The sequence below is a fragment of the Prosthecodimorpha hirschii genome (assembly GCF_001305515.1).
Classification (GTDB): Bacteria; Pseudomonadota; Alphaproteobacteria; order Rhizobiales; family Ancalomicrobiaceae; genus Prosthecodimorpha; species Prosthecodimorpha hirschii.
This window is the reverse complement of the sequence record NZ_LJYW01000001.1, coordinates 995,369-1,050,173: the sequence shown is the minus strand read 5'-3', so window position 1 is coordinate 1,050,173 and position 54,805 is coordinate 995,369. Positions and strand designations below refer to the sequence as shown.

Sequence of the window (54,805 nt, the reverse complement as noted above, 5' to 3'; positions counted from 1 at the left end):
TCGAACTGGTCGAGGCGATTCCGGCCGACCAGGATCTGAAGATCTACTACCAGGGCGACTGGTTCGATCTCTGCCGCGGCCCGCACATGGCTTCGACCGGCCAGATCGGCAATTCCTTCAAGCTGATGAAGGTGGCCGGCGCCTATTGGCGCGGCGATTCCACCCGTCCGATGCTGTCGCGCATCTACGGCACCGCCTGGACCAACGACGCCGACCTCGCCGCCTATGTGCACATGCTCGAGGAGGCCGAGAAGCGCGACCATCGCAAGCTCGGCCGCGAGATGGATCTGTTCCACTTCCAGGAGGAGGGGCCGGGCGTCGTCTTCTGGCACGCCAAGGGCTGGACCATCTTCCAGGAACTGATCGCCTACATGCGCCGCCGCCTCAAGGGCGACTACATGGAGGTCAACGCCCCGCAGGTGCTCGACAAGGTGCTGTGGGAGACCTCCGGCCATTGGGGCTGGTACAAGGAGAACATGTTCGCGGTGCAGTCGGCCGGCGAGGACACCGAGGACAAGCGCGTCTTCGCCCTCAAGCCGATGAACTGCCCGGGCCATCTGCAGATCTTCAAGCACGGCCTGAAGTCCTACCGCGACCTGCCGATCCGCATGGCCGAATTCGGCGTCGTGCACCGCTACGAGGCGTCGGGCGCCATGCACGGCCTGATGCGGGTGCGGGGCTTCACCCAGGACGATGCGCACATCTTCTGCACCGACGATCACATGGCCGCGGAATGCCTGAAGATCAACGAGCTGATCCTGTCGGTCTATGCGGATTTCGGCTTTGAGGAGATCGAGGTCAAGTTGTCGACCCGTCCGGAGAAGCGCGTCGGCTCGGACGAACTCTGGGATCGTGCCGAAGCGATCATGATGCAGGTGCTCGAACAGATCGCCGAGGAATCGGGCGGCCGGATCAAGATCGCGCTCAATCCGGGCGAGGGCGCCTTCTACGGCCCGAAGTTCGAATACACGCTGAAGGACGCCATCGGTCGCGAATGGCAGTGCGGCACGACCCAGGTCGACTTCAACCTGCCGGACCGGTTCGAGGCCTTCTATATCGACGCCGACGGCTCGAAGAAGACCCCGGTGATGATCCATCGCGCCATTTGCGGCTCGATGGAGCGCTTCACCGGCATCCTGATCGAGAATTTCGCCGGCCATTTCCCGCTCTGGATCGCGCCGGTCCAGGTCGTGGTGGCGACCATCACCTCGGATGCCGACGGCTATGCCGAGACGGTGCGCCGGCGGCTGATGGCGGCCGGCATCCGCGCCGAGCTCGATCTTCGCAATGAGAAGATCAACTACAAGGTGCGCGAGCATTCGCTGGCCAAGGTCCCGGTCATCCTGGTCTGCGGCAAGCGCGAGGCCGAGGAGGGGACCGTGGCGGTGCGCCGGCTCGGCTCCAATGAGAACCGCGTCGTGAAGTTCGACGAGGCGCTCGCCGCGCTCATCGACGAGGCGACCCCGCCGGACGTGAAGCGCGCCCGCGCCGGCGCGCCCTGATCCGAACCTGCCGCCCGGGGTCGCCGCGTTCTGCGGCCCCGGGCGGCGCTTCCGGGCCGTCGGATGCGCGGTGTCTCAACCGGGAAGCTGCGTGCAGACGACGTTCTTGTAGACCGCCTCGCCATTGGGGCCCGTGCAGGCCGAGCCGGTGCAGCGGCAGCCGTATTTCCAGGTGCATTTCTTGCCCAGCAGGGTCTGGTTCGTGCCGACCGTCGAATCCACCCGCAGGCATTGCAGGGCGCCCTTGGGCGGCTTGTTGACGATCTGGGCGTCCGAGCCGGACGTGGCCGCAAGGACGAGGGCGGCTGCAAGGAATAGAAACCGCATGACGGATACCTCCGCGACGGTCGAGGGTGAAGCTGCGACGCGACCGTACCGCGCTCCATCGTTTCAGCGGCCGGTCCCGTCGTCTTCCCAGCCAGCGCAGGCAAATTTCGCGGGATGGGATGGTTGGCGGATTTCGCATCCTTGAAGCCCAGGAGGTCTGTGCTAGGCTTCCGATGCATAATTTATATGGAATGTGACGTGATCCGCCGGTCCGGTCCTGGAGGGTGCTCCCGTGCCGACAATGCGTTTTTCGACCGATCAACTCGGGCCCGGATTGTCGGATGCCGCGCGGGCACGGCGGTGGGCGGATTGCCTGTCCGGAAACGGCATTTCGTTCCAATGCCCGAAGGAGGACGGATTTCGCGGCGCCATCGAGCTGCTGAAGCTTCCCGGGTGCGAAATCGGGCGTGCCAACGCAACCTCCGCGATCGGCAGCCGGACGGCCGAGGCCATCGCCCGCGATCGGGATCAGATGCTCTTCCTGTTCGGCAGCCTGGGCGGCGCCCGTAAGGTCGCCTCGCAGGCCGGCCGCGACATCGTTCTCGACGACGGCGCCATCACGCTGCTGGACCATACCCGCCCGCACAGGACCCTGGCTCCCGAGGGTGGCACCGCCGTGGCCGTCGCGATTTCCATGGTGGACGTTGCGGCGTCCGGGTTCGATCTGGCCGGCAGGCTGTGCCGCACACCGACCGATCCGGGGGCCGCTCGCCTGCTGGTTCGATACGCGCTCGGCCTGATCGCCGACCCGCTCGCCGGGCCGGACGGCGAGGCGCTGGCGACCCAGCACATCGCCGAACTTGCCGGGCTTGCCTTCGGGGCGCAGGACCGTCGGGGCGAGCGGGTTCGAGCCGCGGCGGCCGCCAGGACTCGACTGATTCTCACGACGGTCAGGCGCCGGGCGCTGGAACCCGACCTCGACGCGGCATCGGTCGGACAGGACTTCGGACTGTCCGAACGGACGGTGCAGACCCTGCTTGCGGATTGCGGCACCAGCGTCGGCCGCGAGGTCATGGAGGTGCGGCTTCGGCATGCCCATGACCTGCTGCATGGGATCGAGCCGTCGACTGCGACGGTAGCGGCCGTCGCCTTCGAATGCGGTTTCAACGCGGTGTCGACCTTCTATCGCGCCTACAAGGCACGCTTCGGAAGTTCGCCGGGCGAAGATCGTGGCCGGCCGGCAGGGTCCGTGGCGTCCCGCTCGCCCGTCCGCCAGTCCTTGGGGGCCACGCGCCGCAATGCACCGAGGAGCGTCATGCCGGATTGACGCTGGCATGTGGTAATGGCTCACTCGTTCCGGTCGACCGGGAGATCGCCATGCGCCTCGCTTTGTGCCTCGTCACGCGCCTCGCCGTTGCCGGCCTCGCCATTCCGTGTGGCGGCATGCCCGCCCGGGCCGATCCGGGCGACAAGGCCGGCTGGTCGATCGGCACGGATCCGCGAAAGCGCGTCTTCCTGCACTATGTCGCCGAGAAGGACGGGCCGCGCGAACTGACGCTGGCGTGCCTGCGCGATGTCGACAGTTTCGATGTCTATACCGCCGGCCTGTTTCCGAAGCGGCCGGACGGGGAGGCGACGCTGACCCTGCGCAGCGGCGGCGGCAGCGTCGACGTCTCGGGTTCGGTTGCGGCCGGCGACGACGGCGCCACGTCGCGCTTCGAATCGAACACCGATCTCGATGCGGCGACCCGCAAGGCCCTGCGCGCCTCGCTGCTGCCGGTGCTCGGCGGCGCGGGGCCGATCCAACTGAAGCTCGGGACGCGGGAGATCGTGCTCGCCCCGTCCGGGCCGCCGGCGGCCGCCATCAAACGGTTCGACAGCATCTGCTTCGGCAAGTAGCGCCGGCCTGGCCCGGCGGGAGGAGGCGACCATGCTTCGCAGACGATGGATGGTGGCGGCCACAGCGGCATTCGTGGCGATCGCGGCGGTTCCGGCCGCGGCCGACGAGACCGTCCAGCTCGGCGGCGCCAGCGGCGTCCTGATCCGGCCCGCCGGCAAGGCGCGCGGCAGCATCATCCTGCTCGCCGGCGGCGACGGGATGCTGAATGTCGGGGCGAACGGCAGCTTCACGGGCCTGCGCGGCAATCAACTCGTGCGCACCCGGCAGTCCTATGTCTCGGCCGGCTTCGCGGTGCTGCTGCCCGATCGCGGCGCCGATCTCGGCACCGCGGTGCAGACCATGGCGGCGATCGCCCGGCCGGTGACCATGGTCGGAACGAGCCGCGGCACGCAGCGCGCCGCGGAGGCGATCGCGGCCGGCGCGCGGCCCGACAAGCTGGTGCTGACCTCCGGCTTCCTGACGCCGGAGTCCGGGCCTGGCCCGAATGTCAGCCAGATTCTCGGTTCCGCCGGCTCGCTGCCGCGCACCCTGGTGGTGCATCACCGGCACGACGGCTGCCGCTACACCCAGCCGGCCGGCGTCGAGCCGTTCCGGGCCTGGGCGGCCGGGCGGGTCAGCGTCACCTGGCTCGACGGCGGCGCGGATGGCGGCGACCCGTGCCAGGCCGCCGGCCATCACGGCTTTGCCGGTCTCGACGGCCAGGTCGTCTCGGCCGTCGTCGGCTTCGCCGGACGGTGATGCCGGGCGGAACCCGTCAGAGGTTCTTTTCCAGGAAGGAGCGGACCAGCAGCTTGTTCTGGTTCGGGGTCAGGCTGAACGAGAAGGTCAGCGTGCCGTCCGAGAGGGCGGCGCCCGGCTCCTTGGCGCCCGCGCAGGTCAGCGTCTTGACCTTGTCCTTCAGCGCGTCCTTGCCGAGCTGGTCGCCGCACAGATCCTCGATCGCATCGAGCGCGGCCGAGCAATAGGGCGCGACGTTCTTTTTCGAGACCTCGGCCTCGTCGAAGCTCTTCCAGTCGTAGCCGGCCTTGAGGTCGAGACCGCAGCGCTTGTTGGTCAGCGCCAGGGCGGTCGAGAGGTCGGCCTCCTGAAGGACGCGCATCTTCTTGACTTCGAGCGACTGCGCGGCGGCCGGTGCGGCGGCGAGAAGCGAAGCGGCGACGGCGACGGCCAGAGCGGCAGCGATACGGATATGGCGCATGAACGATGGTTCCCGTGGTCCCCCGACCGGCGGCGACCATGCACCCATCCGATTTCCGCAGCGTGTCGCCGCCTGTTTCCGCGCTGTTGCGTCGCCATCGGGCGCGACGGACGACTGTCGGGGCGTCAGAGCGTCAGAGCGTCAGAGCGTCAGAGCGTCAGAGCGTCGGGGCGCCAGGGCGTCAGGGCTTTTCCAGCTTGTCGGCGAGCAGCTCGACTTCCCGGTCGTAGCCGGCCTCGACGGTGAAGTTGCGCGTATAGACCTGCCCCTGGTGCTTGGCGACGACGGCATATTCGCCTTCCGCCAGGACGAAGGACGGGAAGGCGCCGACCGTCTCGGTCAGCTGATCGCCGTTCGGCTGGCTGAGCACCAGCCAGTCGACGCCGGCGAGCGCCTCACCGCCGGTCTCCGCGACCAGCTTCAGCGTCGTCTTGGCCGCCTTGTGGTAGACGGTCGCCTCGGTCAGCTTGCCCGGATTGACGTGGATCTCGGCGCGCACGACGGCGTTCAGGTCGCCGTAGTGGGAGACGACGTGGTAGGTGTCGGCATTGAGGCGGATGACCCGGCCGGGCTTGGCGCCGATCACCAGCGCCTGTCGGTCGCCGCGCTGGTCGGCATCCTTGGAATAGATGTCGAAGGTGACGCGGTCCTGGTCGACCGGCAGGTCGCCGACCACCGCAGCGCCGAGCCGCATGCCGCCGGCATTGAGCACCAGCGTCTCGGTCCGCTCGGCCTTCTCGACCGTCACGCGGGTGGTGGCGCCGGCGCGCCCATAGGCGGCATGGACCAGATAGGAGCCCGGATCGAGCCGGAACATGGCCTCGCCGCCGGCGGCCGTGGCGACCAGCTTCAGCTTGGTCTCGTCGGTCTCCTTGGTGTCCTGGAACACCCGCCAGACGAGACCCGAGCGGATCGGCTGGCCGTTGTCGGTGACCAGCGCCCGCAGCCGCAGCACCTGCTTCGAGCGCGGCAGATCGGGCTGGGCCAGCGGATTGGGAATCGTCGGCGCCGGGTTCGGCGCATAGGGGATCGGCGCGACGGGGGCGGGGGCTCCGCCAGGCGGAGTGGCGCCGGCGGCCGGAGCCGCACCGGCAGCCGGGGCGGGGCCTCGTCCCGGCGCACTCTGCGCCAGCGCGGCCGTGGGCGCGGTGGCGATGAGCAGGGCCAGCAGGGTCGAGGCGAGGCGGCGCGGCATGAAGTTCCCGTGATGAGGCGGAGCCCGGTCGATGGCGGCGCGGCAGATGTCGGTGACGAGAATGGCGAAAACGAGACTGCGCCGCAATCCGCAAGCGCGGCGGCGCGGCCGGCCGGATGTTTTGCGGCGAAACCGCGCATGGGGCGGATCGGAGCCATGCGTTGACAGGACTGGTGCGATCCGCTTTGCCTCGGCACGAAAGCTGTTCCAGGCCACGCGAAAGTCCCCCATGCCCGACGCGCTCGAACTCCTCAAGACCCGCCGCTCCGTCTCGGCTTTCCTGCTCGGCGATCCCGCGCCGAGCGATGCCGACATCCGGCAGATGATCGAGATCGCCGCGCGCGTCCCCGATCACGGCAAGCTGACGCCCTGGCGCTTCATCCTGTACCGGCGCGAGCAGGGCGAGCGGCTGAGCGAGCTTCTGATGCCGCTCTATCGGGCCCGCTTCCCCAATGCCGAGGCCCAGCGCGTCGAGCAGGAGCGCGGCCGCTTTTCGCGTTCGCCGGTCACCATCGGGGTGATCAGCAAGGCCGCGACCCATGCCAAGATCCCCGAATGGGAGCAGTTCCTGTCCGCCGGCGCCTCGACCATGAACCTGGTGCTCGCCGCGCACGCCCTCGGCTTCGCCGCCCAATGGGTGTCGGACTGGTGCGCGGACGACGCGGCGGCCTCCGCGATCCTCGGGGCCGGGCCGGGCGAGCGCTTCGTCGGCTTCGTCCATATCGGCACCCCGAAGGAGAAGCCGCTCGATCGGCCGCGCCCCGCCGTCGACGACATCCTGTCCAGCTGGAGCGAGGCGCGCTGATGTTCTTCCGTCCCGAAGCCCGCCCGACCGATCGCCTGCCGCATGATCCGTTCAAGGCGATCGTGGCGCCGCGCCCGATCGGCTGGATCGGCTCGATCGACGCCGAGGGACGGGCCAACCTCGCCCCCTACAGCTTCTTCAACGCGATCGGCTCGCACCCGCCGCTGGTCATGTTCTCCAGCGAAGGCCTCAAGGATTCGGTCACCAACATCCGGGCGACCGGCGAGTTCACCGCCAGCCTCGCCACCTGGGACCTGCGCCACGCGATGAATGCCAGTTCGGCGCCGCTGCCGCACGGCACCAGCGAGTTCGAGGCGACCGGCCTGACGCCCGTGCCCGGCCAGATCGTCCGGGCCCCGCGGGTCGGCGAATCGCCGGTCGCGCTCGAATGCCGGGCCATCGAGATCAAGGCGCTGGTCGATCTCGACGGCCGGCCGATCGGCAACCACATGGTGATCGGCCAGGTGGTCGGCATCCATATCGACGACGCCTATGTCATCGCGGGCCGCTTCGATCTCGCCCGCGCCCGCCCGATCACCCGCTGCGGCTACAAGGACTATGCGGTCGTGACCGAACTTTTCGCGCTCGACCGGCCGCCCGGGGCCGATTGAACCGGTCCGTCGGCGCAGAAGCGCGACCCGAGACCATCGGGCAGCTTGTTTTTGCCGGCCGGCGCGGTACAGCTTCAGACATATTCGCCTCCGCGAACCACCCTTCGACAGGTGCAGCCCATGATCTCGACGTCCGGTACCGCCCTCCCGGGTCTGACCCGCAGCCTCGCCATCGCCCCCATCTGGGCCAAGGCCGCCGCCGTTCTGGTCGGCACCGCCCTTCTGGCCGCCTCGACCCAGGTCACGGTGCCGATGTTCCCGGTTCCGATGACCATGCAGACCTGGGCGGTCCTGGTCATCGGCGCGCTCTACGGCTCGCGCCTCGGCGCCATCACGGTGCTGGCCTATATCGCCGAAGGCCTCGCCGGCCTGCCGGTCTTCACGGCGGGCGGCTTCGGCCTCGCCAAGATGATGGGTCCGACCGGCGGCTACCTGATCGGCTTCGTGATCTCCGCCTGGATGATCGGCTACGCCATGGAGCGCGGCCTCGGCCGCTCGCTCGGCACCTCGATCCTGGCCTTCACGCTCGCCCATGCGGTGGTGTTCGTGCCCGGCGTCGCCTGGCTCGCCTATCTGGTCGGCGCCGACAAGGCGATCGCGCTCGGCGTGGTGCCCTTCTTCGTCGGCTCGGTCGTCAAGACCGCCCTGGCGGTGGCGACCTACGAGGCCGCCCGCAAGGTGCCGAGCCGCGCCTGACCGGCGATCGGATCGGGTTCTCGAAATGACTGAAGGCCCGGGATGCGTCCGCGTCCCGGGCCTTCTGACGTCTACAGGCACCCGATCGGAGCCTCTCAGCCGCCGGCGCGCGCGATCAGCCGCTCGGCGCGCTTCAGATGCGGGCGGTCGAACATCTTGCCGTCGATCCCGATCACGCCGGCATCGCCGGCCGCCGCGAAGGCCGCGACGATCGCGCGGGCTTCCGCCAGCGCGGCTTCGGAGGGCGTGAAGGCGGCATTGATCACCGGAACCTGGGCCGGATGGATCGCCATCTTGGCCGTGTAGCCGTCGCGCACGGCCGCCCGGCACTCGGCGGCGAGCCCGGCCTCGTTGCGGAAGTCGACATAGACCGTGTCGATCGGCGTGACCTCCGCGGCGACCGCGCCGAGCAGGTTCATGGTCCGGGCGAACCGGAAGGTCTCCAGCCACGCGCCCGCCTCGTCCCGGTTGGCCGCGCCGATATCGGCGGCGAGATCCTCCCCGCCCCAGGCGAGGCCCTCGAGCCGATGCGAGGCGCCCCGATAGGTGCCGGTCCGGAACACCGCCTCGGCGGTCTCGGTGGCGATGGCGATGATCCGCGCCGCGCCGTCGGCCCGCCCGGTCTCCGCCTCGCGCACCGCGATCTTGGCATCGAGCCGGGTCACGTCCGGCCCGCCGCAGGCCTTGGGCAGCATGATGCCCTCCGCGCCGGCCGCGATCACGGCATCGAGATCGGCGTCGGTCAGCCCGGTGTCGAGCGCATTGACACGGACGTAAAGGCGCGGGCGCGCCGGCTCCGGGATCCGGCTGGCCAGGAATTCGGCGGCCACCCGCCGGGCTTCGGCCTTGGCCGCCGGGGCCACGGAATCCTCCAGGTCGATCAGCAGGATGTCGGCGCCCGACGCGAAGCCCTTGTCGAGCTTGCGCGGGCTGTCGCCGGGGACGAAAAGCAGGGAGCGCATGGCGTCAGGCCTCGACCGGGGACGTGGGCTTCTTCTGCAGGAATACCTGTCGCTTGCATTCCGCGACCAGAATGTCGGACTGATTGTAGGCCCGGTGCAGGTATTCGACGATGCCGGCATCGGGCCGCGAGCGGGATTCGCGCTTCGACAGGCATTCGGTCTCGACCCGGATCGTGTCGCCGTGGAAGACCGGGTGCGGGAACTTGATGTCGGTCATGCCGAGATTGGCGACGATGGTGCCGAGCGTGGTCTCGTGCACCGAAATGCCGATCAGGAGCGACAGCGTGAACAGCGAATTGACCAGCGGCCGGCCCCATTCGCTTTTGGCGGCATAGTCGAAATCGATGTGCAGGGGCTGCGGATTGTAGGTCAGGCTGGAGAACAGCATGTTGTCCATCTCGGTGCAGCTGCGCCGGATCGGATGGCGGATCACCTGGCCGACGGTCCATTCTTCGAAGTAAAGCCCGGGCATGTTTCCCCTCGATCGTTTTTCGGCGGGCCAGGGTCCGGCCATTCGGGCCTGAGTGTCAACCGGGGCGAAAGGACCGGCGTTCGGGAGATGCGGGCGTCCGGCGTGCCGCACCCGTACCGCGGCCCGCGTTAACCTCCTCTTTACCATGACGCGGCAGGTTAATGGCCGTTAACGGACCGTCAGGCCCCATGCAGATCGATCGGATTCAGCCGAGCAACCCGCAGATCTCGGCCGCCATCAAGGCGGCGAGCGATGCCACCGGCACGCCGTTCGACTATCTGGTCGCGACCGCCTATCGCGAATCGACCTTCCAGCCGGATCTGAAGGCGTCGACCTCGACGGCCACCGGCATGTACCAGTTCATCGAGCAGCAATGGCTCGAACTGGTCAAGCAGGAGGGGCCGGCGCTCGGGCTCGGCAATGCCGCCGCGGCGATCAGCGAACAGAACGGGCGTTTCACGGTCGCCGACCCGCAGGCGCGCCAGCAGATCCTCGACCTGCGCAAGGATCCGGCGCTCGCCTCGGTCATGGCCGGCAAGGTCACGGCCCGCAACGAGGCCTATCTGACCCGCGCCATCGGGCGCACGCCGAGCCAGCAGGACCTCTACGTCGCCCATGTCATGGGGCCGGCCGGCGGCGCGAAGCTGATCCGGATGGCCGAGCAGACCCCGACGGCCGCCGCCGCGACCGCCTTTCCGGCCGCGGCCGCCGCCAACCAGGCGATCTTCTACGGCCGCGACGGCCAGGCGAAATCGGCCGCCGAGGTCTACCGGTTCCTGGCCCGCTCGCACGAGGCGCGGCCGCTGCCGTCGGAGACCGCCGATCTGCGCCTGCGCGCGGCCCGCTCGACCGAGACCGGCACACCGCGGGTCAGCCCGGCCGCGCTGGCCGACATCGTGCGCGCCCAGGCGGCCGCGGATGTGTCCAGGACGGGCATTCTCGGCGTCGCCGCCTCCGGCACCGACATGAAGGCCGTGCGGACCGCGATCGGCCAGACCAGCCTGCCCGGCGAGGCGAGCGGGGCGACGGCGCCCAGCGGCGCCAATCTGCAGGGCTGGCGCGCCCGTCTGCCGTCGGATGCCTTCTCGGCGTTGCTGCGCACCGACACGGCGGCCGGACAGGGGCCGCAACTGGCGACCGGCGGGGCGCTCGGCTATGCCGATATCGCGACGGGCGGGGCGGCGCTTCAGGCCCGCGCGCCCCAATCCGGCCCGCTGGCTTTCGGTCGGACGGGCGCCAGCATGGCCGCTGCCGGCGCGGCGGCTTCCGGCCCGCCGGTCCCGGCTGCGACCCGGGCGGAGGTCCGGCCGAGCCGTCTCGTGGCCGCCCGTGCCCAGGGCGGTGCGCCCGACGCTCCGTTGCCGATGGTCACCTCGCGGCTCGGCGTCGAGCGGCCGAGCCGGTTTTCGATGGCCGCCATGGTGGAGGCCGGTCTCGGCGGCGCGAGCCGGATCACCGGCGCCGCCTCGGCGACCACGGCCATCGCGGCTCGGACCACCGCACGTCCGGTCGCCGACGTGGCGGCGGCGACAGCTGGGGCCACCACAGCGGGTGCCACCTCTGCGACCGCGGCGACCATGCGCAATCCGGTCCGCCTGGAGCCGATCTCGATCCTGCCCGCCGGCACGACCGAGCCGGCCGCCTTAGCCTCCGCAACCACGGCCGGCCGGGATGCGGCCTCGCGCAGCGCCGTGGTGGCGTCCCGGGCGGCCGGGCAGGGCACGCTCTTCACCACCGCATCGGTCGTGCCGCGCCTGTCGCGCTCTGCCGCTCCGGCGGCCACCGGCGCCACCGCCGGCACGGATGCGGCAACCCGGACCGGCGGCGTCGACGCCACCACGCCGGCTGCCGATCGGGTCCGGCGGCCCGCGGCTCCGCTCGATCTCACGCGCTACATGCCGCGCTGAGCGTCGGATCGTGGTTGCCAATTCGTGAATCCCTATAGTGAACCAATCTTTAAACCTTAGGATGGCAAGCTCCGCGACGAGAGTGTTGTGTGCGCGGGACTGTCGGGATGATCGTCGGCGAGTTTCTGAGGTGGATGGCGATGGTGGGGCCCGAACAACGGGCCTCCGCCACCGGACCTCTCGTCCGCGCCTGGCTCGGCGGCGACCTCGACGACCAGGAACGGCAGGGCATCGAGGCCCTGATGACCATCCTGCTCGACGATCCCGATCGGCGCGTCCGCCGCGCATTGGCCGAGGTGCTCGCCGATGCGCCGGAAGCCCCGCATGCCGTCGTGCTCGGCCTCGCCCAGGACGAGGAGGAGATTGCGGCGCTGGTGGTCGGCCGCTCGCCGGTGCTGATCGACGCCGAACTGGTCGATATCGCCGCCCTGGCGGGCGAGACCGTGCAGGTCGCCGCCGCCGGTCGCCGGCCGGTCTCGCCGGCGCTGGCCGCCGCGCTGGCCGAGGTGGGGGCGGCGCCGGCCCTGGTCGCGCTGATCGAGAACCGGCAGGCGGCCATCCCGCATTTCAGTCTGGACCGGATCGTAGAGCGGGCCGGCCACGAGCGCGAGGTGCGGCAGGCCATGCTCGCGCGCGCCGGCGTGCCGATCGCGATCCGCCAGACCCTGCTCGACCAACTGGCCGCCAGCCTGAAGACGATGGTCCTGGAGCGGGACTGGATGTCGGAGGAGCGCATCGACGCGCTGACCCGCGAGGCCAAGGACAAGGCGACCATCGCGCTTGCCGCCTCCGCCGAACCGCAGGAGATCGGCATCCTGGTCGCGCATCTGCGCGCCCGCGGCCAGCTGACCACGGCGCTTCTGCTGCGCGCGGCCTGCAACGGCAATATCCGTCTGCTCGGCGAGGCCCTGGCCAATCTGGCCGGCATGCCGGCCGGCCGCGTCTCGGCCCTGATGGCGGAGGGCGGCGAGGGCCCGTTCCGGGCGCTGGCGCGCAAGGCCGGTCTGCCGGAGCGGTCCCATCCGGCCTTCTGGGCGGCGATCGAGGTCAACCGCGAACTGCATGCCGACGTGGCCGCCGGTGCGCTCGACGACGCCGCGTTCACGCGGCTGGTGACCGAGCGCGTGCTGGCGCGCTGCCCCGGCGACGCCGATGCGGAATTCCGGGATCTGGTCGTGATGCTGCGCCGTCTGGCGGCCGAGGCGGCTCGCGACGCCGCGCGCCAGTTCATCGCCCGCTCGCTCGAAACGGCAGCGGACGAGGGCGTCGCCGAGCCGGCCAACGACGATGCGGCGGCCGAGGACTGGAACTGGCAGGGCAACGCCTGGGAGACCGTGGCGGCTCCGGCCTGGGAGGATCCCGATTTCGACACCGCCTTTGCAGAGGCGGTCCGCCATGCGGTCTCCGGCCATGCCGACGGCCCGATCGAGCCGGAGGCGGTCGAGCGGGCGCTCGCCGACTACGTCTTCCCGGAGGAGGCCGAGCCGGCCGGGGAGGAAGGGGCGCCCGTCGAAGGCTGGGCGGCGACGCAATCCGAGGACGACGTTCCGGCCGAGATCTACTATGCGCGCGGCATCCGCGCGGCCTGAGCGAACCGTTCTGATGCGGCTGCGGTCAGGCGGATGCCGGCGGCGGTGTGCTCAGGGCCCGCGGCCGATATGGCTCAGATACTCGTCGGTGACCTCGGTCAGCCGGTCGGCCAGCCGGACGGCGGTCTGGCTGCTCTCGTCGCGCGCATCCTCGATCACGATCGCCCGGATCGCCTGGACATGCTGGCGCACGAGTTCGTCGGGCAACAGGTCGGGCGTGGCGGCGTGGTCGAGCAGCATGCACAGGCTGGCGGCGACCCGGCCGGCGGCCGGATAGCCGAGCGTTGCCGCCTGGCCCTTGATGTCGTGGGCGCTGCGGAACAAAGCCTCCCGGCTGGCGGCGTCGAAGCTGGTATTGGCGGCCTGCTTCCAGGCCGAGAGCAGCTTCTCGGTCTCGTCGGCGATCCAGATCCCGAAGGTCGTCTCGAGGCGCTTCATGGCGGCCTCGGCCTGGGCGACCGGATCCTTCTCGCCGCGCTGGAGCTTGCGCTCCTTCACCTTGCCGCGCAGATCGATGCCCGGGGCGACGACTTCGCCGTCGGACAGATCGAAGCCGAAATCGTCGTCTTCGGGCTCGACTGCCTGTGTCGCTGCGGATTTGGAACGCGCCATCGATCGGGATCCCGGACCTCGGTTCCGGCGATCATGGCGGAGGGGCCTTTAACAATCTGTGTGCGCGGCCGGGCCGATGGTCAACAGCCGATCGTCAATACTTGAACTGTTCGGCCAGAATCCGTTCCTCCCAGCTGTGCTCGGGATCGAACATGATCAGGCTTTCCGAATGCCGGTCCTGGCGGACGGTGACCTCGCGCACGTCGCGGATCTCGGTGTGGTCGGCGGCCGCGCTCATCGGGCGCTTGTTGCCTTCCAGGACTTCGAGGCGGATCAGGGCGCGGTCGGGCACCAGGGCGCCGCGCCAGCGCCGTGGGCGGAACGGGCTGATCGGGGTCACCGCCAGCAGCGGCGCGCCGAGCGGGATGATCGGGCCGTGGGCGGACAGGTTGTAGGCGGTCGACCCCGCCGGCGTGGCGACGATCACGCCGTCGCAGGCGAGATCCTCCAGGCGGATGACCCCGTCGATGGAGAGCTTCAGGCGGCCGGCCTGATAGGTCTGCCGCCAAAGCGAGACCTCGTTGAAGGCGCGCGCCTCGTGGGCGGTGCCGGCCACGTCGACCGCCTTCATGATCAGCGGACGGATCGACGACACCTCGGCCACGGCCAGCCGATCGAGCAGGCCCTCGATGCGGAATTCGTTCATCAGGAAGCCGACCGTGCCCCGGTGCATGCCGTAGATCGGCTTGCCGGAGTTCATGAAGCGGTGCAGCGTCTGCAGCATGAAGCCGTCGCCGCCGAGCGCGACGATCACGTCGGCATGATCGGCCGGGGAGGATCCGTAGATGTGGCTGAGACGACGGCGCGCCGCCTCGGCTTCCTCGGAGGCGCTGGCCAGAAAACAGATATTGTCGAGCTTCGGCCGATACACGTCCATGGGCGCCTCGCGTGAGATCGGCGAGTATCATGCAGTCGCCATGGCGGCAAGGCGACACCCCGCCGGAGCTGTCGCGCCTGAGAGGCCCCGGCATTGGCAACCGGGGGCGTCGGCCTCCGGGGCGGGCGGATGGCGCCGAGGATACGGCTCCGTGCCGCCGACGGACGAGACCCGAAAGGAGGCGCCTGATGTCCGTGGAACTCTATGACGGCGAAGCGCTGGTGATCGTCTATTCGACCTTTCCGGAGATGGGCGCCGCCCAGGCGGTCGGGCGCGGGCTGGTCGAGGCGGGGCTCGCCGCCTGCGTCAACCTGCTGCCCGGGATGGTCTCCATCTATGCCTGGCAGGGCACGGTCGAGACGGCCGACGAGATCGTCTTCCTGGCCAAGACCCGCGCGGCGCTGGCCGAGGCGGCCATGGCGGCGATCCGGGTCGCGCATCCCTACGAGGTCCCGGCCCTGGTCGTGCTGCCGATCGCGTCTGCGGCGCGCGCCTATGGCGACTGGATTTGCGGCGAGACGGAAGCCGGGTGACGCGTCTGGGCCGTCAGCGGGCCGCAGGCCGGCGGCCGGCGCGGTCACCCCGCGCCCCGGCGATGCCGGTCCGGTGACGCCGCCGGTCCGGCCTCAGAGCTTCGGCTTCGGCGGGATCGCCTTCAGATAGGCGGCGATCGCGGCCCGGTCTTCCTTGGGCAGGTGGGACATGTTGTCGACCACCGACGTCATGGCGCCGCCGACGCTGTCGCCGTCCGGCGTCAGGCCGCTCTCCAGATAGTAGGCGATGTCGCTGGCGGACCATTTGCCGAGCGCGCCGGCATCCGGGGTGATGTTCGGGACCTTGCCGTCGCCCTCGAGCGCCTTGGCGCCGGCGAGCCAGCGCGACCGATCGGGACCGCCGATCGGATTGCGCGGCGTGTGGCACTCGCCGCAATGGCCGGCGCCCTCGACCAGATAGCGCCCGCGCGCCACCTCGGCCGGCGCCGTCAGGGCGACCACCGGGCTCGGGTCGAGATAGAGCCGCTTCCACAATCCGACGCCGCGGCGGATGTTGAACGGGAAGGACAGCTGGTTCGGCGGCGCCGCCTCCGCGATCTTCGGCAGCGTCTTGAGGTAGCCGGCGAGGTCGACCACGTCGTCGAGCTTCATCCGCGCATAGGAGGCGTAGGGGAAGGCAGGATAATAGTGCCGGCCGTCCGGCGACAGGCCGCGCGTCATGGCATTGGCGAGATCGAGCGCCGACCACCGGCCGATGCCGTTGGTCTCGTCCGGCGAGATGTTCGGCGCCACGAAGCGGCCGAACGGCGTGTCGAAGGCCTGGCCGCCGCCGAGCTTCAGCTTCTCGGCATCCTTGGCCCCCTTGGCGGCGTGGCAGGAGGCGCAGCCGCCGGTCCAGAAGATCCGTTCGCCATTGGCGATGTCCGGCTGCCGGTTCGGCAGGGCCGCGGCGGCCAACGGATCCGGCGCCGTGAGCACCCAGAAGGCTCCGGCGCCGAGAGCGCCGAGAACGAGGGCGGCGGTGAACAGGCGCTTCATGCTCGGCACTCCGGTCGATGGCCTTCAGATGCGAACGGCCCCGATGTCCTGGACATCGGGGCCGCGGCGGTCAAGAGTGGATGATCAGCTCTTCTTCAGGCGGAAATCGTCGTGGCAGCCCTTGCAGGTGCCGCCGAGCGCACCGACCGCGGCCTTGACGCCGTCCAGATCCTTGCCGGCGACCGCGGCCTGCGCGCCCGCCACCTGCTCGAGCTTGGCGAGCGCGGCCTTGAAGCCGGCCATGTCCGTCCAGATCCTTGCCGGCGACCGCGGCCTGCGCGCCCGCCACCTGCTCGAGCTTGGCGAGCGCGGCCTTGAAGCCGGCCATGTCCGTCCAGATCTTCGGCGCGGCGGCGGTCTCGGCGCCCTTGTCGCTGCCGGCCGGGAAGAGCGCATCGAAGCCCTTGGCCTTGGCCGCCATGGTCTCGACGGCCGCCTTGGCCTTCGCCGAATCATAGGCCTCTTCGCCCTTGACCATCTTGACCAGCGCGCCCATCGAGCCGCCGATCGCCTTCATGGCCTCCTGGCGCTGCTTGATCACGTCAGCCTGGGCAAACGCCACGCCTCCCGCCACGACAACGGCCAGAGCGGCCCCGACGATGCCAGCGAATACCTTCATTCTCTTCTCCCCATTTTCTGCGAAACGAGAACCCGGTCCGGGTCCGTCGCAAGCCTATCCGCCCGCGAATGTCGCGAAGATGAGGGGAGGCTGTCCTTTTGAGCGATTCAAAGAAACGTGAGATCGTCCCGGTGAACGTACTGTCCATGAATTGGAAACAATCTAAACGGTGACCTGGCGCAGCCAAGCCTGCAGATCATACCAGTCCGTCACCCGAGCTATGCGTTCGTCGCGGATCTCGAACAGAGCCCTGCCTCGGACGCGATAGGCCTGGCCGGTCGCCTCCGGCATCTCGATCTCTGACGGATGGGCACGGTCGGTTTCGAGATAGCGGCCGTCGACCGTGAATTCCGCTGCGGCATTTTCGCCGCCGTCCGTCGCCATCACCACCAGGTCGTCGACCTGCTCGTGATAGCAGCGGTTCATCCGCTCCATGCAGAGGGCGAAGTCCGCCTTGCCGATCTCGCGGCCGCCCTGACTCACGTCGTGAATCACGTCCTCCGTGAGCAGCGCAAGCGTGCCCGGGATGTCGCGGGCATTGAAACAGTCGTAGTAGGCGCGGACGAGTTCGAGCGTTTCCATGCGGGCCATGGCGGTTTCCCTCGTGCGGCGTGCGTCTGCCGCGACCGGTCTTCTGGCGGACCAGCACAAGCCATAGACCGCATTCCTCGGACCTTCAAAGCGTCGGCACGCCGCAGGCGGAACCAAATCCGAACCCGGGCGGGATATCAACAGCCCAAGCGGCCGGTCTTGTCGGAAAACGACCTCTGGTCTGTCGCATCGGCACAAGCCCGCGGGGGCTTGCCGTGCGGTTATCCGGACTGCCCGGCCGTGTCGGCCTATCCGCCGCGCCGCTCGGAGCCGTCGCGCTTTCCGGAGTTCGCCCCTTGCGCTTCTCGTTCGCTTCGCTTCTCCGCAACGCCTTTTCGGCCCATACCGGCTGGCCGGAACAGTGGCGTTCGCCGGAGCCGAAAGCCGCCTATGACGTGATCATCGTCGGTGCCGGCGGCCATGGCCTTGCCACGGCTTACTATCTGGCGGCCGAGCACGGCATCACCAATGTGGCGGTGGTCGAGCGCGGCTGGCTCGGCGGCGGCAATACCGGGCGCAACACCACGATCATCCGCTCCAACTATCTCTGGGAGGAGTCGGAGGCGCTCTACGATCACGCCCTCGACCTGTGGCAGGACCTGTCCCAGGTGCTGAACTACAACGTCATGTATTCCCCTCGGGGCGTCATGATGCTGGCGCATACCGTCCACGACGTGCAGGTCTCCAAGCGCCACGTCCATGCCAACCGCCTGGCCGGCATCCAGAACGAGTGGCTGTCGCCGGAAGAGGCCAAGGCCTTCTGCCCGCCGCTGAACATCTCCAGGGATATCCGCTATCCGGTGATGGGCGCGGCCCTGCAGCGCAAGGGCGGCGTCGCCCGCCACGATGCGGTCGCCTGGGGCTATGCGCGGGCCGCCTCCGCGCTCGGCGTCGACATCATCCAGAATTGCGAGGTCACGGCGATCCGGCGCGGGCCGGACGGTGCCGTCACCGGCATCGAGACCACCAAGGGGCCGATCGGGGCCAAGAAGATCGGCGTCGTCGCGGCCGGCCACACCTCGGTGGTGATGGGCATGGCCGGCCTGCGCATGCCGCTCGAAAGCTACCCGCTGCAGGCGCTGGTCTCCGAGCCGCTGAAGCCGGTCTTCCCCTGCGTGGTCATGTCCAACACCATCCACGCCTACATCTCCCAGTCCGACAAGGGCGACCTGGTGATCGGCGCGGGCACCGACCAATATGTCTCCTATTCGCAGACCGGCGGCCTGCACATCACCACCCACACGCTCGACGCGATCTGCGAACTGTTCCCGATGTTCCGCCGCGTGCGCATGCTGCGCAACTGGGGCGGCATCGTCGACGTGACCCCGGACCGTTCGCCGATCCTGGCCAAGACGCCGGTCAAGGGGCTCTTCGTCAATTGCGGCTGGGGCACCGGCGGCTTCAAGGCGACGCCCGGCTCCGGCCATGTCTTCGCCCATACGATCGCGCGCGACGAGCCGCATCCGAAGAACGCCCCGTTCACGCTCGAACGCTTCCGCGACGGCCGTCTCATCGACGAAGCCGCGGCTGCCGCCGTCGCACACTGATCCAGAGCCCGGTCGAAACCATGCTGCTCATCACCTGTCCCATCTGCGGGCCGCGGCCCGAGATCGAGTTCCGCAACATGGGCGAGGCCCATATCGCGCGGCCGACGCCCGAGGGCACGTCCGACGACGACATGGCGGCCTTCCTGTATCTGCGCTCCAATCCGAAGGGGCTGATCGCGGAGCGCTGGCGCCATGTCCACGGCTGCGCGCGCTTCTTCAATGCGGTCCGCCACACGGTCACCGACAAGTTCGTGACCGTCTACGAGGTCGGCGCGCCGAAGCCCGATCTGGCGGCGCTCGCCGCCGATCTCGCCGCCGATCTGGCCGCCAGGGAGGCGGGACGATGAGCCAGACCTTCCGCCGCCCCGAGGGCGGGCGCATCAAGCGCAACAAGCCGGTCGCCTTCCGCTTCGACGGCCGCGCGCTGACCGGCTACGAGGGCGACACGCTCGCCTCCGCGCTGCTGGCCAACGGCGTCCACCTGGTCGGCCGCTCGTTCAAGTATCACCGCCCGCGCGGCATCCTGACCGCCGGCGCCGAGGAGCCGAACGCGCTCGTCACCGTCTCGCGCGATGCCGCCCGCTCGACGCCGAACCTGCGCGCGACCCAGGTCGAGATCTACGAAGGCATGACGGCGGAGAGCCAGAACCGCTGGCCGAGCCTCGCCTTCGACGCCAGCGCGGTCAACGACCTGCTCTCGCCGATCTTCGTGTCCGGCTTCTACTACAAGACCTTCATGTGGCCGGCGAAGTTCTGGACGTCGGTCTACGAGCCGCGCATCCGCGCCGCCGCCGGCCTCGGCAAGGCGCCGGAGCTGCCCGATCCCGACCGCTACCAGTCGCGCTTCGCCCATTGCGACGTGCTGGTCATCGGCGCCGGCCCGGCCGGCCTCGCCGCCGCGCTCGCCGCCATGGAGTCCGGCGCCCGGGTCATCCTGTGCGACGAGCAGGCCGAAATGGGCGGCTCGCTCCTGTCCGATCCGGACGTGACCATCGAGGGCCAGAGCGGCCGGCAGTGGTCGACCGACGTGATCATGGCGCTGGCCCTGTCCGACCGGGTCACCTGCCTGACCCGCACCACGGCCTTCGGCTATTTCGCCGACAATTTCGTCGCGCTGGCCGAGCGCATCACCGACCACATGGCGACCCCGCCGGCTTCCAGCCCGCGCGAGCGGCTGTGGCAGGTGCGCGCCAAGCAGGTCGTGATCGCCACCGGCGCCCTCGAACGCCCGCTGGTCTTCCCCGAGAACGACCGGCCCGGCATCCTGTTCGCCGATGCCGCCCGCACCTACCTGAACCGCTACGGCGTCATGGCCGGCCGCAAGACGGTCGTCGCCACCGCCTGCGACAGCGCCTATCTGGCCGCGCTCGACCTGCACCGCGCCGGCGTCGAAGTGCCGGCGATCCTCGACATCCGCCGCGAGGGCGGCGCGCTGACGGCGGCCGCAAGGGCGGCCGGCATCCGGGTCGAGACCGGCGCGACCGTGACCGGCACGCGCGGCCGCCTGCGCGTCGCCTCGGTCGAGTTCGGCCATGTCCAGGCCGACGGCTCGGTCCGCCACGATGCGGTGCTGCCCTGCGACAGCCTGCTGATGTCGGGCGGCTGGACGCCGACCTTGCACATGTTCTCCCAGTCGCGCGGCAAGCTGCGCTACGAGGAGGTGACCGGCCGCTACCTGCCGGGGCGCTCCGCCGAGCACGAGCGCTCGGCCGGCGCCTGCAACGGCACCATGGCGCTCGGCGCCGTGCTCGACGAGGGCTATGCGGCCGGCGAGAATGCCGCGCGTGCGGCGGGCCTTGCCACCCGCGGCACCAAGACCTTCGCGGTCGCCGGCGCCACCACGCCGGACGGCCAGGTGCTCGGCGCCCTGCCGCACGATCGCAATCCCGGCCGGGTCAAGGCCTTCGTCGACTTCCAGCACGACGTGACCGCCAAGGACATCAAGCTCGCCGTGCGCGAGGGCTTCCGCTCGATCGAGCATGTCAAGCGCTACACCACCACCGGCATGGCGACCGACCAGGGCAAGACGTCCAACATGAACGCGCTCGCCATCGCGGCCGGCGCGCTCGACAAGCCGATCCCGGCGGTCGGCCTGACCACCTTCCGCATGCCCTATACGCCGACCACCTTCGGCATCTTCGCCAACACCTCGCGCGGCGACCTGTTCGATCCGGTGCGCCGGACCTCGACCCATGACTGGGCCGCGGCGGCCGGCGCCGAATTCGAGAATGTCGGCATGTGGAAGCGGGCCTGGTACTTCCCCCGCCAGGGCGAGAGCATGCATGCCGCGGTCGACCGCGAATGCCGCACGGTGCGCGCGGCGGTCGGCATCTTCGATGCCTCCACGCTCGGCAAGATCGAGGTGGTCGGTCCGGATGCGGCCGAGTTCATGCACCGGATCTACGTCAATCCGTTCCTGAAGCTGGAAGTCGGCCGCTGCCGCTACGGCATCATGTGCCGCGACGACGGCTTCGTCTATGACGACGGTGTCGTCGGCCGCATCGCCGCCGATCGCTTCCACGTCACCACCACGACCGGCGGCGCCCCGCGCGTCCTCTCGCACATGGAGGACTATCTCCAGACCGAGTGGACCGACCTCAAGGTCTGGCTGACCTCGACCACCGAGCAATGGGCGGTGATCGCCGTGCAGGGCCCGAAGGCGCGCGAGGCGATCGCGCCGCTGATCGAGGGCATCGACCTGTCCAAGGCCGCCATGCCGCATATGAGCGTGCGTATGGGCACCATCCTGGGCGTGCCCTGCCGCCTGTTCCGCATGAGCTTCACCGGCGAACTCGGCTTCGAGATCAACGTGCCGGCGGCCTACGGCAAGGCGATCTGGGAGGCCGTCCACGCCCGGGTCGTGGCGCTCGGCGGCTGTCCCTACGGCACCGAGGCCATGCATGTGCTGCGCGCCGAGAAGGGCTACATCATCGTCGGCCAGGATACCGACGGCACGGTGACGCCCGACGAGGCCGGGGTCGGCTGGGCGGTCGGCAAGTCGAAGCCGGATTTCGTCGGCAAGCGCGGCCTTGCCCGCGCCGACCTCCTGAAGCCCGGCCGCACCCAGCTGGTCGGTCTCGCCACGGTCGATCCGAAGGTCGTGCTGGAAGAGGGCGCGCAGATCACGCCGGACGCCGATCCGGCGCCGCGCACCCATGCGATCGGCCACGTCACCTCGGCCTATCATTCCGCCGTGCTCGGCCGCTCGATCGCGCTCGCCATGGTCGAGCGCGGCCGGTCGCGGCTCGGCGAGACGCTGCATGTGCCGATGCCGGGCGGCGCCATTGCCGTGACGGTGGTCGACCCGGTCTTCTACGACAAGGAGGGAGGTCGCCTTGACCCCTGAGATCAAGCGCGTCGGCGCCTTCGAGGGCCTGCCGGCCTTTCCGGCCACCTCGCGCGTCAAGGCGGTGCCGACCGGCCCGCTTGCCCGCATCCTGTTCCGCGGCAGCCCGGCGGCGGCCGCGTCCGTCTCGGCCGTCTTCGGCGCGCCCCTGTCGACCGTGCCGATGCGCGCCGGCGAGGCGGGCGGGCGCGCCGCGCTCTGGCTCGGCCCGGACGAATGGCTGCTGATCGGCCGCGACGGGGAGGGCGAGGCGATCCTCGCCGCCATCGCCGGCGCGGTCGCCGAGCCGCACAGCGCGGTCGATGTCGGCCATCGCAACACCGGACTGGTGCTGTCGGGCGCGCGCGCCGTCGACGTGCTCAATGCCGGCTGCCCGCTCGACCTGCATCCCTCCGCGTTCCCGATCGGCATGTGCACCCGCACCCTGCTCGGCAAGGCCGAGATCGTGCTCTGGCGCCAGGCCGCCGACCGGTTCCATATTGAGGGCTGGCGCTCCTTCGCGCCCTATCTGCTCGGCTTCCTCGCCGAGGCGGCGCGGGAATACGCCTGAAGCCCGGGTGGCGGGCCGGAGCGGCGGGTGGGGCCGCCCGCGTCCGGCTAGCCTCAGGGCGGGCAGGAACGGCGACAGGCAGGGCGGGCCATCGATGATCAGCGTCTTCGACCTCTTCAAGATCGGCATCGGGCCGTCCTCCTCGCATACGGTCGGGCCGATGCGGGCTGCCAAGGCCTTCGCGGACGGGCTCGTCGGCGAGCGCTTCAAGCGCGTCGAGGTGCGGCTCTACGGCTCGCTCGCCTGGACCGGCAAGGGCCACGGCACCGACAGGGCCGTGATTCTCGGGCTTGCCGGCCTGGTTCCCGACCTGGTCGATCCCGACGAGGCGCGCATGCTCGCGGAGGCGGTCGAGGCCGACCAGCTCCTCGCGGTCGCCGACCGGATCATCGAATTCGACCCGGCGCGGGACCTCGTCTTCGACTTCGACACGCCGACGGAAGGCCATCCGAACACGATGCGCTTCGCCGCCTTCGCGGCCGACGGCCGGACGCTCGCCGAGGAGACCTGGTATTCGATCGGCGGCGGCTTCGTGGTCCGGGCCGGCGAGGATCTGGTCGGGGCCGCCGACGAGGCGCCGCTGCCCTTTCCCTATCGCTCCGGCGACCAGCTGCTCGCCATGGGCCAGAGGTCGGGTCAGACGATCGCCGCCATGGTCTGGGCGAACGAGCGCGCCCAGCGCCGCGCCGAGGCGGTGACGGCGCATCTCGACCGGATCGCCGAGACCATGTTTCAGTGCATCGAGCGCGGCATGCGCCATGACGGCGAACTGCCCGGCGGGCTGAAGGTCAAGCGCCGCGCGCGCCCCTTTGCCGAGCGCTTGGAGCAGGATCGCCGTTCCAATCATCGCATGCCGCATGAGGTGATGGACTGGGTCAGCCTGTTCGCCATGGCGGTGAACGAGGAGAATGCCGCCGGCGGCCGCGTCGTCACCGCACCGACCAACGGTGCGGCCGGGGTCGTGCCGGCGGTGCTGCGCTATTATCGCGACTTCTGCGAGGGCGCGAACGAAGAGGGCATCCACGCCTTCCTGCTGACCGCGACCGCGATCGGCGGCCTCTTCAAGCTCAATGCCTCGATCTCGGGCGCCGAGGTCGGCTGCCAGGGCGAGGTCGGCGTCGCCTGTTCGATGGCGGCGGCCGGGCTGGCCGCGGCGCTCGGCGGCACCAACGAGCAGATCGAGAATGCCGCCGAGATCGGCATGGAGCATCATCTCGGCATGACCTGCGACCCGATCGGCGGGCTGGTCCAGATCCCGTGCATCGAGCGCAACGCCTTCGGGGCCATCAAGGCGATCAACGCCGCCTCGATGGCGCTGAAGGGCGACGGCACGCACCGCGTCAGCCTCGACCAGGTCATCGCGACCATGCACCAGACCGGCAAGGACATGGCCAGCAAGTACAAGGAAACCTCCCTCGGCGGCCTCGCCGTCAATGTGCCGGAGTGCTGAGGCCGCAGTGCTGAGGCCGGGGTAACGCCGGGGTCGGCGACCCGCCGTCGAAAATCGGTAGTCGGGATGGAACCGGGTGCCGGAGCGGACGTTGTCTGTACATCGCGACGCACAATACTGGGTGCGTATTCGAGAAACAGACAACGGAGAGCATTCCGATGGGCAGCATGACCGACAAGGTTAAGGGCGTCGCCAACGAGGCGATCGGCAATGTCAAGCAGGGCATCGGCAAGGCGACCGGCGACACGGAACTGCAGGCCGAGGGCTGGGTGCAGGAGCGCAAGGGCGAAGCGCAGAAGGCGGTCGGCGAAGCCAAGGATGCGGTGAAGAAGACCATCGACAAGGTCTGACGCTCATCTTCGCCATGAAATCGAACGGCGTCGGCCTCAAGGCCGGCGCCGTTTCGTTTGAGGATCGTCCGGACCGCCCCCGACTCCCCTGAATTCGATGTCGGGCGGCGGCCTCAGCCCCCGAGGATCCCGATGCCCGTCCGCCATGTCCTGCGCCGTGCCGCCCTGACCGTCTGCCTGATCCCGGCATTGGCGTCCGGGCTCTCGGCGGCGGAGCGCTTCGAACCGTCCGGCATGAGCCTGCGCGACCGCGCCCGCGCCGAGTTCGGCGATGGTGGCGGCGGCGATCCGGCGCAAACCGACCCGTCGCCCGTGGCCGGCACCCCAGCCGGCACCCCGGCCTTGAGCGTCCCGGCCGGCACGACGGCCGAGGCCGGCCTCCGGGCGCCCGACTGGCGCCCTTACCGCAGCGACCGGCACGGTTTCGCCTTTGATTATCCGGCCGGCCTGTTCGCTTCCCGTACGGCGCTGCCCGACGGGGTCGGCGAGACGCTGGTTTCGACCGACGGCACGCTGCGGCTGTCCGCCTTCGCCCTGCCGGATCCGGCCGCCCGTCCGCTCGCGGCCGTCGCCGCCGACTATCTGCGCGAGGCCGGCAATCCGCCGGTCGGCTACCGGCGCCTGACCCGCAACGGCCATCTCGTGATTTCGGGCAATCGCGGCGACGAGGTCTTCTACCTGCGTCTGGCGCGCGGCGGCGACGGCGTGCATGGCGTCGAACTGCGCTATCCGCGCCGCGACGAGCGGCGCTTCGACGCTCTCGTCACGCGCGTCTCGCTGAGTTTCCGCCCTGGCTTCTGACAGGCGCGGCGCGGGCGATCCGGCGGCGGGAACGTTCCGTCCGGTTCGCGGGTTGACCTTCCACAAGGCGCCGGCCCCTGCCGGCCGCCGGAACCGGGAGGAACACCCCATGCAGCTCAACCCCCGCCATGTCCGCAAGGATGAGGTCGAACAGGTGCCGCTGAAGGAGAAGCCCAAGATGGAAGACGCCAAGGCCCGCGAGGACAAGCGCCTCGACGAGGGCGTCGAGGAAAGCTTCCCGGCGAGCGACCCGGTCTCGGTCAAGATCACCAAGATCTGACGCTGTCGGATGAGCCGGCGCCTGGATCATCGACCGCCGGCTCAGTTGTTGCGAACAATTCAAGAGGCCGGCTGTGTGGGCTGGACCGCGAGGATTTCGGGGTCGGTCGATCGACCCCCTCGTCCGGCCTTCGCTCCCCTTCTCGCCCCTTGGGGGGAGAAGGGAAACGCGTTGAAAGATCGAAATTTCAACCGCTGAATTCAGGCCGTCGATCATCCCACTCTTCGGACGGCCTGTCCGATTTCGCGCCGATCCTATTCCATCGGCCCCATCCCCTTCGCCCCCTCCGGGGAGAAGCGGACCCCAGGCTGGACGAGGGGCGCGATGCCGCGGCCCCATCCGAAAGTCGCGGTCCGAGCCCCTCGATCGTCGGGACCCGTCAGGCTGCCCCGTAGCCGCCCGAGGTCGGCGTCACCACCGTGATCGCCTCGCCGGGTTCCAGCACGGTCTGGCCGCAGCCGCCGAGATCCTCGGTCGTGCCGTCGCGGCGGCGCACCGTGTTGGAGCCGAGTTCGCCCGGGCCGCCGCCGGCCATGCCGAAGGGGTGGAGGCGGCGGTGGCCGGACAGGACGGCGCAGTCCATCCGTTCCAGGAAGCGGATCGTGCGCCGCGTGCCGTCGCCGCCGGGATGCGCGCCGCGCCCGCCCGAGCCGCGACGGACGACGAATTCCTCGAGCACGACGGGGAAGCGCGTCTCCAGGATTTCCGGGTCGGTCAGGCGCGAATTGGTCATGTGGACATGGACCGCATGGGCGCCGTCCCAGGTCGGGCCGGCCGGCGCGCCGGAGCAGATGGTCTCGTAATACTGGTAGCGGTCGTTGCCGAAGGTCAGGTTGTTCATGGTGCCCTGGCTGCACGACATGGCGCCGAGCGCGCCGAACAGCGCGTTGGTCACCGCCTGGCTGACCTCGACATTGCCGGCCACGACCGCAGCCGGATAGCGCGGGCTGAGCATGGTCGCCTCCGGCACGACGATGTCGATCGGCCGCAGGCAGCCGGCATTCATCGGGATGGCGTCGTCGACCATGACGCGGAAGACGTAGAGCACGGCCGCGCGGGTGACGGGGGCGGGGGCGTTGAAATTGTCGTCGCGCTGCGCCGACGTGCCGGTGAAGTCGACGGTCGCCCGCCGCCCCGCGCGGTCGACCGTAATGCGCATCTTGATGACGCAGCCCTGGTCCATTTCGAGTTCGAAGGCGCCGTCGGCGAGCCGGTCGAGCACCCGGCGCACGCTTTCGGCCGCATTGTCCTGGACATGGCCCATATAGGCCTCGACCACGTCGAGCCCGAAATGGGCGATCATCTTGCGCAGTTCCGCGACGCCCTTGGCGTTGGCGGCGATCTGCGCCTTCAGGTCGTTGACGTTCTGCACCACGTTGCGGACCGGGTAGGGGCCGCCGGTCAGGAGGGCGATCAGGTCGGCCTCGCGGAAGCGGCCCTCGTCGACCAGCTTGAAATTGTCGATATAGACGCCTTCCTCCTCGATCCGGGTCGCCCGCGGCGACATCGAGCCGGGAGCGATGCCGCCGACATCGGCGTGATGGCCGCGGCTGGCCACCCAGAACTGGATGCGTTCGCCCGCCGCGTCGAAGACCGGCGTGCAGACGGTGATGTCGGGCAGATGCGTGCCGCCGTTATAGGGCGCGTTGAGGGCGAAGACGTCGCCCGGCCGGATCACCGGGTTCTGGCGGATGACCGTCTCGACCGAACGGTCCATCGAGCCGAGATGCACCGGCATGTGCGGCGCATTGGCGACCAGGGCGCCGTCGCGGTCGAACACCGCGCAGGAGAAGTCGAGCCGCTCCTTGATGTTGACCGAATAGGCCGTGTTCTGCAGCGTCACGCCCATCTGCTCGGCGATCGACATGAAGAGATTGTTGAAGATCTCCAGCATGACCGGATCGGCCGTGGTGCCGACCGCGGCGCGGTGGACCATCGCCTCGGTCCGGTCGAGCACCAGATGGTCGCGGCCCGTCAGGCGCGCGCGCCAGCCGTCCTCGACCACGATGGTCTGGTTCGGCTCGATGATGATCGCCGGCCCGGCGACCGCATGGCCCGGGGCGAGCCGGTCGCGGGTGAAGACGCCGGCCTCGCGCCAGCGGCCACGGCTGAAGAAGCGCGTCCGGCGCACCGGCTCGGGCGCGCCCTCGGCGGTCTCGGGATGCTCGGGCTCGACGAAGCGCGCCGCCCCGCCGATCGCCTCGACCGAGACCGCATCGACCACCATCGGCTTGTCGGCATCGACGAAACCGAAGCGGGCCTTGTGGGCGGTCAGGAAGGCCTCGCGCATGGCCGGGCGATGGTCGGCGACGATCCGCCCGCCGGCCACGTCATAGGCAGCGACTTCCAGCGCCGTGTCGGTGCCCTGGTAGCGGATATGGGCACGGACATGGGTCACGACCTCGTCGGCCGGCACGCCTTGGCCGTCGAGTTCCTGCCGGCAGACCGTGCCGAGCGCCTCGCCCAGCGTCTCGATGGCCGCGTCCGAGCCTTCCAGCGCCGCGCCGAGCGCCTGCACCCGCGTAGCGCGGATGTCGGCGAGGCCCATGCCGTAGGCGGAGAGCAGGCCGGAGAGGGGATGGATCAGCACGCGCGTCATGCCGAGCGCGTCGGCGACCAGGCAGGCATGCTGGCCGCCGGCGCCGCCGAAGCAGTTCAGCACATAGCCGGTCACGTCGTAGCCGCGCTGCACCGAGATGCGCTTGATCGCCTCGGCCATGTTGGCGATGGCGATCTGGATGAAGCCGTCGGCGACCTCCTCGGCACTGCGCCCGTCGCCGACCTCGGCCGCCAGCGCGGCGAAGCGGTCGCGGACCGTCTCGGCATCGAGCGGCTGGTCCTGGCCGGGGCCGAAGATGGCCGGGAAATGGTCCGGGATCAGCTTGCCGACCATGACATTGGCGTCGGTGACGGCGAGCGGGCCGCCGCGCCGGTAGCAGGCCGGGCCCGGATTGGCGCCGGCCGAATCCGGGCCGACGCGGAAGCGGGCGCCGTCGAAATGCAGGATCGAGCCGCCGCCGGCCGCGACCGTGTGGATCAGCATCATCGGCGCGCGGATGCGCACGCCGGCGACCTCGGTGTCGAAGGCACGCTCATAGGCGCCGTCATAATGCGCCACGTCGGTCGAGGTGCCGCCCATGTCGAAGCCGATGACGCGCTCGAAGCCGGCCGACCGGCCGGTCTCGGCCAGCCCGACCACGCCGCCGGCCGGCCCGGATAGGATCGCGTCCTTGCCCTGGAACAGGGTGGCGGCGGTCAGCCCGCCCGACGACATCATGAACATCAGCCGCGCACCGGAGCGCTCGACATCGAGCTCCTCGGCGACCTGGCCGACATAGCGGGCGAGGATCGGCGACAGATAGGCGTCGACCACGGTCGTGTCGCCGCGCCCGACCAGCTTGATCAGGGGCGAAACCTCGTGGCCGACCGAGACCTGCGCGAAGCCGATCTCGCGGGCGAGGGCGGCGAGCGCCTTCTCGTGGGCGGTGTACCGCCAGGCGTGCATCAGCGAGATGGCGACCGCATCGAACCCGTCGGCGCGGGCTTGCGCCAGCGCGGCGCGGGCGCCGTCGAGATCGAGCGGCCGTTCCACCGTGCCGTCGGCGAGCACGCGCTCGTCGACCTCGACGACGCGCTCGTAGAGCTGCTCGGGCTTCACGATCGCCTTGGCGAAGATGTCCGGGCGGTCCTGGTAGGCGATCTCCAGGCTGTCGCGGAAGCCGCGGGTGGTCACCAGCAGGGTACGGTCGCCCTTGCGCTCCAGGAGCGCGTTGGTGGCGACCGTCGTGCCCATGCGCACCTCGCCGACCACGCCGGCCGGGATCGGCGCCCCGGCGGCGAGCCCGAGATGGGTCCGGATGCCGGCGACCGCCGCATCCCGGTAGGCTTCGGGATTTTCGGAGAGCAGTTTCAGGGCATGGATCTTGCCAGCCGGATCGCGCCCGATCACGTCCGTGAAGGTGCCGCCGCGATCGATCCAGAAATCCCAAACTTGCGCCATGTCCAGCCTCGAGCCGTTCGATTTGAAAACGACGATAACTTGTCGAGATTTTGTTGACAAGCCGGCAAGCCGATGGAACAGTCCGGTCACGGTCCGGACGCCACGCGGCAGGCCGGAATCTTTGACGGAGGACATCGTGAAATCAGTCTTCGCCAGCCTTTTCGCCGGCCTCGTCGCCGTATCGCTCTCCGGCGCCGCCTCGGCGCAGACCGTCAAGTGGGACATGCCGACGCCCTATCCGGACGGCAACTTCCACACCGCCAACAATCGCCAGTTCGTGGACGAGGTCGGCAAGGCGACCGGCGGCCGGCTCGCCATCACGGTCCATTCGAACGCATCGCTGCTGAAGCTGCCCGAGATCAAGCGCGGCGTGCAGACCGGCACGGTCCAGATCGGCGAGCTGCTCGTCTCCACCCTCGGCAACGAGGACGCGATCTTCGCCTTCGATTCCATCCCGGGTCTGGCCACCAGCTATGCGCAGGCCAAGAAGCTCTATGCCATCGCCAAGCCGGCCCTTTCGGCCCGGCTGGAGAAGCAGGGCATGATCCTGCTCTATTCCGTCGCCTGGCCGCCGCAGGGCGTCTACGCCAAGAAGGACATGGCCGCGCTCGCCGACCTGAAGGGCCTGAAATTCCGCTCCTACAATCCGGCCACCGCGCGTTTCGCCCAGCTGCTCGGCGCCTCGCCGGTCACCGTCCAGCAGGCCGAGCTGCCGCAGGCCTTCCGCGCCGGCCTCGCCGAAGCGATGATCTCGTCGGGCGCCACCGGCGTCGACACCCAGGCCTGGGACTATCTCTCCAGCTACTACGACACGCAGGCCTTCCTGCCGCAGAACATCGTCTTCGCCAACAAGGCCGCCTTCGACGCCCTGTCCGAGGCCGACCGCAAGGCCGTGCTGGCCGCCGCGGCGGCGGCCGAGGCGCGCGGCTGGGCCGAGTCCGAGAAGCTCAACGAGGGCTTCAAGAAGACCATGGCCGAGAAGGGCATGAAGGTCGGCGCGCCGACCGCCACGATGGCCGCGGAACTGACCAAGATCGGCGAGACCATGGCGGCCGAATGGGCCGACAAGGCCGGACCGGACGGCAAGGCCATCATCGAGGCCTTCAAGAAGTGATCCGCGAGGGCCGGGGCGGCGACGCTCCGGCCCTTCGTCCATCCGACCGCCGCATCCGTCCAGGAGCCCCGCCGCCGTGACCTCGTCGCCCCTCGCTCCCCTCTATCGATCGATGGAAATCCTGTCCGGTCTCGCTCTGATCGGCATCGGGTGCATCATCCTGGCCGATGTCGGCCTGCGTCTGGTCGCCAGCCAGGTTCCGGCTTCGGACGACTTCTCCGGCTACGGCCTGGTCGCGGTCCTGTTTCTCGGGCTGGCCCCGGCCTATCGGCGCGGCGAGCACATTCGCGTCGGCCTGATCATCGACCGGATCGGCGGCCGCGTCCGCCATGGGCTGGAGACGGTGCTGCTTGCGGCGGCCCTGGTGGCGATCGGCTGGGCGACCTTCTGGTGCGGCCGCATGGTCTTCGATTCCTGGCGCTTCCACGATGTCGCCTCGGGCCTGGTCGCCGTGCCGCTCTGGGTCCCGCAGCTCTCCATGGTCGTCGGCCTTGCCGTGTTTGCCGTCGCGCTGGCGGAGGATCTCCTGCGCGCGCTCAAGGGCGGCACGCCGTCCCATCTCGCCCATGCGGCCGCCTCGGCGGACGACGCGCCGACCTTCGAACGCTGAGGAGCGATCGCCATGGATGCCACCACGCTTGCGATCCTCCTCACCGTCTGCCTGTTCGCCTTCCTGGGCAGCGGGCTGTGGATCGGCATGGCGCTCGCCGCCGTCGGCTTCGTCGCCATCGAGACCTTCACGACCCGGCCGTCCGGGCTGATGTTCGCCACCTCGACCTGGGGGGCGAACAATTCCTGGTCGCTGACCGCATTGCCGATGTTCATCTGGATGGGTGAGGTCCTGTTCCGCTCGCGGCTCGCCGAGGACATGTTCAAGGGCCTCGCCCCCTGGATGCAGCGGCTGCCCGGCCGGCTGCTGCACACCAACGTCTATGGCTGCGGCATCTTCGCGGCGATCTCCGGATCCTCGGCCGCCACCGCGGCGACCATCGGCAAGATGACCATCCCGGAACTGCGCCGGCGCGGCTACGACGACTTCATGGTGGTCGGCTCGCTCGCCGGCTCCGGCACGCTCGGCCTGCTGATCCCGCCCTCGATCATCATGATCGTCTACGGCGTCGCCGCACAGGTCTCGATCGCGCGCCTGTTCATCGCCGGCGTCGTTCCCGGCATCGTCCTGATGCTGATCTTCTCCGGCATCGTGATGGTCTATGCCTGGATGCAGCCGGCGCGCATCCCGCCGGCCGATGCGCCGATGAGCTTCGTCCAGAAGCTCGACCAGTCGCGCCGCCTGATCCCGACCGTCCTGCTGATCGTGCTGGTGCTCGGCTCGATCTATGGCGGCTATGCCACGCCGACCGAATCCGCCGTGCTCGGCGTGGTCGGGTCGCTGATCCTGGCGCTGGCCACCGGGGGGCTGACCGCCGAGACCTTCTGGCAAAGCGTCACCGGGGCGGTGCGCACCTCCTGCATGATCGGCCTGATCCTGACCGGCGCCGCCTTCATGTCGACCGCGATGGGGCTGACCGGCCTGCCGCGCCTGTTCGCCGACTGGATCAGCCACATGCAGCTGAGCCAGGGCGCGCTGATCGCGGCGCTGACCGTCGTCTTCATCGTCATGGGCTGCTTCATCGACGGCATTTCGATGGTGGTGCTGACCACATCCGTCATCCTGCCGGCCGTGCAGGCGGCCGGCATCGACCTGCTCTGGTTCGGCATCTTCATCGTGCTGGTGGTCGAGATGGCGCAGATCACGCCGCCGGTCGGCTTCAATCTCTATGTCCTGCAGTCGCTGGCCCGCAAGAATATGGGTTATGTCGCGCTGGCCGCGCTGCCCTTCTTCGTCGGCATGATCGTGATGGTCGTGCTCGTCACCGTCGCGCCGGGCCTGGTCACCTGGCTGCCCGAACAGATGCTCGGAGCGAAATGATGGCCGCGGAGGACGACGGGCGGGACCCGAACGACAAGCCGCGTGGAGGCGACGCCGAGGCTCCGCGCGGCGCGGCGGATGCGGCCCGGGCGCGGCACACGGCGGTCGGCCCGATCGTCTCCTCGGGCCATCTCGCCGCCGGGGCCATGCCGGCCCTGTCGGAGATCGAATTCGGCATGGTCATGTATATCCATGCCTTCAACCGCTGGATCGTGCGCTGCATGGCGGCGGCCGGGGTGCCGGATCTCTCGCCGCTCGACGTTCTGGTGCTGCACAACGTCAACCACCGGGCCAAGGCCAAGACGCTGTCCGACATCTGTCTCGTCCTCAATATCGAGGACACCCACACGGTCGCCTATGCGCTGAAGAAGCTGGAGCGGCTGAAGCTGGTCAAGAGCGGCCGGCGCGGCAAGGAGAAGCTCGCCGCCATCACGCCGGCCGGGGAGGCGGCCTGCCGGAAATATGCAGAGATCCGGGAGGCGCTGCTGGTCGATTCCGTCCTGTCGACCGGCGTCGAGGGCGCCGCGCTCAGCGAGGTCGCTCGCCGCATCCGCTCGCTCAGCGGCCACTACGACCAGGCGGCCCGCGCCGCCGCCTCGCTGTGACGGCAGCCCGGACGCGGGTCCGTCACTTCGACAGGCGCAGCTGCGACAGCGAGGTGCCGATCGACTGGAAGGTCGAAATGATCTGATCCGCCGAGGTCAGCATGAAATATTTCGACGTGTCGGTGGCGCAGTCCTGCAGCAGCGTCGATACGCCGTCCGAGCCGGACGTGTCGACCTGAACCGTATAGAGCACGATCCCGGCGGCCTTGACGTTGGTGCACGTCTTCTTCTGGCGGGCATCGATGCTCGACTGCCGGCTCGACCAGCGGTTTTCGGTGTTCAGGCCGTCGGTGAAGAGCACGATCGCGTCGGTATATTTATACTTGGAATCCTTGCTCGGGATGGCCAGCGGACCCTTGGTCAGCGACGCGAAGCCCCATTGCAGGCCGATGCCCTGGTTGGTGTTGCCGTTCGGCTGCATCTCGTCGACCTTGCTGTTCAGCGAGGTCCAGTTGTTCGAGAGCGCCATCACGGCAGCCGGGCAGTCCGAATACTGTTCGGCGGGATAGAGGGTCCCGGACGTGGCGGTCGTCGGCGCCGTGTCGGTCGTGTCGTAGTCCTGGTCCCGGTCCATGACGCAGCCGGTCCAGGTGTTGTGGTTCGCCGGGGTCCAGACCTGGTACCAGTTCCAGCCCGATTTGACCCAGCTCCAGGTGCCGTTCTCGGATTCCCATTCGGTCCAGCGGATCCAGGTGGCGTTGACGTTGCCGGCGCCGACATTCACGTCGCGGGCGAAGGGGATGATCGAGACATAGACATCCTCGGTATTGGTCGCCGCGGCCTTCAACTGGGTCAGCAGGGACTTCGTCGCCGACTTCAGCGCCGTCATCTTGCCGGACTTGCTCATCGAGCCGGTATTGTCGAGCACCAGCGCGACGCGAAGCCGGGTCGACCCCCAGGTCGCCGTCGCCGAGGTCGAGAAGGTCAGGTCTTCGATGCCGAGCAGGCCGAGGAAGGTCGTCTTGACCAATCCGGTGCCGGTCACCGTCACCGACTTGTCGCCGGCGTCGCCGGTCACGAGCTTGGCCGAGACGGTGATCCCGGTCACGTCCTTCGACGTGTAGGTGCTGTTGAAATAGGCCTGCACCGCGGTCTGCACCTGCGCCTCGGTCATGTTGCCGGCGTCCTTGGCGACCGCCAGCGCTGCAGCATCGAGCACGTTCTGCATGTCGCCGCGCGCATTGGTGACGACGCCGAAATCCAGCATGCCGCCGAGCATGGCGAGCACCGGGACTGTCAGCAGCGCAAAGCTGCTGGTCAGCGAACCGCGCCTGTCCTGCGCGAGACGGAGAAGGGAAGCGGGAACGGACCGGATCATGAGGCAACGCAACTGGTTTGAGACCGCACCATGGCGCACTATCCGGCCGACAAGCGAAATCGCCGTTAATCCGATCCCGACAATTTTAATCAAGCCGATGTTTTTGCCGGCAGCTCCGGTGCGGGCGGCGTCGGAACTGGTGCTATCGCGAACCGCGAGCCAGGCCGGCCCCGGCATCGTCTCGAATGCCGGCTTGCCGGCGACCTGAAGCGCGGGGCCCCGAGCCTCGGCAAGTCCGCCCGAGCCTTGACAGGGGCCGCCGGCGCCGTCCTCAGCCGGTTCAGGCCGCAAGATATTCCTATAGGCCGAACGAGTTGTCGGCGCGATACAGCAACGATGTCGTTTCGACCTGATGTGTCATCGGCGCCGGCCCCTTCAGGGAAAGCTCTCGAAACCCTTGAGCCTTGACGGCATCGATCGCCTCTCGGTACTCTTGTCTGTTGCTGTTGTCTACGATCATCGATCCGTCCGGTTTGAGATATTGCATGCTTCTGGATATGCAAGCCGGACGATCGAAGCCATCGACGACAATGATATCGTATCTCTTCTCTCCGGAATTCAGGATGGCTTCCGAATAGGTACTGTCCGCAGGCCGGCTCTCGATGGCGGATTTCTCCGGCGGACAGAGCGCGCGGATCAAGTCCGCCCAGTGCTCGTCGTGCTCGACAGAATGGACGCTCGTCACATGCTTGCTCCACCACAGGGTGGAGTATCCGGCGCCGAACTCGAAGACGTCCCAATCCGGACGAACCCGTTCTCGCAACAGATCGACGAAGGTGTAGTTGAACCAGGGTATGATCTCGCCGTCATAGGCCGGGATCGCCAGGGCGATCGACGAAAGCCATCCGCTGGACCGAAGGAAGCTCTTGGGTTCCCCGAAGGCGCGGCGATAGGCGCGGTCGTAGGAGCCCAGGTGGTGGTCTCCGAGCAGCGACTGCCGCTCCTCCTCATGACCGAGCAGCGCTTGGTGTCGGGTCGAACCGATCCCGGCAGCCGCCTGCTCGGCCAGGAAGCGGCTGCGTTCGTCTTCGTTTGACCATGGATTTCGATAGATCGGCTCGCGCTTGATTTCTTCATAGAGCTTTTGATTGCGTTCGACGGTGTCTTTGTTCCTGAAGGTCGGACCATCGTCCGCAACCAGTCCGCCATGGATATAGAGATTGGCCGATCCCATCCGCCCGAGGGTATCCAGGCATCTCTTGAACCCGTAGCCGGCTCGCTTCATCCGGTTCGTCCACTCGGCGTGGCCCACGCCATAGCCTTTGAAGCGGGTGTCGAGGAAACCGACCTCCGCGAGGGCGAGGCCGGATGTGGCCAGGCACTGGGACGTCGCCTTGTGGTTCGCGATCGGATCCGTCGGGGTGCCGGTCCCGCTGATCCGCCAGGCGTCGAGCTTCGGGTGGGCAAAGGAGACGTGTCCGAACAAGGCCGTCGCGATGCGCCATTGCCAGTCCCAGTTCTTGGATACCGGGAGGCAGTCGTCCTCCAGAAACAGAACGGGGTCGCACCCCAATTCCTGCAGGGCAAAGAGAGCCCGGTTCCTGTTCCAGCAGGCCCCGGCGTTCGGGCCGGTCACGACACGAATCGCGTTCTGCCTGCACCACTCGACCGCGCCGTCCTCGCCACCATCCTCCGCCACAACAAGTTCATATTCAGATGTCGTGAACTCTCTGACCGCGTCAACAACCCTCTTCAAATATTCAAGACGCTTGAATGTGATAATTCCTATTCCAATTTTGCTCATAATCACACCGCCGCGCCTGATCGACTGAAACGGCCTGGGCTTTCCTGAGGCTGTTTGACTTGAGTCCTACGCAGATCATCTTGGGATTGCAAGGGCTTCATAGGATTTGCTGTCAGCCGCGGCGTGCGGGTTGCTGCCGATCGGCTCAGCGGGCGGGGGGTGGTTGAGCCTGACGGCCCCCGCGAGGGTCTTGTGCGCACGGCCTCACGGGATTTGCCCGGTCCGGACCGATGGTTCGCCGCAGCCCTGAACGGCCGAGCAGGGTCCCGCCGCGTGTCGCGCGGCCTTGGCCGTTGGAGCCTGGAGGGGCAAGCCGGGGGCGGCTCGAACAATGGCCGCGCACCGAAGACATCTGGTGCCGGCAGAGGGGATTGAACCCCCGACCTTCGGTTTACAAAACCGCTGCTCTACCGCTGAGCTATGCCGGCGCCGGCGGAGCCATAGCATAGGCGGCGGCGGGTTTCATCCCCCCGGCGCGGCGGCGCGGCGTGCCGGTTGGGGATGGCGGGGCGCGGCCATCGGCCGGGGAGGGCGGCCCCCGCCGAGGCGCTTGGGGCGGCCGCGGGATCGTCGCCGACGGCGCCGTCCGCGCGGGATCGGTCGGGGATCGCGGACGGAAACGGCGGCCGTCGCAAATCGGGTCGTCGGAGCGGGAGCGGCCGGGCAGGGTGGCCGGACCTTCAACGCCCTGCCGGGAGAGCCGCCATGACCGCCGCAACTTCGATGTCCGAGACCCGTCCTCTGCCGTTCCGCATCCGCGGCATCGATCCCGCCGCCGTCGCGGCCGCCTTCGCGCTCGACGACGACGGGCTCGCCGCGATCGGTGCCGTGCGGGTGATCGCCGAGGCGGGCGGCGGCTATCCGTGCCGCATCACGCTCGAGGAGGCCGAGGCCGGCGAGGACCTCATCCTGATGAACTACGAGCACCAGCCGGCATCGAGCCCCTATGGGTCGCGCGGGCCGATCTATGTCCGCCGCCGCGGGCTCGACCGGGCCGGGCCCTTGGTGCTCGACCATGTGCCGGCCCAGATCCGCACGCGGCTCCTGTCGGTGCGCGCCTATGACGCCGCCGACATGATCGTCGAGGCCGAGGTCGTCGAGGGCACCGAATTGGAGGCGCTGGCGACGGCCTGGCTGGCGCGGCCGGCGATCGCCTATCTGCATGTGCATTTCGCCCGCCGCGGCTGTTTCGCCGCCCGGGTCGAACGGGCCTGACGGGCGTCGGGCCGCTGCAGGTCATACCGACGGTCACGGAATGATCGTCGGACTTCGATACGCGGATTTCTCATGCCACTGACGCCTATGAGACATTCGCGCTCCTTCAACGGCCCGGTGCGTCAGCATCCTGGGCCGTCGGTATTACGCCGATCCGTCCGCCGCCGGCATGGCGCGGCCGACCAGATAGAGCGCCAGCACGGCGGCGTTGGAGACGTTGAGGCTCTTGATCGGGCCGGGCATGTCGAGCCGGACCATCTGGTCGCAGGCGTCGCGGGTGATCGGCCGCAGCCCCTTGCCCTCCGAGCCGAGCACCAGCACGGTGCGTGCGCCCGGCCGGACCGCCTCGATCGGCTCCGGGCCGTCGCTGTCGAGCCCGATCACCGTGAAGCCGTCGTCGCGCAGCGCGTTGAGCGTGCGCGCCAGGTTGACCACCTCGACATGGGTCAGGAGATCGACCGCGCCGGAGGCCGACTTGGCCAGAACGCCGGTCTCCTCCGGGCTGTGCCGCGTGGTCGTCAGCAGCGCGTCGGCGCCGAGCGCCACGGCCGAGCGCATCACCGCGCCGACATTGTGCGGGTCGGTCACCTGATCGAGCGCCAGCACCAGCCGCGCCTTGCGCAGCGCCGACATCCGGTCCGTGGTCAGCGTCTCGGTCTCGACCAGGACGCCCTGGTGGACGGTGTCGGCGCCGACGCGCGCGTCGATCCAGCGCGGCTCGACCAGTTGCGGCTCCACCGGGAAGGTCAGCCCGCGCTCCCTCAACCGCGCTTCGGCATTGCGCGTGACGTAGATGGCGTGGATCACCCGGTCCGGATTGGCGAGCGCCATCTCGACCGGATGCAGGCCGTAGAGGAAGACGCGCCCCTCCGGCGCCGGGTTGCCGCCGCCGGTGCGGCGACGCTGCGCGACCGGCGGTTTGGACGGCCGGCGGCCGGGGCGCGCGGCGCGGGGCTTGTCGGGATGGTCTTCGGTCATGGGGCGGGCCACTCGGTGCGTGATCGCCTTCCATAGGCCGCCCGCGCGCCAGGGGGAAGGGCGCAGCGCCCGTCGGAGCCGGCCCGATGGCGTTCCGAGCTCCCGTTCGGTCGCCGGCGCTGACGCATCTGCGGCTATGGCCCGGGGTTGCAATTCCGACGGGAATCGATCTCCTGTCGGGTGAGGCGATCGGGTGACATTGCGGACCGACCCTCTCGGGGATCTTCAGGTGATGACCGAAGCCGATGATCGTCTGAACGAAATTCTGGCCTTTGCGGATGACCCTGGGACGGCAGCCGGCGTCCCGGGCGGTGCTCCGGACATCGAGCCGAATTCGGTGCCCGAAATCGTCCCGGATACCCTCCGGCGATGGCTGGGCCGCAGGCCGGACGGCGTGACGTTCTTCCGCGGCTTCCTGAAGATCTATGGCGTGCCCGGCCAATCCGTCATCGACGTCGAGCAGTGGAACGAAGCGGAATGCTGGAAATTCGCCTGGCCGGGCGACCTCGACCGGTACTGGTGCTTTGCCGGCACGGCCATGGGCGAGCAGTTCGCGGTCGAAAATCCGTCACGGGGCGGAACGGCCGCGTCGCCAGTCTATTCCCTGGATCCGCTGACCATGGCGCCAAGCGTCTTTGCCGAATCCCTGGAGGATTTCTTTGCCCTCATCGGCCAGGGACCGGAAGCCTTCGTCTACGAAGACGTCACTTGGGACCTGGTCGACCGGCATGGCAGTTTCGGGCTCGCCGATGGCGTCGTCGCCGTGCCGCCGCGTATTCTCCAGCGTCAAGTCGATGCGAATTCTTTCATGACGATGCCCTACAAGACCGTCATGATCCTGAACGGAGACTGCTTTTCCGAGGCCTCAAAGTGCCCGGTCGGGACGCAAATTGCCGGCATCACGACCTATACGGACGAGCATGGCCGCGAGCGGATCCGGTTTCGGATTTGGACCTCCTGACGGCCGTCCGCCCCGGTCATCCGGGATCTCCCGGCGGCAGCTTCCCGCTGGTCCAGTTCACCGGCGACGTGACCATCCCGGAGGTGGCCTGCACCATCATCGGCACCACCTTCGACAGCAAGGCCGCCTTCTGAGGCCTGCCGAGACCGGCACCGCCGGTGCGGGGATTGCCGGCACCGGGACCGTCGGCACCGAGACCGCCGGGCAACCGCTCCCCGGCATCCAGACGGCGGTGCCAGGGCGGGCGCTGCCCGTGGCCGGCGGGTCGGCGTGGCGCTCCGGAGCCGGAAAAGTCCGCGGCGGCAATCGCCAGTCCGGGCAGGCTGTTGAAAGCGCCGGACGGCTGTTGACAGGGCGATGCCGGGTCGCCATAACTCCGCCCGCAAACGGCGCTTCGCAAGAAAGCCGGCTGCCTGTGTCCTCCGCGGTGGTCCCCATCGTCTGGCACATGGGGGAATGTCCCGAGCGGCAAAGGGGGCGGACTGTAAATCCGCTGGCTAAGCCTTCGTAGGTTCGAGTCCTACTTCCCCCACCATCCATTTTCTAAGGCATTGATAGACAAACGTTTTTTAGTGTGAATCCCTCACCTGTCCATTGGGTGAGGGAATAGGATTTTCCGGGTCTGTTCCGACCAGCTTGTTGGACGCTGCCAGCCCAAGGCGCTTGCGGTTGGCTGCGCGGGTTTGGATCGACGCTATGCCGCCGCCGCTCCAACCGAACATCGCGTCCAGTTCCGAGGCCGTGGCGCCGTTCTCGGCGGCCGTGGTGGCAGCGAGCTTGCGGATGCCGTGGGCCGACTTGTCGATGCCCGCCGCCCGGCACCAGTCGCGGAACCGGTTGCCGAAGCCTTCCGTCGTCGTCGTCCGCCGGCGCTCGCCGGCGATGTCGGTGCGGTCGCCCGTCGGGCCGGCGGCGATCGTGGCGGCCAGCGGCGGCGCCATGCGGATGGTCACCAACTCGCCGGTCTTTTCCAGGCGGACGGCAATCACGCCATCCTTCACGTGCGGGCGGCCGAGGCGGCCGGCATCGCCGCGACGCCTTCACCCGTATTCTCTGAGAGGGAGCTTCGGCGGGTGCTGTCGGCTCACTGAAGGGCGAAGCTGCGCGCGCGCACTGCCAAAGCCGGCAGCACGCCGCGTGATTCCCCGCTCTGAGGAAATCCTGAAGAGGCCGTCAGGGATCCGTTTCGGTCGGTTGGAGCGGGTAGCGGGAATCGAACCCGCGTATTCAGCTTGGAAGGCTGCTGCTCTACCATTGAGCTATACCCGCAGACCGTCATGGACATAGCGAAGGCGGACCGCGAAGGCAACCTCCTGAATGGGCGCTTTGGGCCTCTGCGGCGAGAATGCGGGCGGGGCCGGCCGGGGGCGTCCTGGCGTCGTGCCGCTCCCGGGCGGCGGGCGTCCTTCGGACGGTCGCCTGCCAGCGGTCGCCCGTCTATTGTCGCCTGCCGATGGTCGCCCGTCTATGGTCGCCTGCCAGTGGTCGCCTGCCTGTGGTCACCCGCCTGTGATCGCCTGCCGATGGTCGCCTGCCTGTGGTCGCCCGTCTATGGCCGTCCCCTTATGGTCGCCTGCCTGCGGTCCGGCGCGGTCGATCTCCGCCAGGAAATCGGCGAGGAGCGTGCGGAAGCGGTTGGGGGTCTGGTAGGGCAGGAAATGGGCGGCTTCGGGAAAGGTCTCGTAGCGGGCGCCGGGAACCAGGTCGGCGACCTCGCGGCCGCGTTCGGGGGGCAGCAGCACGTCGCGGCCGCCGGTCACGACCAAGGTCGGGCAGGCGAGGGCGGCGAGTTCGGTGCGGATGTCGGCGTCCAGGATGCCGCGGATCGATGCCGCATAGCCGATCGCGTCCTGGGCGGCGAAGCGCTCGTAGTAGCGTCGGTAGCGGTCGTCCTGCGGCTGGTCCAGGAAGGCGCGCTCGACGGCGCCGGGCAGCACGGCCGCCATACCGTCGCGCGCGACCGCATCGGCGCGCGCCGCCAGCATGGCCCGCGCGGACGGGATGGTCGACGCCACCGCATTGGCGAGCACCAGACCGGCGACCCGGTCCGGTCGCCGGGCCGCCAGCGCGGCCGCCGTCATCGACCCGATCGCGCAGCCGACCGCGACCACGCGGCCGAGGCCGAGCGCGTCGATCAGATCCGACAGGTCCTCGGCATGGCGCGCGATCGTCGCCGGCCGGTCGCCGAGCGCGGAGGCCCCGGCGCCGGCGAGGTCGACCGCCACGCTGCCGCCCGGGGCGACGGCCCCGAGGCCGAGATCCGACCAGAAGGTCAGGTCGCCGCCGAGCGGATGGATCAGGACCAGCGTGGTCCCCCGCAATCCGCCTTCGATCCGGTGGTTCAGCATGGGCGCCTTCGGCTCCTGTCCTTGTTGTTCGAAGAGACCGCCGGGCGACGTCCCGGCGGATCGATCTGCCGCAAGCCCGCATGGCGCCTGCCGGCCGATCGGTGGCGGCCGAAGCCGCAGAATGCGTCCCGTCCGCCGTCTGATCTCAATCCGGCGTCCGATTCCTGTCGTGCAGAACGATCCGCGCCGCGGGCGCGCCGATCCCGACTTGCCGTGCGTGTGCCGGAAGCGGCGGCGGCGGCTGCCCGGACGCACCGCTCGGACGCCGGCGCGACTCCAAATTTCTTCCGCGCTCAACGCCCGCCCGACATGGTCAGGTTGGCGCCGATGCAATATTCGGCCTCCGGCGACAGGAGCCAGAGGATGCCGCGCGCCATCTCGTCCGGTTCGCCGGCCCGGCCATAGGGGACGGTCGGTCCCAGCCGGGCGATCCGCTCCGGCGGGTTGAGCTCGGTCGCGGTCAGGCCGGGGCTGAACACGTTGACGCGGATGCCGTCGCGGGCGACCTCGCGCGAGAAGCCGATGGTAAAACTGTTCACCGCGCCCTTGCTGGCCGCATAGTGGACCCGCTCGCCGATGCTGCCGTTGACGGCGGCGATCGACGAGACGTTGACGATCCGTCCGCCGGCGCCGCCGCGCGACAGCGACATCCGCCGCGCCGCCTCCCGGCAGCACAGGATGGTGCCGAAGACATTGGTGCGGAACAGCCGTTCGAGTTCTTCGGTCTCAAGGTCGACCAGCCGCGTCGGTCCGCCCATCAGTCCGGCATTGTTGACGAGATCGGTGATCGGGCCGAAACGTGCCGTCACGGCGTCGAACAGAGCCGGGATGGCGTCCGCGTCGCCGACATCGGCCGCGAAGGCCTCGGCCTCGCCGCCGGCCTCCCGGATCGCCGCCACGGTCGCCGCCGCCGCCTCGCCGTCCTGGCGATAGTTGACCGCGACCCGGTAGCCGCGGGCGCCGGCCAGCCGCGCGACGGCGGCGCCGATGCCGCGCCCGGCACCGGTCACCAGGAGGACCGGCGCGCTCACGCGGCACCCCCGGTCAGGCCGGGGATCGGCCCCAGCCGGTAGATGCGCGCGGCGGTGCCGGCAAACAGCGCCGCCTTCTCTGCCGGCGCGGCGTCGGCGGCGATCCGCTTGAAGGCGTTCCAGAAGAGGCCGTAGGACGCGGTGCCCTTGTCGACCGGGAAATTGCTCTCGAACATGGCGCGGTCGGCACCGAACAGCTCGATCGCCGTCTCGATATAGGGCCGCCACGCCGCCGCGAGATCAGCCGAGCCCGGCGGGCGCTCGCGCTCGTGGAAGGAGAAGCCGGCGAGCCGCATGCCGAGGCCGCCGAGCTTCACCGCCACGTTCGGTCGCCGGGCAACCGCCGCCATGCCGGCGCGCCAATCGGCGAAGACCGCGTCGCGCCGTCCGGCATAGGGCCCGATGCCGTTCGGGCCGCCGACATGGTTCATCACGATTGTCGTGTCCGGGAAGGCGGCCGCGAGGTCGTCGAGCTCGCCGAGCTGGTGGTGATACATCCAGGCGTCGAAGACGAGGCCGCGGGGACCGAGCGCCGCAAAGCCGCGGCGGAACTCCGGGTCGGCGATCAGGCCTTCCGGCGGCGAGATGTCCGAGCCGCGCGCCTCCGGGTCCGGATGATGGGCGGAGGTGTTGCGGATGCCCTTGAAGCGGCCCTCCGACAGGGCGACGTGACGGTCGAGCACGTCGCCGGCCCGCGCGCCGATCCTGAGATCGACATGGCCGATGATGCCGGCCGCCACGCGGGTGCCGCCGGTTGCCTCGCTCTCGATCGCCAAGCGCGTCGCATAGGCGGTCTCGCCGAGCGAGCGCAGGGCCGGATCGGCATCCTCGGTATATTCGGCATGGCACTCGGCGAAGATCGACGCGACGATCCGGTGCCCGTCGGCCATGTCGGCCCCGAATTCCGCCAGCCCGTAAGGGTTGCCGGGCCGCGTCCAGAGATGATGATGGGCGTCGACGATCGGCCGGTCCGGCTCGAGCGCGGCCTCGCGGGTCAGGGCGAGCCATTCCGGACGGACCGGGATGTGACGCGACTTGGCGACCATGGTCACGGGAAACGTTCCTTGAGTGTCGACATATTGACCGGCGGGTCTCGAAAGGGCCCGGGTCCGGATGCTAGCCCTCCGCCGGCGATCCATCAATGTTCAAGCTGTTATGCGGTCCGCGTTCGGGCTTTTGCGGCGGCGCCGGCGATGCGCGTCTCGACCCCCGATCGCGATCGTGGAATCCTGTCATCTGTCGACAGAAGGGGCACACCATGCGGATTGCGATCGATGCCGCCGACCGGCTCGTGCTGGCGGCTTTCCGCCGGGCCGGCTATCCGGCGGATGCGGCGCGCACCATCGCGGATCAGATTGTCGGCTGCGAGTTGCGCGGCGTCGGTTTCGCGGGCCTGTCGCGCGCGCTGTCGCTGATCGAGCGCACCACCGAGCCGCCGCAGCCGGAGCGCATTCGCATCGTGCGCGAGACGCCGGTCTCCGCGCTGATCGACGGTGGCGACCAGAACGGCTATCTGGTCGCGCCTTTCGCGGTTCGGACCGGCATTGCCAAGGCGCAGGCCAACGGTCTGGCGGCGGTCGGGGCCAACAATACCTGGTATAGCGGCATGTATGCCCACTATCTGGAGATGGCGACGCAGGCCGGGCTGGTCGCGATGGCCGCCGGCAGTTCGGCGCCGCGCGTGGCTCCCCATGGGGCGACGGAGGGGCGCTTCGGCACCAATCCGATCGCCTTCGCGTTCCCGTCCGACGACCAGCCGATCATCTTCGATGCCGGCACGTCGGTGATGATGATCGCCGAACTGGTTCTCGCCGAGCGGCTCGGCCGACCCCTGCCGCCCGGCATGGCCTTCGATTCGGCCGGCGTGGCGACCGAGGATCCGGTCGCGGCGCTCGCCGGCGCGGTGCGGGTCTGGGGCGGCCACAAGGGTTCGGGCATCGCGCTGGTGGTGCAACTGCTCGGCATGATGGTCGGCGGCGGCGCGCTGCCGGCCGACTATCGCGATTGCGGCTTCTTCTTCCTGGCGATCGACCCGGGTCTGTTCGGCGATGCCGCGGATTTCCGCCGCCGGGTCTCCGACTATGCGGCCGCCGTCCGCACCGCGCGGCCGGAGCGGCCCGACCAGCCGGTCCGGATGCCGTTCGACCGCTCGGCCGAGGCGCGCGCCCGCATCGAGGCGGCCGGCTGGTTCGAGGTCGACGACGCCATCGTGGCGCGGCTGGCGGCCGCGGCCGGCGAGCCGGTGCCGGCGCCGGCCGGGGTCTGACCCCGGCTCGCCTCCCTTTCCGGCGCGAAGCGTCTAGAGACCCCGACGGGCGAGAAAGCCTTCGATCGCCGCGGCATAGAGGTCGGGGCTCTCGATCTGCATCATGTGCGGGGCGCCCGGCAGGATGGCGAGTTCGGCGCCCGGAATGGCGGCGGCGAGCGCGCGGGCGGCCTCGACCGGGGTCGCCGCATCGGCCTCGCCGCCGATCACCAGGGCGGGCATCTGCACGGCGCCGAGGCGGTCGAGCGCGTCATGCCCCGAGATCGCCTCCCAGGCCGCTGACCAGCCGGACGGATCGTCGGCGAGGAGCCGCCGGCGCACGGCCTCGGCCGCCGCGGTGGCGCGGAAGCCCGGCGTGAACCAGCGCTCGATCGTGCCTTCGACCACGGCCGCCATGCCGCCGGTCTCCGCGTCGGTGCCGCGTGCCAGGATGGCCGGGCGCGCCGTTTCCGGGATCCGGCCGCCGCAGCCGGACGGGATCAGGGCGGCGACGAGGTCCGGGCGGGCGAGGGCGAGATTCTGCGCCACCATGCCGCCGAAGGAGAGGCCGATCACCACCGCCGGCCCTGCGCGCTCGGCCTCGATCACCGCCGCGACCGCCGCCACGCAGGCGTCCATCCGCCCGGGCCGCGCCGCCGGGCCGGACCGGCCGTGGCCGGGCATGTCGATCGCGACGACGGTGTGGGTCCGGGCGAGCCGGTCGGGCAGGGCGCCCCAGAAGGTCCCGTCGAGGCCGACGGGGTGGAGCAGCACGGCCAGCGGTCCGGCGCCGCGCCGGTCGGAATGCAACAGGGGCTCGGTCATCGGTCTGCCTCGCTTCAGGGGGTCTGGATGCCGCGCCGGCCGACGAAGATCGAATAGAGCGTCGAGGCGCCGGTCACGAAAAGGCGGCTGCGACGGACGCCGCCGAAGGTCAGGTTGCTGATCACCTCGGGAAACCGGATCTTGCCGATCAGGGCCCCGTCGGGTGCGAAACAGTGCACGCCGTCGCCGGCGCTGGTCCACAGGTTGCCGTCCTCGTCGATCCGGAAGCCGTCGGAGACCCCGACATCGGGCTTGGCGAAAATGCGCGGATTGGCCAGCGTGCGGCCCTCGACCACGTCGAAGGCCAGGATGTGGAACGGCCCGCCCTGCTGATGCGAGCCGCCGGTATCGGCGACATAGAGGATGCTCTCGTCGGGCGAGAAGGCGAGGCCGTTCGGCCGGACCATCCGGTCGGTGGCGATGGCGAGATCGCCGGTTTTCGGGTCGTAGCGGAAGACCGGGCGGAAGCCGAGTTCGCTCTCCGCCTTGGTGCCGGTATAGTCGGACAGGATGCCGTAGTCGGGGTCGGTGAACCAGATCGTGTCGTCGGACTTGACCACCACGTCGTTCGGCGAATTGAGCCGCCGGCCGCGATACTGGTCGGCGAGCACCGTGATCGTGCCGTCATATTCGGTCCGGGTCAGGCGGCGCGCGCCGGATTCGCAGGTGATCAGGCGGCCCTGCCGGTCGCGCGTGTTGCCGTTGGCATTGTTGGACGGGCTGCGGAACACGCTGACCCCGCCGCCCTCGCACCAGCGATAGATCCGGTCGGCCGGAATGTCGCTCCAGAGCAGATACTGCCCGTCGGCGAACCAGACCGGGCCTTCCGCCCAGAGCATGCCGGTATGCAGCACCTCGATCCGGGCATTGCCGACCACGCAAGGCCGGAAGCGCTGGTAGTCGATGATTTCGACGGCGGGACTCATCGATGCTCTCCCCGAATGGTGCGGTTCGTCGTCCGGCTCACAGGACCCCCTCTTCGGCGAGACGCCGGACCTCGTCTGCCGAGAATCCGAGGAGATCCGTCAGGATGCTGGTGTTGTCCTCGCCGTAGCAGGGCGCGCCGCGATCGATCGGGCCACCCGCATAGGCCGGCGTGCGCGCGAGGCGGACCGGGAATTCCGGCACCGGCCAGCGGCCGATCCGGCTGCCGGTCACCTCGGTCATCCAGTCGAGCGCCGCGAGTTGCGGGTCGTGGTCGATGCGATCCTCGGCCGTCTGGCAGAGCCCGGCCGGCACGCCGGCGGCCTGCAGGCGCAACATGGCGGCGCGGGCGTCCTGATCGAGCGTCCAGGCGGTCACCGCCCGGTCGAGCGCATCCTGGTGGCGCAGGCGATCGGCGAGGGTGGCGAAGCGGGGATCGTCGGCGAGCGTCGCGCGCCCCATCACGCCGAGCAGCGCCTGCCATTCCGTCTCGTCGAAGCAGGCGACGGCGAGCCAGCGATCCGTGCCGCGGCAGCGATAGGCGCCGTGCGGGGCGGCCGGCTTGTAGGGCGAGCGGTTGCCGATGCGCGCCCAGGGGCGCCCGTTGGCCGACCAGTCGAGCACCGGGATCGCGGTCTGATAGATGCCGGCCTCGCATTGCGAACTGTCGATCCACTGGCCCTCGCCGGTCCGCTCCCGGTGATGCAGCGCGCCCAGGATGGCGAGCGCGAAACCGTGCGCGCCGGCCCAGTCGAGATAGGAATAGCCCCAGCCGGCCGGCATGGCCGGTTCCGGCAGCCCGGACATGTCGGTCGTGCCGGCGAAGGAGGCGGCGACCGGTCCGACGGTGCGGAAGCGGCCATAGAGGCCGGCCGAGCCCATGCCGGATTGCTGCACATAGATGATGTCCGGCCGGATCGCGCGCAGCACGTCCCAGCCGAGGCCGAGCCGTTCCAGAACCCCGGGCGAGAAGCCCTCGGCGACCACGTCGGACAGCCGGATCAGGTCCTTGGCGATGGCCAGGCCCTTCGGATGCCGGATGTTGAGCGACAGCCCGCGCTTGCCGGCATTCTTGTGGTTGAACTGGCCGCCCATGTCGGGATCGGTGACGCCCTTGAGCGGGCCGGTCGCGGCCGCCCGCGCCGCCCGTCCGCCGACCGGCGCCATGGCGGCGAGCCGGGTGTCGGGGTTCTCCTTCCATTCGACCTTGATCGCCTCGGCCCCGAGCGAGGCCAGGAAGCGGGTGCCGCCGGCCGAGGCCAGGAACCAGGAGAAATCGAAGATGCGCACGCCGCCGACCGGCATCGGCCGCCCGCGCGCCGAGATCACGTCCGGCCGCGCGGCCAGCGGCGCCCGCTCGGCCATGGCGGTCGCCGGAGCGCGGCGGGCCGGGCCGGGCGCGCCCGGACGGGCGGCCTCCGTCGCCTGTCCGGCAGCGGCCTTGAGGGCGGCGCGCAGCGCGGGGCCATATTCGTCGAGCCGCGGCGCGGCGGGACCGGGTTGCCAGGCGGTCGCGGAGGCGCGCCATTTCGAGACCGGATAGCGCAGCGTCCGGCCGAGTTCCGGATGGTCGAGATCCGCGAAGGTGCCGCGCGCCAGCCAGTGCGGGTCCTCGGCATTCTCGTGCGGCTTGCGCACCGGCGCCCAGAGCAGCCCGGCCTCCTGCGCGGCCCGCCACGGCACGGCCTCGTAGCGGAAGGCGCGCACGAAGCGCTGCACCACGTCCTGGACATGGTTCGCCGCCTCGTCGGCATCGGTCGATCCCGGCACGTTGCGCGCCGACAGGTCGGCATCGGCCGGCGGCGGTTCCAGGTCGGCGGCCATGTCCCAGCGCTTCAGGAACGGCACCAGCTTCGCCTTGTCGCGCGCCGAGACGCCCCAGGACATGACCCAGCGGCCGTCCTTGGTGTTGGCGATGTTGGGCGTCCGGTTCGGCGTCTCGACGGCGTGGCGCGCCGTCTGCCGGTAGAGCGGCGCCCGGCGCATGACCCAGGACATCAGGTCGAGCTCGGTATTCTTGGCGACCGCCTCGTGGATCGCGACCGAGACGTCCTGGCCGGCGCCGTCCTTGAGCCGCCGGATCAGCGCGGCCGCGATGCCGACGGCCAGCTGCTCGCCGGCGATCATATAGGCGTGCCAGAGCTGCGGGGCGATCGGCGGCAGGTCGTAGCCGTCCGGTGCGGCGTCGTAGCCGCAGTTCATCATGATGCCGCCGAGCGCCAGATGGACGAGATCGGAGCCCTTGAAGTCCTTCCACGGCCCGGTGTCGCCGAAGGGCGTGATCCGGGCGGTGATCAGGCGCGGGTTCAGCGCGCGCGCCGCTTCGCCATCGAGGCCGAACCGGGCGAGCGCGGCGCCGCCGGTCGCGTCGAGATGGATGTCGGCGGAGTTGAGCAAGGCCCGCATCGCCTCGCCGTCCTCGATCACGACCGAGCGCTTGCCGCGATTCATGGCGAGGAAGTGCAGCGAGCGGTCGGGACCGGGACGATCGTCGATGAAGGGACCGATCGCCCGGGTCGGCGAGCCCTGCGGCGGTTCGAGCTTGATCACCTCGGCGCCGAGCCCGGCGAGGATCAGCCCGCAATACTCGCCCCGCTCGTCGGCGGTCTCGACGACGCGAAGTCCGTCGAGCATGCCGGGCAGCAAACCGGACGCCGTCTCCGCCGTCTCCCGGGCCGTTCCGGCGTCGCTCATTCGGCGAGGCGCATCTGCGGGAGAAGCGTGCCGGCGGCATCCGTGCCATAGGCGACCTCGACCGGCCGGCCGATCCAGCTGCCCTCCGGCTCCGGCCCGGTCAGGTTGGAGATGACCAGCGGTCCCTCGGCGAGCTTGACGGCGACGACATTGTAGGGCGGCGGCCAGTTGTCGAAATACTGGCGGTGGAACACCACCCAGGAGGCGATCTCGCCGCGTCCGGAGAGCGGACGCCAGGTCGAGCGCGGCGACAGGCACTTCGGGCAGCACGGTCCCGGCGGGTAGCGCCATTCCGAGCAGTCGTCGCATTGCTGCAGGTGCCAGTCATGGGCGCGGATGCTTTCCCACATCGGCTCGTCATACATCGACAGGACGGCGGCAGAATTGGCCATGGGGCTCAGCTCCCGTAGATGATGGAGACGGCCTTGCCGGCCACGTCCGAGTTGTAGTGGACGAAGCGGCTGTCGCCGGCGCCGCGCGCCGCGACCTGGCGGGCGCCGCATTCCCCGCGCACCTGCCGGACGGCCTCGACCTGATGCGCCCAGCCCTGCATGTAGCTTTCCGACAGATGGCCGCCGCCGGTATTGACCGGGATGCGCCCGCCGAGCCCGATGCCGTCCTCGCGCATGAAGCGCCCGACATCGCCGGGGCGGCAGTAGCCGTAGCCTTCCAGCGCGAAGGGGACGTGGCACGAGAAGCTGTCGTAGATCTGCAGCGCGCTCATGTCCTCGGGGCCGACGCCCGCCATGGCATAGACCTGCGCCGCGCAGGCCTCCTGCGCCGGGCGGTAGAATTCGAGCAGGCGCGGCTCCAGGCTGGTGGCGCCGCGGTTGAGATCGGAGCGGCCGACGCCGTGGATCAGCACCGGCGCCTTGCGGGCCATCTTCCGGGCGCGCTCGGCCTCGGCGATGATCAGCACCACGCCGCCGTCGTTGATCAGGCAATAGTCGAACAGGCGCAGCGGCTCGCAGATGTAGCGCGCCGCCATGTAGTCCTCGATGGTGATCGGCTTGCGCATCAGGGCATGCGGATTGAGGCTGGCGGCATGGCGCTGGGCGACCGCGACCTCGCCGAGATCGCGTTCCGTGCAGCCGGTCAGTTCGCCGAAGCGGCGGAACATCATGGCATAGAGGGCGCCCTGCGAGGTGAAGCCCCAAGGCGCGTGGTAGACGTAGGACAAGAACATGTTCCCGCCCATCGCCTCCGGCCCGCCATACTGGATCGCGGCGGACCGCTGGTCGTTGCCGTAGACCAGCGCGACCACCTCGGCGAGGCCGGAGCGGATCGCCATGCAGGCCTCGATCACCGCCAGCATCGCGTCGGCCTGGCCGCCCCAGCGCGGATTGATGCCGAGGATCTCGCCGGTCCGCTCGTAGGCGAGCGTCGGGCCGACGATCAGGCCGTCGATCTCGTCGCGGCCGATGCCGGCATCGGCGAGCGCGGCCCGGAAGGCATCCGCCGCATAGCCGTAGGAATCGGCCGGCTTCTCGCCGGCGCGGACCCGGGCATGGTCGCCGACATAGTCGCTCTCGCCGACGCCGATCACGGCGCCGACCCGGGCAAGATCGCGGGCGGTCATTCGAGCACTCCTGTGGCGCGCAGCGAGGCGATGCGCTCGGGGCTGTAGCCGAGCAGGTCGGCGAGAACGCTGTCGGTATGCTCGCCGATCAGCGGCGGGCGCTTCAGGTCGATCCGCTCGCCGTCGAGCCGGAACGGCGGCGCCGTGAAGCGGGCCGGGCCGATCTCCGGATGGTCGACCACCTGCCAGTAGTCGCGGTGGCGCAGTTGCGGGTCGTCCTGCATCAGCCGGCGCGAGGTCGAGACCACGCCCGCCGGGACGCCGCGCGCCTGGCAGGCCGCCATGACGGCCTCCGCCGACAGGCCCCGCGTCCAGGCCGAGACCGCGGCCTCGACCCGGTCGACGGAGTCGAGCCGTCCGGCTTCGGTCTTGAGGGCGGGATCGGCCGCGAGCGCCTCGTCGCCCATGACCGCGCACAGATCCTGCCAGTGCCGGTCGTCGAGCACCGTGATCGCACACCAGCTGTCCTCGCCCGCGCAAGGAAAGACACCATGGGGGGCATGGTGCGGCGAGCGGTTGCCGAGGCGGGGCTGCTCGCGGCCGGTCGCGGCCGCCTCGACCACCGCCAGGCCCATGCAGTTGATGGTCGATTCCACCTGCGACAGGTCGATCTTCATGCCCCGCCCGGTCGCCCGCCGGTGGCGCAGGGCGGCCATCACCGCAAAGGCGGCGTGGTAGGGATTGGCCGCATGATCGGGGAAATGGGTGCCCGGACCGAGCGGGCCTTCGCCCTCGTAGCCGGTCGCCGCCATCAGCCCGGTGACCGCGCTGATGGTCATGCCGACGCCGGTCATGCCGGCCAGCGGCCCGTCCTCGCCATACATCGGCATCGACAGATAGATCAGGTCCGGCTTGATGCGGACGAGATCGTCATAGCCGAGCCCCAGGCGCTCCATGGCGCCGGGTCCGAAATTGTTGCTGACGATGTCGGACTGCCGGATGATCGCGTAGAGCGTCTCCCGGCTGTCCGGGTTCTTCATGTTGATCGCGACGCTCTTCTTGCCGGTATTGCGCGAGGCGAAGTAGCCGCTGCGGTTGATGCCGAAGACGCCGTCCTTGAACGGGCCGCCGACGCGGACCGGATCGGGCCTTGCGACGCCCTCGATCTTCAGCACCTCGGCGCCGAAGTCCGAGAAGATCTTGGTCGAGAAGGGACCGGCGCCGGCCCAGGTGAAATCGGCGAAACGGATGCCGGCCAGAAAATCGGGGGTCATCGCCATCTCCTCACGCGCTGGCCCGTCCGGCCGGATCGGCGCGGCCCGGATGGCCCTGGTTCATCCGGCCGAGCACCTCCGCGTCATGCTCGCCGAGCCGCGGGGCCGGGCGGTCGATCGCCCAGACCGGTTCGGACAGCCGGTAGGGCGCGCCCGGGATGGTCACCTCGGACCCGATCCCCGGCATGGCGACGGTCTGGAAGAAGCGCCGGAACAGGAGCTGCGGATCCGCACCGAGATCGGCGATCGAGGCGACCGGCGCCATCACGATCTTGCGCTTCAGCGCCTCCGCGGCGCAGCGCGCCTTGGTCTTGTCGGCCAGGAAGCGTTCGATCAGCACCTTGAATTCGGCCTTCATGGCCGCCGTCGTCCGCCGCGGCCGGTCCTGCCAGGGGGCGGAGGTCAGCGCGGCATGGCCGTCGAAGCCCTCTTCCTTCATCCAGGCGAGAAGGCCCGACCAGGAGGCCTGCAGGGCGAGCGGCGCGGCCAGGAAGACCCAGCCGTCCTGGCACGCGAAGGCGCTTTCGGTCGCGTCGCGGGTGCCTTCGCCGCCGCGCGTCGAGACGCGGCCCTCGAGGTCGAAGACCTGCACGGCGTTCTGCAGGGAGTGCGCGATGCATTCCTGCGCCGAGACATCGACGACATGGCCGGCGCCGCGGGTCTCCGCATCCCAGAGCGCGATGGCGGTGGCGGCGGCGGCATAGAGCGAGGCGACGAACAGGCTCTGCTCGCCGGCGATCTTCAAGGGCGGCTTGCCCGGCTCGCCCGACAGCCAGACGATGCCGCCGAGCGCCTGCACGACCAGATCGGACGCGGCGAAGCCGGCATAGGGGCCGGTCAGGCCGAACGGGGTGATGACCGTCACGACGCGCACGCCCGGCACCGCCAGGATGTCGGCGAGGAGGCCGTCCTCCGCCTCGGGCTCGACCACCACCACCGCTGCGGTCGCGACCAGCGCCTTGAGGATGTCGCGGCCGGCCGGCGTGGTCAGGTCGACCACGACACTCTTCTTGTTGAGGGCCAGGAACGCGAAGGGCACGCCGCCCTGTCCGGCGGCCAATGCGCCCGCGGTGGCGGGCGGCAGTCGCCGGTCGGAGCCGCCGCCGGGCGGTTCCACCCGGATCACCTCGGCGCCGAGATCGGCGAACAGCCGGGTGGCATAGGCGCCGTACAGCCGGGTGAGATCGATCACCCGTATGCCCGCGTAAGGGCGGGTGCCCGGATAGGGGTGTGCGCCCGCTTCGGGGTGGGTGCCGGCTTCGGGGTGGGCGCCCGCCTGATGCCGCTCGGGCCTCAGCTCGGCAGCTCGCGCCGCGTCGTCCTGCATGAATTCGATCTCCTCGGACGGCGGGGTCTTGTGGCGGACCCTTCGGGGAGGGTCCGCGGCCCGTCTCGCCGAGAAAGAATGCATCCTATAAAATCGTGCCGCAATCGACGCGGCCGGCATATCGGATTTGCCGGACGTGAACGGGGTGTCCTGCCAACGGCCCGGGACGCTGACGCATCGGGCCGTTGAAGCAACGCGAATTTCTCATAGGCGTCAGAGGCATGAGAGACCCGCGTATCGAAGACCGGCGATCATTCCATGCCCGTCGGTGTCAGCCGATCAGGCGCTCGAGCAGCGCGTCGAAAGCCTCCGGCTGCTCGTAGGCGGCCCAGTGGCCGGCATCGGGGAGGAGGTCGAAGGTCAGGTCGGGGCGGATGGCCCGGAGCAGGCGCTCGCGTTCGGGGAAATTCCCGGCCGCGATCGCGTCATGTTCGCCCCAGACGACATGCAGCCGGCCGATTTCGGCGCGCCGGAGCGCCTCCAGGATCGACGCGGAGGCGGCGAAGCGGCGGCTCTTGACCCGGGCGCGCGCGACATTGTCGGTCTGGATGGCGACCGCGAGTGCGTCGATCCGGGCCGGATCGGCGATCATCAGCCGGTTCAGGTTGCGGCGATGGGCGGCGGCGAGCTCGGCCGGCGACAGGCCGAGATCGGTCCGCTCCAGCGTGATCGCCCGCCGCGCCGCGCCGATCGCGCCGGCCCCGACGATGGTCAGCGAACGATGTCCCGCCCGGTGCGCGGCCAGATGGCTGCCGATCAGGGCGCCGAACGAGAAGCCGACCAGGTCCGTCTCGGCCGGCGCCAGACCGATCGCGTCGAGGCCGCGGGCCAGGATCGCGGCGATCGTCTCCGGCACGACCGGCTCCGGCGCATCGGCCGAATCGCCGAGACCCGGCATGTCGGCCGCATAGACCCGCCGGCGTGCGGCGAGCGCCGGGATGTTGCGCACCCAATGCTGCCACGAGCCGTAGCCGCCATGCAGCAGCACGACCGGCCGCCCGGCGCCCCAGGCGCGCCAGACCATCGATCCGGCCCCGCACGGCGTCTCGATCCGCTCGGCGGCGGCATCCAGGGTGGCGATCGGGGCGGGCAGG

The 54,805-nt window shown here is 69.7% G+C and carries 53 protein-coding genes and 3 tRNA genes (2 of these 56 cut by a window edge); 28 read left to right on the top strand and 28 right to left on the bottom strand.

Annotation, left to right across the window (positions count from 1 at the left end):
* Positions 1 to 1,502: the 3' portion of a threonine--tRNA ligase gene (gene thrS / locus ABB55_RS04535; protein ID WP_054357748.1), read on the top strand. It extends 472 nt beyond the left edge of the window; only the last 1,502 of its 1,974 coding nucleotides appear in the window; the start codon falls outside the window, past its left edge; its stop codon occupies positions 1,500 to 1,502.
* Positions 1,503 to 1,577: 75 nt separating this feature from the next.
* Here the strand turns inward: thrS and ABB55_RS04530 are convergent, their stop codons facing one another.
* The gene (locus tag ABB55_RS04530) at positions 1,578 to 1,829 is read right to left on the bottom strand and encodes a hypothetical protein (RefSeq protein ID WP_054357747.1); all 252 of its coding nucleotides are present in this window, start codon (positions 1,827 to 1,829) and stop codon (positions 1,578 to 1,580) included.
* A 241-nt stretch (positions 1,830 to 2,070) separates the two neighbouring features.
* Between ABB55_RS04530 and ABB55_RS04525 the strand changes: the two genes are divergently transcribed.
* From ABB55_RS04525 to ABB55_RS04515, 3 genes are read left to right on the top strand one after another with little or no spacing between them, the layout of a single operon-like run.
* Positions 2,071 to 3,096: an AraC family transcriptional regulator gene (locus ABB55_RS04525; RefSeq protein ID WP_054357746.1), complete on the top strand. Its 1,026-nt coding sequence runs from the start codon at positions 2,071 to 2,073 to the stop codon at positions 3,094 to 3,096.
* Positions 3,097 to 3,146: 50 nt separating this feature from the next.
* A complete protein-coding gene (locus tag ABB55_RS04520) occupies positions 3,147 to 3,668 on the top strand; it encodes a hypothetical protein (RefSeq protein WP_054357745.1) in 522 nt (173 codons plus the stop codon).
* 31 nt (positions 3,669 to 3,699) lie between these two features.
* Entirely contained in the window at positions 3,700 to 4,407 is a 708-nt protein-coding gene (locus ABB55_RS04515; protein WP_054357744.1) for a hypothetical protein, read from the top strand.
* Positions 4,408 to 4,423: 16 nt separating this feature from the next.
* Here ABB55_RS04515 and ABB55_RS04510 read toward each other — a convergent pair whose 3' ends face one another.
* Together ABB55_RS04510 and ABB55_RS30205 are read right to left on the bottom strand one after the other, a co-directional pair.
* Positions 4,424 to 4,867, bottom strand: a complete 444-nt coding sequence (locus ABB55_RS04510) for a hypothetical protein (RefSeq protein WP_054357743.1) — start codon at positions 4,865 to 4,867, stop codon at positions 4,424 to 4,426.
* Positions 4,868 to 5,048: 181 nt separating this feature from the next.
* A complete protein-coding gene (locus ABB55_RS30205) occupies positions 5,049 to 6,062 on the bottom strand; it encodes a hypothetical protein (protein WP_160321159.1) in 1,014 nt (337 codons plus the stop codon).
* A 229-nt stretch (positions 6,063 to 6,291) separates the two neighbouring features.
* Between ABB55_RS30205 and ABB55_RS04500 the strand changes: the two genes are divergently transcribed.
* The 3 genes from ABB55_RS04500 (at position 6,292) to ABB55_RS04490 (ending at position 8,174) form a co-directional block, all read left to right on the top strand.
* A complete protein-coding gene (locus ABB55_RS04500) occupies positions 6,292 to 6,867 on the top strand; it encodes a nitroreductase family protein (RefSeq protein ID WP_054357741.1) in 576 nt (191 codons plus the stop codon).
* On the top strand, positions 6,867 to 7,478 hold the full coding sequence (locus tag ABB55_RS04495; RefSeq protein ID WP_054357740.1) for a flavin reductase family protein: 612 nt from the start codon (positions 6,867 to 6,869) through the stop codon (positions 7,476 to 7,478). The genes ABB55_RS04500 and ABB55_RS04495 overlap by 1 nt, the downstream gene beginning before the upstream one ends.
* 120 nt (positions 7,479 to 7,598) lie before the next feature.
* On the top strand, positions 7,599 to 8,174 hold the full coding sequence (locus ABB55_RS04490; protein ID WP_054357739.1) for a biotin transporter BioY: 576 nt from the start codon (positions 7,599 to 7,601) through the stop codon (positions 8,172 to 8,174).
* 95 nt (positions 8,175 to 8,269) lie between these two features.
* Here ABB55_RS04490 and ABB55_RS04485 read toward each other — a convergent pair whose 3' ends face one another.
* On the bottom strand, positions 8,270 to 9,136 hold the full coding sequence (locus tag ABB55_RS04485) for an HpcH/HpaI aldolase/citrate lyase family protein (RefSeq protein WP_054357738.1): 867 nt from the start codon (positions 9,134 to 9,136) through the stop codon (positions 8,270 to 8,272).
* A gap of 4 nt (positions 9,137 to 9,140) precedes the next feature.
* Positions 9,141 to 9,608, bottom strand: coding sequence for a MaoC family dehydratase (locus ABB55_RS04480; RefSeq protein ID WP_054357737.1), 468 nt, complete (start codon positions 9,606 to 9,608; stop codon positions 9,141 to 9,143).
* Between the two features lie 188 nt (positions 9,609 to 9,796).
* Between ABB55_RS04480 and ABB55_RS04475 the strand changes: the two genes are divergently transcribed.
* Together ABB55_RS04475 and ABB55_RS04470 are read left to right on the top strand one after the other, a co-directional pair.
* A complete protein-coding gene (locus ABB55_RS04475) occupies positions 9,797 to 11,515 on the top strand; it encodes a hypothetical protein (protein ID WP_054357736.1) in 1,719 nt (572 codons plus the stop codon).
* Between the two features lie 140 nt (positions 11,516 to 11,655).
* Complete coding sequence (locus tag ABB55_RS04470; RefSeq protein ID WP_160321158.1) at positions 11,656 to 13,104, top strand: DUF2336 domain-containing protein; 1,449 nt, start codon at positions 11,656 to 11,658, stop codon at positions 13,102 to 13,104.
* Between the two features lie 51 nt (positions 13,105 to 13,155).
* On the opposite strand, the gene ABB55_RS04465 is transcribed toward ABB55_RS04470, so the two are convergent.
* On the bottom strand, positions 13,156 to 13,716 hold the full coding sequence (locus ABB55_RS04465) for an Hpt domain-containing protein (protein ID WP_054357734.1): 561 nt from the start codon (positions 13,714 to 13,716) through the stop codon (positions 13,156 to 13,158).
* Positions 13,717 to 13,810: 94 nt separating this feature from the next.
* Positions 13,811 to 14,593, bottom strand: a complete 783-nt coding sequence (locus ABB55_RS04460; protein WP_054357733.1) for an NAD kinase — start codon at positions 14,591 to 14,593, stop codon at positions 13,811 to 13,813.
* Positions 14,594 to 14,781: 188 nt separating this feature from the next.
* On the opposite strand from ABB55_RS04460, the gene cutA reads away from it, so the two are divergent.
* Positions 14,782 to 15,126 carry a divalent-cation tolerance protein CutA gene (cutA, locus tag ABB55_RS04455; protein ID WP_083463346.1) on the top strand — a complete coding sequence of 115 codons (345 nt, stop codon included), beginning with the start codon at positions 14,782 to 14,784 and terminating at the stop codon, positions 15,124 to 15,126.
* A 93-nt stretch (positions 15,127 to 15,219) separates the two neighbouring features.
* Here cutA and ABB55_RS04450 read toward each other — a convergent pair whose 3' ends face one another.
* From ABB55_RS04450 to ABB55_RS04445, 3 genes are all read right to left on the bottom strand, one after another.
* Positions 15,220 to 16,125 carry a cytochrome c gene (locus ABB55_RS04450; RefSeq protein WP_054357732.1) on the bottom strand — a complete coding sequence of 302 codons (906 nt, stop codon included), beginning with the start codon at positions 16,123 to 16,125 and terminating at the stop codon, positions 15,220 to 15,222.
* 70 nt (positions 16,126 to 16,195) lie between these two features.
* Positions 16,196 to 16,744: a c-type cytochrome gene (locus ABB55_RS31370; protein WP_476742256.1), complete on the bottom strand. Its 549-nt coding sequence runs from the start codon at positions 16,742 to 16,744 to the stop codon at positions 16,196 to 16,198.
* 162 nt (positions 16,745 to 16,906) lie between these two features.
* Positions 16,907 to 17,335 carry a ketosteroid isomerase-related protein gene (locus tag ABB55_RS04445; RefSeq protein ID WP_244471967.1) on the bottom strand — a complete coding sequence of 143 codons (429 nt, stop codon included), beginning with the start codon at positions 17,333 to 17,335 and terminating at the stop codon, positions 16,907 to 16,909.
* A 296-nt stretch (positions 17,336 to 17,631) separates the two neighbouring features.
* On the opposite strand from ABB55_RS04445, the gene ABB55_RS04440 reads away from it, so the two are divergent.
* From ABB55_RS04440 to ABB55_RS30200, 8 genes are all read left to right on the top strand, one after another.
* A complete protein-coding gene (locus ABB55_RS04440; RefSeq protein ID WP_054357731.1) occupies positions 17,632 to 18,882 on the top strand; it encodes a sarcosine oxidase subunit beta family protein in 1,251 nt (416 codons plus the stop codon).
* Positions 18,883 to 18,902: 20 nt separating this feature from the next.
* On the top strand, positions 18,903 to 19,229 hold the full coding sequence (locus ABB55_RS04435) for a sarcosine oxidase subunit delta (RefSeq protein ID WP_054357730.1): 327 nt from the start codon (positions 18,903 to 18,905) through the stop codon (positions 19,227 to 19,229).
* On the top strand, positions 19,226 to 22,228 hold the full coding sequence (locus tag ABB55_RS04430; RefSeq protein ID WP_054357729.1) for a sarcosine oxidase subunit alpha family protein: 3,003 nt from the start codon (positions 19,226 to 19,228) through the stop codon (positions 22,226 to 22,228). The genes ABB55_RS04435 and ABB55_RS04430 overlap by 4 nt, the downstream gene beginning before the upstream one ends.
* Positions 22,218 to 22,778, top strand: a complete 561-nt coding sequence (locus tag ABB55_RS04425; protein WP_244471966.1) for a sarcosine oxidase subunit gamma — start codon at positions 22,218 to 22,220, stop codon at positions 22,776 to 22,778. The genes ABB55_RS04430 and ABB55_RS04425 overlap by 11 nt, the downstream gene beginning before the upstream one ends.
* A gap of 94 nt (positions 22,779 to 22,872) precedes the next feature.
* Positions 22,873 to 24,228 (top strand): L-serine ammonia-lyase, encoded by a 1,356-nt coding sequence (locus ABB55_RS04420; RefSeq protein ID WP_054357728.1) that lies wholly within the window; start codon positions 22,873 to 22,875, stop codon positions 24,226 to 24,228.
* 158 nt (positions 24,229 to 24,386) lie between these two features.
* Positions 24,387 to 24,578 carry a CsbD family protein gene (locus ABB55_RS04415; protein WP_054357727.1) on the top strand — a complete coding sequence of 64 codons (192 nt, stop codon included), beginning with the start codon at positions 24,387 to 24,389 and terminating at the stop codon, positions 24,576 to 24,578.
* A gap of 132 nt (positions 24,579 to 24,710) precedes the next feature.
* Positions 24,711 to 25,379, top strand: a complete 669-nt coding sequence (locus ABB55_RS04410) for a hypothetical protein (RefSeq protein WP_054357726.1) — start codon at positions 24,711 to 24,713, stop codon at positions 25,377 to 25,379.
* Positions 25,380 to 25,488: 109 nt separating this feature from the next.
* Entirely contained in the window at positions 25,489 to 25,659 is a 171-nt protein-coding gene (locus ABB55_RS30200) for a hypothetical protein (protein WP_160321157.1), read from the top strand.
* Between the two features lie 379 nt (positions 25,660 to 26,038).
* Here the strand turns inward: ABB55_RS30200 and ABB55_RS04405 are convergent, their stop codons facing one another.
* The gene (locus tag ABB55_RS04405) at positions 26,039 to 29,659 is read right to left on the bottom strand and encodes a hydantoinase B/oxoprolinase family protein (RefSeq protein WP_054357725.1); all 3,621 of its coding nucleotides are present in this window, start codon (positions 29,657 to 29,659) and stop codon (positions 26,039 to 26,041) included.
* Positions 29,660 to 29,795: 136 nt separating this feature from the next.
* Between ABB55_RS04405 and ABB55_RS04400 the strand changes: the two genes are divergently transcribed.
* The 4 genes from ABB55_RS04400 (at position 29,796) to ABB55_RS04385 (ending at position 33,308) form a co-directional block, all read left to right on the top strand.
* Positions 29,796 to 30,773: a TRAP transporter substrate-binding protein gene (locus ABB55_RS04400; protein ID WP_054361834.1), complete on the top strand. Its 978-nt coding sequence runs from the start codon at positions 29,796 to 29,798 to the stop codon at positions 30,771 to 30,773.
* Between the two features lie 76 nt (positions 30,774 to 30,849).
* The gene (locus tag ABB55_RS04395; protein WP_140941161.1) at positions 30,850 to 31,383 is read left to right on the top strand and encodes a TRAP transporter small permease; all 534 of its coding nucleotides are present in this window, start codon (positions 30,850 to 30,852) and stop codon (positions 31,381 to 31,383) included.
* 12 nt (positions 31,384 to 31,395) lie between these two features.
* Positions 31,396 to 32,703, top strand: coding sequence for a TRAP transporter large permease (locus ABB55_RS04390; protein WP_054357723.1), 1,308 nt, complete (start codon positions 31,396 to 31,398; stop codon positions 32,701 to 32,703).
* The gene (locus tag ABB55_RS04385; RefSeq protein WP_083463344.1) at positions 32,703 to 33,308 is read left to right on the top strand and encodes a winged helix DNA-binding protein; all 606 of its coding nucleotides are present in this window, start codon (positions 32,703 to 32,705) and stop codon (positions 33,306 to 33,308) included. Before ABB55_RS04390 ends, ABB55_RS04385 begins: the two co-directional genes overlap by 1 nt.
* 22 nt (positions 33,309 to 33,330) lie before the next feature.
* Here the strand turns inward: ABB55_RS04385 and ABB55_RS04380 are convergent, their stop codons facing one another.
* Positions 33,331 to 34,626, bottom strand: coding sequence for a TadE/TadG family type IV pilus assembly protein (locus ABB55_RS04380; RefSeq protein WP_160321156.1), 1,296 nt, complete (start codon positions 34,624 to 34,626; stop codon positions 33,331 to 33,333).
* On the opposite strand from ABB55_RS04380, the gene ABB55_RS30195 reads away from it, so the two are divergent.
* Entirely contained in the window at positions 34,625 to 34,834 is a 210-nt protein-coding gene (locus tag ABB55_RS30195) for a hypothetical protein (protein ID WP_160321155.1), read from the top strand. The two genes, ABB55_RS04380 and ABB55_RS30195, sit on opposite strands and share 2 nt — an antisense overlap.
* Before the next feature lie 90 nt (positions 34,835 to 34,924).
* Here ABB55_RS30195 and ABB55_RS04375 read toward each other — a convergent pair whose 3' ends face one another.
* Complete coding sequence (locus tag ABB55_RS04375) at positions 34,925 to 36,370, bottom strand: glycosyltransferase (protein ID WP_152981915.1); 1,446 nt, start codon at positions 36,368 to 36,370, stop codon at positions 34,925 to 34,927.
* Between the two features lie 353 nt (positions 36,371 to 36,723).
* Positions 36,724 to 36,798 (bottom strand) — tRNA-Thr (locus ABB55_RS04370).
* A 277-nt stretch (positions 36,799 to 37,075) separates the two neighbouring features.
* Between ABB55_RS04370 and ABB55_RS04365 the strand changes: the two genes are divergently transcribed.
* Positions 37,076 to 37,585 carry a DUF1203 domain-containing protein gene (locus ABB55_RS04365; protein WP_200912000.1) on the top strand — a complete coding sequence of 170 codons (510 nt, stop codon included), beginning with the start codon at positions 37,076 to 37,078 and terminating at the stop codon, positions 37,583 to 37,585.
* Positions 37,586 to 37,729: 144 nt separating this feature from the next.
* Here ABB55_RS04365 and ABB55_RS04360 read toward each other — a convergent pair whose 3' ends face one another.
* Positions 37,730 to 38,563, bottom strand: coding sequence for a TrmH family RNA methyltransferase (locus ABB55_RS04360; RefSeq protein WP_054357720.1), 834 nt, complete (start codon positions 38,561 to 38,563; stop codon positions 37,730 to 37,732).
* Between the two features lie 232 nt (positions 38,564 to 38,795).
* Between ABB55_RS04360 and ABB55_RS04355 the strand changes: the two genes are divergently transcribed.
* The 3 genes from ABB55_RS04355 (at position 38,796) to ABB55_RS04350 (ending at position 40,059) form a co-directional block, all read left to right on the top strand.
* The gene (locus ABB55_RS04355) at positions 38,796 to 39,524 is read left to right on the top strand and encodes a hypothetical protein (protein WP_054357719.1); all 729 of its coding nucleotides are present in this window, start codon (positions 38,796 to 38,798) and stop codon (positions 39,522 to 39,524) included.
* On the top strand, positions 39,512 to 39,658 hold the full coding sequence (locus ABB55_RS30190) for a hypothetical protein (RefSeq protein WP_160321154.1): 147 nt from the start codon (positions 39,512 to 39,514) through the stop codon (positions 39,656 to 39,658). The genes ABB55_RS04355 and ABB55_RS30190 overlap by 13 nt, the downstream gene beginning before the upstream one ends.
* 316 nt (positions 39,659 to 39,974) lie before the next feature.
* Positions 39,975 to 40,059: transfer RNA gene (locus ABB55_RS04350), tRNA-Tyr, on the top strand.
* A gap of 34 nt (positions 40,060 to 40,093) precedes the next feature.
* On the opposite strand, the gene ABB55_RS04345 is transcribed toward ABB55_RS04350, so the two are convergent.
* The 5 genes from ABB55_RS04345 to ABB55_RS04325 all read right to left on the bottom strand — a co-directional run bounded on the left by ABB55_RS04345 (position 40,094) and on the right by ABB55_RS04325 (position 43,949).
* The gene (locus tag ABB55_RS04345; protein WP_054357718.1) at positions 40,094 to 40,525 is read right to left on the bottom strand and encodes a site-specific integrase; all 432 of its coding nucleotides are present in this window, start codon (positions 40,523 to 40,525) and stop codon (positions 40,094 to 40,096) included.
* Positions 40,526 to 40,719: 194 nt separating this feature from the next.
* Positions 40,720 to 40,793: transfer RNA gene (locus ABB55_RS04340), tRNA-Gly, on the bottom strand.
* 230 nt (positions 40,794 to 41,023) lie between these two features.
* Positions 41,024 to 41,872: an alpha/beta fold hydrolase gene (locus ABB55_RS04335; RefSeq protein ID WP_054357717.1), complete on the bottom strand. Its 849-nt coding sequence runs from the start codon at positions 41,870 to 41,872 to the stop codon at positions 41,024 to 41,026.
* Positions 41,873 to 42,165: 293 nt separating this feature from the next.
* On the bottom strand, positions 42,166 to 42,903 hold the full coding sequence (locus ABB55_RS04330; RefSeq protein ID WP_054357716.1) for an SDR family NAD(P)-dependent oxidoreductase: 738 nt from the start codon (positions 42,901 to 42,903) through the stop codon (positions 42,166 to 42,168).
* Positions 42,900 to 43,949: an amidohydrolase family protein gene (locus ABB55_RS04325; RefSeq protein WP_054361831.1), complete on the bottom strand. Its 1,050-nt coding sequence runs from the start codon at positions 43,947 to 43,949 to the stop codon at positions 42,900 to 42,902. The genes ABB55_RS04330 and ABB55_RS04325 overlap by 4 nt, the downstream gene beginning before the upstream one ends.
* 212 nt (positions 43,950 to 44,161) lie before the next feature.
* On the opposite strand from ABB55_RS04325, the gene ABB55_RS04320 reads away from it, so the two are divergent.
* A complete protein-coding gene (locus ABB55_RS04320; RefSeq protein WP_054357715.1) occupies positions 44,162 to 45,169 on the top strand; it encodes an Ldh family oxidoreductase in 1,008 nt (335 codons plus the stop codon).
* Between the two features lie 33 nt (positions 45,170 to 45,202).
* On the opposite strand, the gene ABB55_RS04315 is transcribed toward ABB55_RS04320, so the two are convergent.
* From ABB55_RS04315 to ABB55_RS04280, 8 genes are all read right to left on the bottom strand, one after another.
* Positions 45,203 to 45,973, bottom strand: a complete 771-nt coding sequence (locus tag ABB55_RS04315; RefSeq protein ID WP_054357714.1) for an alpha/beta fold hydrolase — start codon at positions 45,971 to 45,973, stop codon at positions 45,203 to 45,205.
* A 14-nt stretch (positions 45,974 to 45,987) separates the two neighbouring features.
* A complete protein-coding gene (locus tag ABB55_RS04310) occupies positions 45,988 to 46,899 on the bottom strand; it encodes an SMP-30/gluconolactonase/LRE family protein (protein WP_054357713.1) in 912 nt (303 codons plus the stop codon).
* Positions 46,900 to 46,936: 37 nt separating this feature from the next.
* Complete coding sequence (locus ABB55_RS04305; protein WP_200911999.1) at positions 46,937 to 49,591, bottom strand: CaiB/BaiF CoA-transferase family protein; 2,655 nt, start codon at positions 49,589 to 49,591, stop codon at positions 46,937 to 46,939.
* Positions 49,588 to 49,983, bottom strand: a complete 396-nt coding sequence (locus tag ABB55_RS04300) for a Zn-ribbon domain-containing OB-fold protein (protein WP_054357712.1) — start codon at positions 49,981 to 49,983, stop codon at positions 49,588 to 49,590. Before ABB55_RS04300 ends, ABB55_RS04305 begins: the two co-directional genes overlap by 4 nt.
* A gap of 5 nt (positions 49,984 to 49,988) precedes the next feature.
* The gene (locus ABB55_RS04295) at positions 49,989 to 51,170 is read right to left on the bottom strand and encodes a thiolase family protein (RefSeq protein WP_054357711.1); all 1,182 of its coding nucleotides are present in this window, start codon (positions 51,168 to 51,170) and stop codon (positions 49,989 to 49,991) included.
* On the bottom strand, positions 51,167 to 52,384 hold the full coding sequence (locus ABB55_RS04290; protein ID WP_054357710.1) for a CaiB/BaiF CoA transferase family protein: 1,218 nt from the start codon (positions 52,382 to 52,384) through the stop codon (positions 51,167 to 51,169). Before ABB55_RS04290 ends, ABB55_RS04295 begins: the two co-directional genes overlap by 4 nt.
* A gap of 10 nt (positions 52,385 to 52,394) precedes the next feature.
* Positions 52,395 to 53,711, bottom strand: a complete 1,317-nt coding sequence (locus ABB55_RS04285; protein WP_160321152.1) for a CoA transferase — start codon at positions 53,709 to 53,711, stop codon at positions 52,395 to 52,397.
* A 271-nt stretch (positions 53,712 to 53,982) separates the two neighbouring features.
* Positions 53,983 to 54,805, bottom strand: the 3' portion of a protein-coding gene (locus ABB55_RS04280; protein ID WP_054357708.1) for an alpha/beta fold hydrolase. Its footprint extends 74 nt past the window's final position; 823 of the gene's 897 nt are visible here — the last part of the coding sequence; its start codon lies off the right edge, out of view — the gene reads right to left on this strand; the stop codon is at positions 53,983 to 53,985.

Excerpts from the sequence above, each read along its gene's own strand:
- ABB55_RS04430 (WP_054357729.1), top strand. The coding sequence starts at position 19,226 with ATGAGCCAGACCTTCCGCCGCCCCGAGGGCGGGCGCATCAAGCGCAAC.
- ABB55_RS04475 (WP_054357736.1), top strand. The coding sequence starts at position 9,797 with ATGCAGATCGATCGGATTCAGCCGAGCAACCCGCAGATCTCGGCCGCC.
- ABB55_RS04410 (WP_054357726.1), top strand. The coding sequence starts at position 24,711 with ATGCCCGTCCGCCATGTCCTGCGCCGTGCCGCCCTGACCGTCTGCCTG.
- ABB55_RS04530 (WP_054357747.1), bottom strand. The coding sequence starts at position 1,829 with ATGCGGTTTCTATTCCTTGCAGCCGCCCTCGTCCTTGCGGCCACGTCC.
- ABB55_RS04335 (WP_054357717.1), bottom strand. The coding sequence starts at position 41,872 with ATGCTGAACCACCGGATCGAAGGCGGATTGCGGGGGACCACGCTGGTC.
- ABB55_RS04525 (WP_054357746.1), top strand. The coding sequence starts at position 2,071 with ATGCGTTTTTCGACCGATCAACTCGGGCCCGGATTGTCGGATGCCGCG.
- ABB55_RS30200 (WP_160321157.1), top strand. The coding sequence starts at position 25,489 with ATGCAGCTCAACCCCCGCCATGTCCGCAAGGATGAGGTCGAACAGGTG.
- ABB55_RS04310 (WP_054357713.1), bottom strand. The coding sequence starts at position 46,899 with ATGAGTCCCGCCGTCGAAATCATCGACTACCAGCGCTTCCGGCCTTGC.
- ABB55_RS04435 (WP_054357730.1), top strand. The coding sequence starts at position 18,903 with ATGCTGCTCATCACCTGTCCCATCTGCGGGCCGCGGCCCGAGATCGAG.
- ABB55_RS04510 (WP_054357743.1), bottom strand. The coding sequence starts at position 4,867 with ATGCGCCATATCCGTATCGCTGCCGCTCTGGCCGTCGCCGTCGCCGCT.
- ABB55_RS04325 (WP_054361831.1), bottom strand. The coding sequence starts at position 43,949 with ATGGTCGCCAAGTCGCGTCACATCCCGGTCCGTCCGGAATGGCTCGCC.
- ABB55_RS04485 (WP_054357738.1), bottom strand. The coding sequence starts at position 9,136 with ATGCGCTCCCTGCTTTTCGTCCCCGGCGACAGCCCGCGCAAGCTCGAC.
- ABB55_RS30195 (WP_160321155.1), top strand. The coding sequence starts at position 34,625 with ATGAGGCAACGCAACTGGTTTGAGACCGCACCATGGCGCACTATCCGG.
- ABB55_RS04355 (WP_054357719.1), top strand. The coding sequence starts at position 38,796 with ATGACCGAAGCCGATGATCGTCTGAACGAAATTCTGGCCTTTGCGGAT.
- ABB55_RS04520 (WP_054357745.1), top strand. The coding sequence starts at position 3,147 with ATGCGCCTCGCTTTGTGCCTCGTCACGCGCCTCGCCGTTGCCGGCCTC.
- ABB55_RS04305 (WP_200911999.1), bottom strand. The coding sequence starts at position 49,591 with ATGAGCGACGCCGGAACGGCCCGGGAGACGGCGGAGACGGCGTCCGGT.
- ABB55_RS04420 (WP_054357728.1), top strand. The coding sequence starts at position 22,873 with ATGATCAGCGTCTTCGACCTCTTCAAGATCGGCATCGGGCCGTCCTCC.
- ABB55_RS04460 (WP_054357733.1), bottom strand. The coding sequence starts at position 14,593 with ATGGACGTGTATCGGCCGAAGCTCGACAATATCTGTTTTCTGGCCAGC.
- ABB55_RS04405 (WP_054357725.1), bottom strand. The coding sequence starts at position 29,659 with ATGGCGCAAGTTTGGGATTTCTGGATCGATCGCGGCGGCACCTTCACG.
- ABB55_RS04390 (WP_054357723.1), top strand. The coding sequence starts at position 31,396 with ATGGATGCCACCACGCTTGCGATCCTCCTCACCGTCTGCCTGTTCGCC.
- ABB55_RS04290 (WP_054357710.1), bottom strand. The coding sequence starts at position 52,384 with ATGACCCCCGATTTTCTGGCCGGCATCCGTTTCGCCGATTTCACCTGG.
- ABB55_RS04445 (WP_244471967.1), bottom strand. The coding sequence starts at position 17,335 with ATGGCCCGCATGGAAACGCTCGAACTCGTCCGCGCCTACTACGACTGT.
- ABB55_RS04500 (WP_054357741.1), top strand. The coding sequence starts at position 6,292 with ATGCCCGACGCGCTCGAACTCCTCAAGACCCGCCGCTCCGTCTCGGCT.
- ABB55_RS04295 (WP_054357711.1), bottom strand. The coding sequence starts at position 51,170 with ATGACCGCCCGCGATCTTGCCCGGGTCGGCGCCGTGATCGGCGTCGGC.
- ABB55_RS04300 (WP_054357712.1), bottom strand. The coding sequence starts at position 49,983 with ATGGCCAATTCTGCCGCCGTCCTGTCGATGTATGACGAGCCGATGTGG.
- ABB55_RS04285 (WP_160321152.1), bottom strand. The coding sequence starts at position 53,711 with ATGCAGGACGACGCGGCGCGAGCTGCCGAGCTGAGGCCCGAGCGGCAT.
- ABB55_RS31370 (WP_476742256.1), bottom strand. The coding sequence starts at position 16,744 with ATGAAGGTATTCGCTGGCATCGTCGGGGCCGCTCTGGCCGTTGTCGTG.
- ABB55_RS04380 (WP_160321156.1), bottom strand. The coding sequence starts at position 34,626 with ATGATCCGGTCCGTTCCCGCTTCCCTTCTCCGTCTCGCGCAGGACAGG.
- ABB55_RS04315 (WP_054357714.1), bottom strand. The coding sequence starts at position 45,973 with ATGACCGAGCCCCTGTTGCATTCCGACCGGCGCGGCGCCGGACCGCTG.
- ABB55_RS04415 (WP_054357727.1), top strand. The coding sequence starts at position 24,387 with ATGGGCAGCATGACCGACAAGGTTAAGGGCGTCGCCAACGAGGCGATC.
- cutA (WP_083463346.1), top strand. The coding sequence starts at position 14,782 with ATGTCCGTGGAACTCTATGACGGCGAAGCGCTGGTGATCGTCTATTCG.
- ABB55_RS30205 (WP_160321159.1), bottom strand. The coding sequence starts at position 6,062 with ATGCCGCGCCGCCTCGCCTCGACCCTGCTGGCCCTGCTCATCGCCACC.
- ABB55_RS04450 (WP_054357732.1), bottom strand. The coding sequence starts at position 16,125 with ATGAAGCGCCTGTTCACCGCCGCCCTCGTTCTCGGCGCTCTCGGCGCC.
- ABB55_RS04465 (WP_054357734.1), bottom strand. The coding sequence starts at position 13,716 with ATGGCGCGTTCCAAATCCGCAGCGACACAGGCAGTCGAGCCCGAAGAC.
- ABB55_RS04385 (WP_083463344.1), top strand. The coding sequence starts at position 32,703 with ATGGCCGCGGAGGACGACGGGCGGGACCCGAACGACAAGCCGCGTGGA.
- ABB55_RS04470 (WP_160321158.1), top strand. The coding sequence starts at position 11,656 with ATGGTGGGGCCCGAACAACGGGCCTCCGCCACCGGACCTCTCGTCCGC.
- ABB55_RS04515 (WP_054357744.1), top strand. The coding sequence starts at position 3,700 with ATGCTTCGCAGACGATGGATGGTGGCGGCCACAGCGGCATTCGTGGCG.
- ABB55_RS04320 (WP_054357715.1), top strand. The coding sequence starts at position 44,162 with ATGCGGATTGCGATCGATGCCGCCGACCGGCTCGTGCTGGCGGCTTTC.
- ABB55_RS04495 (WP_054357740.1), top strand. The coding sequence starts at position 6,867 with ATGTTCTTCCGTCCCGAAGCCCGCCCGACCGATCGCCTGCCGCATGAT.
- ABB55_RS04360 (WP_054357720.1), bottom strand. The coding sequence starts at position 38,563 with ATGACCGAAGACCATCCCGACAAGCCCCGCGCCGCGCGCCCCGGCCGC.
- ABB55_RS04480 (WP_054357737.1), bottom strand. The coding sequence starts at position 9,608 with ATGCCCGGGCTTTACTTCGAAGAATGGACCGTCGGCCAGGTGATCCGC.
- ABB55_RS04375 (WP_152981915.1), bottom strand. The coding sequence starts at position 36,370 with ATGAGCAAAATTGGAATAGGAATTATCACATTCAAGCGTCTTGAATAT.
- ABB55_RS04490 (WP_054357739.1), top strand. The coding sequence starts at position 7,599 with ATGATCTCGACGTCCGGTACCGCCCTCCCGGGTCTGACCCGCAGCCTC.
- ABB55_RS04365 (WP_200912000.1), top strand. The coding sequence starts at position 37,076 with ATGACCGCCGCAACTTCGATGTCCGAGACCCGTCCTCTGCCGTTCCGC.